Below are 57,671 nucleotides of genomic sequence, written 5' to 3' on the forward strand. Positions count from 1 at the left end.
GGACCGGGCGGACCGGGCGGGCCGAGCCGGGCGGGCCGGGCGGGCGGGCGGACCGGGCGGGCCGAGCCGGGCGGGCCGGGCGGGCGGGCCGGATCGGCTGGGGCGCGCAGGCCGGGGGTTACCGAACCTCACCGGCGTAAAAGCCCACCGGCATCGTGAGGTCCGCGCTCGACGCGCCGCACTCCAGCATCCACAACGCCGCCGCCGGGCCGAGCTCGCGGCCCAATGCTCCGAGGGCGGCCGGGTCCGGGGCCACCGCCCGGGCCTGCTCCACCCCCTGCGCGAACGCCTCCGGGTCCCAGCCGGCCGAGTCGTCGCCCCGGGAGCCCCGGGAGCCCAGGGAGCCCAGGGAACCCAGCGAGCCCAGCGAGCGGGCGCCACCCGCCAGCGACGGGGTCGGGAGCGCCTCGGGGACCCCCAGCAGGCCGTGGGTGCGCTCGCCCGTCAGCACGCCCATCCAGCGCGAACTCTCCGGAGTGGGCCGGGGTCCGGTCCAGCGGGGCCGGCCGTCCATGTCCGGCAGCTTCGCCGGCGCGCCGGACACCGCCCAGTGGCCCGCCCACTCGACCGCCAGGCCCGGCGCGCTGCGGGTCGCCGGGTTGTGGAACCGGGCCATGTCCCAGCGGTTGCCCACCGCCACCGCCGCCAGGTCGCGGTGCGGCCACACCCGCGCCTCCCACCAGAACCCCCACGGGAACGCCGCCGTGTGCCCCCACCACCAGTCCTCGCCCAGGTCCGGGTCGGCGAGCTCGAACGTCAGGCCGGAAAACGAACGCGAACGCGGGCGCGGCACCCGCGGCGTCACCATCGCCGCGAGTGAATCCGGTGTGACCAGGCCGTGATCACCGCGGGCGGTGCGCAGCAGGGACTGCAGCAGCCGCCCGAAATCCGTGACACTCGTGTGCATCCCGACGCCCGGGTACGCCGCCGTGCGCAGGGGTGGGCTGGGGACGCACCAGTCGCCGAACGCCATGTACCCGGTCGCGCCGCCGGTGCCGTCGTCGATGCTTGTCGCCGTCATCCCGGCCGGGGTGAACACTTCCCGGTGGACGCGGGCGCCGTACGGTTCGCCCGTCAGGTGCTCGACCACGCCGCCCAGCACGCCGATCCCGAAGCTCGAGTACGAGTACGGCCCCGGTGCCGTCACCAGCGGCCGCGCTCCGCCGTACTCCACCGCGCGGCCGATCTCGTGCCGGCGCCGGACGTAGTCCAGGATCGGCTCGGCCGGGGCCGCGGGCGCCGTGGCGGTGACGATGTCGCTGGAGTAGCCGCCCTGGTGGGCGGCCAGCATGGCGGTGGTGACCGGTGCCGCTCCCGGACCGCGCAGGCCCGCGGGCAGCACCTCGTCGACCGGCGTGTCCAAACCGGCCAGGCCCGCCTCGACCAGCTGCAGGAACGCCAGCCCCGTGACGGGTTTGGTGAGCGAACCCGCCGGCGCGGGTGTCCCGGCGGTCATCGGCGTGCCCGCGGCCAGGTCCGCGAACCCGGTCTCGGCCGTCCGCAGCTCGTCGCTGGTCGCCACCGCGACGGCCACCCCGGGGGTCCCGGTCACCGCGGCCAGCCGGGGCAGGACGGTGCCGAGCGCCGCCATCACGTCGTCGAGCATTCTTCTCCTCGCTTGCGTCCACAAAGGACCTGTTCAGCCCTCGGTGGTGTTGTAGTTGACGATCCGCTCGACCATGAGGGCGACCGCGCCCGCCAGCGGGCTGTCCGCCTCCCGGACCACCACGTCCGGCAGCCGGTGCGCCTCCTCCTCGGCGACCGCCACGACGCCCCAAAGCGCGTTGAACCCCGCCGGGTCCGCCGGCTTCTCCGCGGCCGCCTTGACCACGACGTCATCGGCGCTGTCGCTGCTGCCGACCACGGTGAGCGCGCCCATCTGCCGCAGTGTCCCGGGATCGGACTCCTCGGCCGCCACCACCGCCCAGCCCGCCACCTCGGTCGACGCCAGGGCGGCACGCAGGCTGCCGGCGCTGCCCGCGCCGCTGACAACGATGTCAGGAAGCACGAGTGCCACCGGTCCCCGCGTCATCGGCAGGGCGCAGCGAATTGCCCCGTCGAGGCCTGGTCCGGCCGTTTCGTCCTGGTAGACGAAGACCAGCTGGACCGTCCCGGCGTAGCGCGCCAGGTACTTCACCGTGTCCAGCTTGTGCGTCCCGAACACGACGACCACGCGCACGGCGAGCCCGCTGCGCGCCAGGTCGACGACGGCCTCCAGGCTGCGGTCCAGGACGGTGACGCCGGGCGCCAGGCAATGCAGCTCCTTCGCGTACGGCGCTCCGAAGCGCGTTCCGAAACCGGCACAGGGCAGGATGATCGAAACATCGGGGATGGCTACGGACGAAACAGGCATCGAATGGCCCTCAAGTTCTGTTGACGGTCAGGAGCCCTTGTCCGCCTTGACAATAGCCGGTTCCGCGCGAGCGGGGAAAGCGCTCCCCTGGCACCCTGGACCGCGGCCACATCGCCGAGGAGAGAGCGAAGAGGACACCCGATGCGAGTACTGCTGTCCACGTACGGAACGCGGGGCGACGTCGAACCGCTGGTGGCACTCGCGCGGGAACTGCGCGCGCTCGGCGCGCGGACGCGGATGTGCACCCCGCCGGACGCCGAGTTCGCGGACCGGCTGGCCGGGCTGGACATCGAGCCGGTGCCGGCCGGGCCGCCGGTGCGGGCGCTGATGCGCGCGACGGCGCCCCCGACGGCGGCCGAGCTGTCCCGGTACCGCACCGAACTGCTCGAGACGCAGTTCGACGTCCTCCCCGCGGCGGTCGCCGGCTGTGACGTGCTGGTGGCCGCCGGCTTGGCGCAGGTCGCCGCGCGGTCGGTCGCCGAAGCCGCGGGTATCCCCTACGTGTACGTGACCTATGCGGCCGTCAACCTGCCGTCGCCGCACCACGCGCCGCCGCCGCGGCCGGGCTGGCCGGCGCCGGACGGGGCCGCCAACACGACGTTGTGGGAACGGGACGCCCACCTGGTGAACGCGCAGTACCGCGAGCCGCTCAACGGCCACCGGGCCGCGCTCGGCCTGCCGCCGGTCGACAACGTGCGCGACCACGTCCACTCCGATCGGCCGTGGCTGGCGGCGGATCCGGTCCTCGGGCCGTGGCCTCGGCTCCCGGGCGGCCTTTCAGTGGTCCAGACAGGTGCGTGGACCCAGGTGGACGAGCGTCCACTGCCCGCCGAACTGGTGGCGTTCCTGGAAGCGGGCCCGCCGCCGGTGTACGTGGGCTTCGGCAGCATCAGCCCGGCACCGGACATCGCCCGCTGGTCGGTCGAAGCGGCCCGCGCCCGGGGGCACCGGGTGCTCGTCTCCCGCGGCTGGGCGGACCTCGACCTGGTCGACGGCCGGGACGACTGCCTCGCCATCGGCGACGTCAACCACCAGCGCCTGTTCGGCAGGCTGGCCGCGGTGGTCCACCACGGCGGCGCGGGCACGACGCAGACGGCCGCCCGCGCCGGGGTGCCGCAGGTGGTGGTCCCGATCCCGTTGGCGGACAACCCGTACTGGGCCGGTCAGGTGGCGGCCCGCAGGATCGGGGCGGCCCTCGACGGCCCGACGGCGACCGCCGCGTCGTTGCGCGCCGCGTTCGAAACGGCGCTGGCGCCCGAAACCCGGGCCCGGGCGCAGGCATTGGGGGCCGAGATCCGCACCGATGGAGCAACCGTGGCGGCGCGCCGGTTGCTCGAAGTGACCGCCTGAGCTTTTCTCACCCGGAGGATGGGCGTCCGTCCGTGCCGATGCACGCCCATCCGCAGGGCCATCCGAACGGCACAACCGTTGAGCCACAACAACCTTCGTTCATCCGTCAGGTGACGGATGTCTGTGGTGCGCGTACCGCGAAACATTGCTCTACGGAGCCCGCCGCTCCGGCCTCGACGCCGAGGAGGAGCGATGTCCCGTGCTACCACCACCCTCTCCACGGTCGTGATCTTCGTTCTCGCCCTGAACCTGCGGCCCGCCGTGACCAGCCTGGGTGCCGCGCTGCCCGACATCTCGGTCGCCGGTGACATCGTCGGCGCGGTGCTCGTCGCGTTGCCCCTGTGGGCGATCGGCCTCGGTGGCTGGGCGACGCCGTGGCTGTGCGCCCGGATGGGCACGCACCGGACGGTCACCGTGGCACTCGTCGGGCTGGTGCTGTCGCTGACCGGACGCGTGCTCGGCGGTTCGTCGCAGCTGCTGGCCGGGACGGCGCTGGCGTGCCTGTCGATCGCCGTGCTCGGCACCATGCTGCCGCTGCTGGCCAACGGTTCCGCGGCCTTCACGTTCGGGCTCGGGGCGGGCAGCACGGCCGGCGCGCTGTTCACGCCCACGGCGGTGATGTCGTCCTCGTGGCGGATCGCCCTGGGGGTGTGGGCGGTCGCGGCGCTGCTGGCCCAGCAGGTGTGGCAACGCACGCCGGGCGAGTTCCCGGCACCGCAGGCCGCGTCCGGGGCGGTCCCGGCCTCGGCGTTGACCATCCACTTCGGACTGATATCGACGGTGACGTTCCTGGTCATGGGCTGGCTGCCGGGCATCCTGCGCGACGCGGGCGTCCCCCCGACGACGGCGGGCGTGTGCCTCGCGCTGTCGATGGCGATGGGCCTGCCGATGATGCTGCTGGTCCCGGGCTGGACCCGCCGCTGGCGCAACCAGACACTGCTGGTCATCGCGTTGGCCACCCCCAACGTCATCGGCGTGACCGGCCTGCTCGTGGCACCGGCGGCCGCGCCCTGGCTGTGGGCGATCGCCACCGGCACGGGCATGGGCTCGCTCGCGTTCGCCCTGACGACGATTTCGCTGCGCAGCAGGGAGAGCTCGCTGTCGCTGTCGGCGGTGGTCCAGGGCGCGGGCTACCTCATCGCCGGCTTCGGCGTCCTGGCGTGCGGCTGGCTGCACACGGCGTCCGGCTCCTGGCAGGCACCGCTGCTGCTGGTGCTGGTGATCCTGCTCGGCCAGATCGTCAGCGGGCACACGGCGGTTTCGCGGCGCACGCCGGCGCCGGTGGCGAACCCGCTCGCGGTGCGCCCCCAGGGCGAGGCGCCGGAGGTCGGGGTCTGAACCACCGGCGGCTCAGCCGGACGCCGACTGGTGCCGAGCCGCTTCGCGGGCGATGTCGATGCGGGAATGCACGCCCAGCTTCGTCAAGATGTGCGACACGTGCGTGCCGACCGTGCGCGGGGACAGGTACAACCGGCCCGCGATCTGCGGGTTCGACAGCCCTTCGACCACCAGCGCGGCGATCCGCCCCTCGGTCGGGGTCAGGCTGTCCCAGCCGTGCCGCGCCTGGCGGTGCTTCACCTTCGGGCCGCGGCGGATGCCGAACGCGCGGAACAACGCGCGCAGGCGGGCCACGTCCCAGTGCGCGTCCAGCTCCGCGTAGAGGTCGATCGCGTGGGTGAAGGCGGCCCGCGCCGAACCGCGGTCGTCCACCCTGGCTTCGGCGAAGGTGATGGCTGCCGCCTCCAGCGCCTTGGCGCGGGACAGCGGGCGGGCCGCGTCGCGGTAGCCGTCGGCCGCGCGCAGCAACATCGTGGCGTCGCGCTCGAGCAGGCCGCGGCAGTACAGGGCCAGTGCCCGGCGGTGCGGGATCGCGGACTCGGCCGCGATCGTGCGGACCCGGGCTTCGATCGCCGCCACCGTGCGCATGTCGCCGATCGTCGCGGCCAGGCGGGCGGTGTCGCCCAGCAGCTCCTCTCCCGCGTCCTCGCCCGCCGGCACCGCCGTCAGCACCGCCAACGCCCGCTCCGGCGCGTCGGCGTGCTCGAACGCGAGGCTGCACGCCCGCACCAGGCACTCCACGAACTGGTCGCCGATGCGTTCGGAGTACAGCGCCGCGATGTCGAGGTGACGGCGGGCCGCCGCGGTCTCGCCGCGGTGGAAGTGGATGATCGCCGCGACACCGTGGTCGCCGCAGACCACGGCCGGGTCCTTGCGGTCGTCCGGGACGACGTCCACCTCGGCCAGCGCGTCGTCCCACCGGCCGGCTCCCAGCAGCAGCTGCCCGACCGCGCTCTGGGCCTGGCTCAGCCGCGCGACGCTGCCGGTGCGCTCGGCCAGCTCCCGCGCCTGCCCGGCCGCGGCGAGCGCGTCGGTGTAGCGGTCGAGCGCGCCGAACGTGACCGACTGGTTGATGCGCAGCTGCAGGGTGAGGTCGGTCAGCGCCGGGTCGCCCCGGACGACGGCCATCGCGCGCTCGAACAGCGGCAGCGCGCCGGCCCACTCGCCCCGCACCATCGCGACGAAGCTCAGCACGTGCAGGGCCCACCCGGTCGCCCAGCGGTCTTCGACCGGGCCGAGCTCCGCCAGCGCCGCGGTGGCGAACCGGTCGGCGGCGTCGATCTCCCCGAGGTAGCGGTGCGTCCGCGCGATGAGCACCAGCAGCCGCGCCCGGTGCCGGGCCTGCAGCCCCGGCTGGGTCAAGGCGTTGTTCAGCTCGGGCAGGAAGTCCGCGGAGCAGCCGGTCAGCCCCCGGCACTGCACGACCGTCGTGTACAGGTCCACGCGCACGTCCGGGTCGCGCACGCGATCCAAGGCACGCAAGGCGATCCGCTCGGCCTGGGCGACGTTGCCCACGCCGTAGTAGGCGTCGGCCAGCCGGCAGGCCAGCGTGCCGGTCACGGTGTCGTCGAGCGGCGCGTCCCGCACCGCCCGCCGCAGGAGCGCGACGGCGGCCACCGGGGCCTGGCCGATCAGCGGCGTGGCCACGTCGAGCAGCCACCGCACGGCCCAGGGCGGCACCGGCACCCGGCTGTCCGTTGTGGACACCATGGGCAGCAGCTGCCGCGCCACCCGCTCGACCGGGGCGCTCGCCTCGGCCAGCGCCCACGCGGCGGCCTGGTGCCAGGCGATCCGGACCGCCGTCGGCATCTCGTCGTACAACGCCGTGCGGATCAACGGGTGCCGGAACGCCAGGTCGTCGCCGGCCGCCACCAGCACCCCGGCGGCGCGGGCCTCGTCGAGGGCGGGCAGCAGGTCGGCGAGCGGGGAGTTCGTCACCGTCACCAGGTCGGCGACCGAGAACCCGACGCCCAGCAGCGCCGCCGCCCGCAGCACGCCCCGCGCCGCCTCCGTCAGGAAGCCGAGCCGGTCCGCGATCGCCTCCGGCAGGGAGTCCGGCGTGGCCGCGCCGGTCACCTCCACCACGCCCGCGGTGTCGACGGCCAGGCACGAGCTGCGGGCCAGCGCGTCGACCAGTTCGGTGAGGTACAACGGGTTCCCGGCGGCGTCGTCGGCCAGCCGCGCCAGTTCGGCGCCCGGCTTGCCGCCGGCCAGCGCGGCCACCAGCTCGAGCACCGCCGGTTCCGCCAGCCGCCCCAGGCGCAGCCGCTCGGCCGGGCCGACGATCCGGAAGAGCGAGCGCAGGTCGTCGCGGCGCGGCACCGGCCGCAGCACGCCGATCAGGAGCAGCGGGAGCTGCCGGACCGAGCGGGCGAGCCGGCTCCACACCGCGACCGTCGTGCGGTCGGCCCACTGCAGCTCGTCGACGACCAGCACGGCCGGCCCGTCCTGGCAGAGCTCGTCCACCAGCGTGATCAGCTGCTCGGCCGCCGCGGCGGCGAGGTCGGCGCCCTTGCCCGCGACGGCGCTGCCGCCCAGCAGCTCGGAAATGGCGTCCCGCCGGGGATCCCGCGTGACCTGCGTGATCTGCAGGGCGTCCAGGAGGGGCAGCAGCGGCAGCGCCTGCCCGAGCTCGTCGCCCGCGCCCCAGAACACCTGGCAGCCCGCGTCGGCGGCCGCGGCGCAGGCGGCGCGGACCAGCGCTGACTTGCCGATCCCCGGCTCGCCGTCGACCAGCACGGCGCGGCCGCGACCGGCGGCGACATCACGGATCCAGGCGACCAGCCGGGACAGCTCGCCGTCCCGGCCGACCAGCAACTCAGTACCGTCCGTGAGCGGTCGCACACCGAGATTTTAAGAGGAAAACCTGTTCCCCAACAAGAGGTGCACTCAGTCAACCCGGAACGCCGGTCGGTAGCCGGGTGTTCGCGGCAATGAAACACACTTCCGGGAAATGAGCCAATTTGTGATGCCGACGTGATTGCATCGCCCGGCGTTGACGGATAACCGATCACCCACCCACTGCCGGCGCAATGCCGCGACCCGGACAAATGCGGGCCGACAGCGTTTTCCGCGATCGAATCCGTCCACCGCCGAGGACATCGACCCCCGCTTCCGGCGCCGCGACGCCGTCCCGGCCACGACTACGCTCCGTTGCCGACACGGTCGTTCGACGATTTCGACAGCGATCGCGGGTCGCCTGCGCAGGCAGGCAACTCCCCGGATACAGGCGGCCGGAGCGCGATTTCGACAACTCGGGCCCGCCGGGTTCGGCACCGTGGGATATCGCCGAAAATCCGTTGTTTCCGCCTTGCCCGGCACACTCCGGCCACGTTTTCCGCACTCCCCCGCGAAGCCGCCGGATGCGGCACCGAGCGGATCTTTGGGCAACACAAGATCGTCGATCAAGTATTCGTGCCGCCATTGTGGTGAATTCCGCGACCGGGCACACATCACGCATTGTCAAGGACCGCCGGGGGAACCTACAGTGGCCCGCCTGACGCCGGGGAGTGAATCACGCACCTTCCTTGGAGCCGGTACATCAACTGTCATCTCCTTCGAGGAGCAGACCTTGTTTGGAATCGTCAGGAGCGGTGGCCGGTTTCGTGCCGCGCTCGCCGTCATCGCCGCTGCCGCCGTCGCCACCGCAACCGGTTGCGGCGCACTGGGCTCGGGTACTTCGAACGCCGCGGCAAGCGGCGGGCTGGAGAAATCGGCGCTCAAGGTGTCGATCCTGCCCACCACGGACCTCGCGCCGTTCTGGCTGGCCCAGGACAGCGGCTACTTCGAAGCCGAGGGCCTCACCGTCGAATCCGTCATCGCGGCCAGCGGCCAGGCCTCGTTGACGAAGTCGATCTCGGGCGACGTCGACATCGCCTTCTCGACCTATCCCCCGTTCTTCACCGCGCGGGGCACCGGCGCCGCCGACATGCAGCTGGTCGCCGACGCGACGTCGGTCAACGCGAAGTCGAACGCGATCGTCACGGTGCCGAATTCGCCGGTGAAGAACGTCACCGACCTGGCGGGCAAGAAGATCGCCATCACGGCCAAGAACACCGCGTCGGATCTGCTCACCCGTTCGGTGATGCAGGACCACAACGTCGATTTCGGCAAGGTGAACTGGGTGCTGATCCAGTTGCCGAACATCGCCGCGGCCCTGCAGCAGGGCCAGGCCGACGCCGCGTACCTGCCGGAGCCGTACATCACGCAGGCCGCCCAGACGGCGGGCGCGATCCCCGTGGTCGACATCAACACCGGTGCCACGCAGGACTTCCCGCTGACCGGCTACGGCGCGACGAGGAAGTGGGTGCAGGCCAACCCGAAGAGCCTGGCGGCGTTCCAGCGTGCGATGCAGAAGGCCACCCACGACACCTTGATCGACCGCGCCAAGGTCGAGCCGCTGCTGGTGCGGTTCGCCAAGATCGACGAGGACACGGCGAAGCTGCTCACCTTGCCGGGCTACGGCTCGATCCTGGACGCGCGGCGCCTGCAGCGGGTCCCCGACCTGCTGCTACAGCTCGGCGCCATCCCGTCCCCGATCGACGTGAACTCGATGATCAGCCCGCAGGCCGGGAAGTGAGCGCGGCTGGGCCGACCGGGTGACATCCGCGGCCGGGCCCCAACCGGCCGGGGACGTCCGGAGTGGAGCGTGCGCACATTCGCCGGACGTCCCCAGGAGGAACCGTGCCGAACCACCGTCTGCCCACCCTGGCCGCAGCGGCGCTGCTGGCCGCCATCGGCAGCGTCGCCGTGGCCCCGGCCGCGGCGGCGCACGACGCCTACGCCGACGTCGTCAACTGCAGCTACCAGGGCGCGATCCGCTGCGGCTACGGCGGCGTGACCAACGGCCACACCCGCGTCTACGCGTGCGACACCTTCGGCGACGGCTACGGTTTCCGCACGGAGTGGCGCACCCGCAGCGGTGGTGGCGGCGGCGTGGACGACGCCAACGGGAGCAGTTCCGGGTGCAGCGCGAAGATCCCCGGCACCGCGGCGAACCCGGTGACCATCTTCCGCGTCTGCCAGAAGACGCCCAACTGGCAGTGCTCGACCTGGCGGAACGCCTGAGTCGTCAAGCAGGCGCTCACTCGGCGGTCTCGAGCACGGAGTTCTCGCGGACGGCGGGCACGGACAGCGTCTTGTAACCGTGCTCGTCGAACACGATGGTGATCTTGGCGTCGTCCGCGGACATCACGACCCCGTGGCCCCATTCCGCGTGCCGCACCGCGCCGTTGACCGGGAACTCGCTCGTGCCGGACGGCTGCTCCTCGGCGGTGCCGGCGGCGCAGGTGTCGCAGTTGCCGCAGGGCCGCGAGAGCTGCTCCCCGAAGTAGCCGAGCAGGTTCTGCCGGCGGCACGCGGTGGTTTCGGCGTAGCCGCGCATCATCTCGATGCGCGACCGGATCAGCCGCTGGTGCGTTTCGGCGATCTCGATCGCCCGCTCGACGGCCGTTTCGGGAGCGAGCTTGGGGTCGAGGTATTCCAGACGGCCGTCCCCGGTGACGCCGACGGCTCCCGTCTGCTCCAGCAGGTTGACCGCCCGCGTGCGCTGGGCGGCCGAGACGTCGAGTTCCTTGCCGAGCTCGGCCGGTTTCCGGGGTGCGCCGGCGAGGGTGGCGGCCACCGCCGCCAGCGCGCGCTCGGGCGCCTTGGCCGCGGTGAGGAACTTCTGCAGGCCGAGATCCTGCGGCCGGTAGTACAGCGTGATCTCGGCGGGCTCGCCGTCCCGGCCGGCGCGGCCGATCTGCTGGTAGTACGTGTCGAGCGAGTCCGGCGCCGAGGCGTGCAGGACGAACCGCAGGTCCGCCTTGTCGATCCCCATGCCGAACGCCGAGGTGGCCACCACCACGTCGAGGTCGCCGCCGGAGAACCGTTCGTGGACGCGTTCGCGGTCGGCCGCCTTCATCCCGGCGTGGTAGGCCGCCGCGCGGACGCCGGCCGCGGCCAGTTCCCCGGCATACGTTTCGGCGTCCTTGCGGCTGGTCACGTACACCAGTCCCGGCCGGGTGGCGGGATCCGAGGTCAGCGCCTGCGTCCGCGTCAGCACCGCCTGCCGCTTGTCGGCGTCGGTGGTCAGCGGATCCACGCCGAGGCGCAGTTCGGGGCGGTCGAAGCTGGCCAGCACCTCCCGGTGGTCGCGCAGGCCCAGCCGGTGCCCGATGTCGGTGCGCACCGGCAGCGCCGCGGTCGCCGTCAGCGCGATCACCCGCGGGTGCCCGAGCCGTTCGATCACCGGCGCCAGCCGCAGGTAGTCCGGCCGGAAGTCGTGGCCCCACGCCGAAACGCAGTGGGCCTCGTCCACCACGAACAGCGAAACGCCGAGTTCCGCGACGGCGTCGAGGACCGCGTCGGACGCCAGCTGTTCCGGGGACAGGAACAGGTACTCGGCCTTGCCCGAACGCAGCGCCGCCCACGCCTGCTCGCGTTCGGCGGCGCGCTGCGTGGAGTTCAGGGCGACGGCGGCCGGCGCCCGGCTGTCCCCGATGCCCTCGATCTGGTCGTTCTGCAGGGCGATCAGCGGCGACACGACCAGCGTCGGCCCGTCGAGCACCAGCGCCGGAACCTGGTAGATCGCCGACTTGCCGGCCCCGGTCGGCAGCACGGCGAGCACGTCGTGGCCGGCCACCACCTGCTCCATCGCTTCGAGCTGTTCCGCGGACAGCTCCGGCCAGCCGAACTTCTCCGCCGCGATCCGCCGGAGCTCGGCGCGTCTTCCCTGGGGTGCCATCCGCCCGAGATACCCACGACGGCCTCGCGGAAACGACGGTCACCCGGCCCGGGTGCGGGGACGCGACGCACGTCACGCCCGCCGGTGTCGTCACCGGGGAACACCTCGTCGCGCCGGGCGTTGTAACGGGTGTCGGTACGGCGGAGTCCCCCGGGCCTCACCCCTTCCGCCTTCCCGGACCACCGGTTCACCCCGGAGCCGGGTCGCGCCATTCGCCGAGAGGCGACCCCCGTACCGGCCTCAAGCCACCGCTTCCGCTCGCAGGTCTCCCCCACCCTTCGCCGAGCGGAAGCGGTTCTCCTTTTCTCAGCTTTCTCAACCGACCGGGAACTTCACCCCGGTGAGGTCTTCCGAAACCGCCCAGAGCCGGCGCTGGACGGCTGCGTCGTAGGACTGCGGGCTGGACGTGACCACCTGCGGGCGGCCGCGGTAGCCACCCGGACCGGCCGGACCGTAGTACTGCCCGCCGATGGCGGCGGGGTCGGTCGCCGCGCGCAGGGTCGGGAGGGCGCCGCGCTCCGAGCTCTGGGTGAAGAGCGGGGCCACCGCCGAGAAGAGCGCGCGCAGCACCGCCGGGGAGTTGCGCATCAGCTCGGTGCGGGCCACGCCCGGGTGAGCGGCGATCGACGCCGTCGTGCCGTGCGGGGCGAGGCGGCGTTGCAGCTCGTAGGCGAACATCAGGTTGGCGAGCTTGGCCTGCCCGTAGGCCGCGACGCGGTCGTACGAGTTCTCCCACTGCAGGTCGTCGAAGTGGATTCCCGCGCGGATGCGGTGGGCGATGCTGGCGACCGTCACCACCCGGGAGCCCTCGACCGGCAGCAGCTGGTCCAGCAGCAGGCCGGTCAGCGCGAAGTGCCCGAGGTGGTTGGTGCCGAACTGCAGCTCGAACCCCTCGCGCGTGGTCTGCTTCGGCGGGTACATGACGCCGGCGTTGTTGATCAGCAGGTCGATCTTCGGCAGCGCGGCACGCAGGTCGGCCGCGGCGGCCCGGACGGACTCCAGCGACGCCAGGTCCAGCTCCTGCACGGTGACGTCGGCGGCCGCGCCGAGCCGCGCCGCCGCCTGCTTGCCCTTCTCGACGTCGCGGACGGCGAGCACCACCGTCGCACCACGCTCGGCCAGCACCTTCGCGGTGTCGAAGCCGAGGCCGGTGTTGGCGCCGGTGATCACCGCGACGCGGCCGCGCTGGCTCGGGACGTCGCGCTCGGTCCAGTTCTCGCTCATGGCAGTCCTCCTGGGTCACGGCCCGTTCGGACCGCCGGTCTGTTATGCCTCCGACGCTAAGGAACCGTCGGTCTGTTGTCAAGAGACTGCCGGTCTTCAATTCCGCGGCCCGGGCGTTACGCTGGTCTCATGACGTTCCAGCGGGCGCGCAGCGCGGAGCAGCGGGAGGAGCGGCGCCGCACGATCCTCGACACGGCGCTGAAGATGCTCGGCGAGATGCCGGTGGCCGAGGTGAGCCTGAACGAGCTCAGCCGCCGGGTCGGCCTGGCCAAGTCGAACGTCCTGCGCTACTTCGAATCCCGCGAAGCCGTGCTGCTCGAACTGCTGGACAGCGCGCTGCACGACTGGCTGGCCGAGGCGGCGGGCGAAGTGGCCGAGGGCGTCGACCCGGGCCGCCCGGCGCGGGAGCGGGCCGAGGCGTTCGCGGCGGTGGTTTCCCGCTCGCTGGCCCGCCGCACGGTGTTGTGCGACCTCATCGGCGCGCAGGCGGGTGTCCTGGAGCACAACGTGTCCACCGACGTCGTGGTGCGCTTCAAGCGGTCCGCGCTGGGCAGCCTGGACACGATGGCCGGGCTGCTGCGCCGCGCCGTCCCCGAGATCGGCGAAGCGGCGGCGTCGGTGTGCCTGCTGGGCATGATCCTGGCCGGTGGCCTGTGGACCCACTGCCGCCCGTCCCCCAGCGCCCGCGCGGCGTACGAGGCCGACCCGGCGCTGGCCGCGCTGCACCTCGACCTGGCGCCGGCCTTGACGCAGGGGCTGACGCTGTTGATCACGGGGGCCATGGCCGGCAACGGCTGAGCGTCACATCCGGTCCGCGAGGTCGCGCGCAACCTCCACGGCGATCTCCCGGGTCCGGATCGCGAGCGGCGATTCGGTGCGCCCGGCCGGCCAGTGCAGGGACAGCTCGCGGGCCGGCGACGGCGTCAGCGGGTGGATGCTCAACTGCTCGTCGGACCAGGCGTCGAGGCCGTGCAGCGCCAGCCACGGCAGTACCGCCCAGCCGATGCCCGCCCGCACCATCGACAGGATCGTTTCGTGGCCCGTCGTGCGGAAGACGAACACCGGCCGCGCGCCCGCGCGGGCGAACGCGCGCTCCAGCCATCGCTGGTGGTACGTCGGCGGCCAGGCCACCATCGGCACGTCGTCGAGCCGCTTCACGCGGACCGGGCCCGCCGGCAGCGCGCCCGGGCGCGCCACCAGGAGGTACGGCTCGTCGAGCAGCTTGACGTGCTCGACGTCGCCCGCCACCGGCCCGTCGTGGAACAGCAGGTCGCGCTCGCCCATCCGCGCGTCGTCCGGTGTCACGTCCGACAGCCTGATGTCGCAGCCGGGGTGCTCGGCCAGCAGCCGGCGGATCACGGACGGCAGGATCAGGTTCGACACGCTCTGAAAGGTGCCGATGTCGATCCGGCCGTGGCCCGCGCGGAAGCGGTCGACGGCGTCGGTCAGCGTCTCCGCCTTCGCCAGCAGCTCGCGGCCGTGGGTCAGGACCACTTCGCCGAGCGGGGTGATCCGGACCGGTTTCGGCCCGCCCGGCCGGTCGAAAACCGGGCCGCCCACGGCTTTCTCCAGCGCGGCGATCTGCTGGCTCACCGACGACTGCGTGTAGCCGAGCCGGGTGGCCGCGTGCCCGAACGTGCCTTCCTCGGCAATGGCGGCCATGGTCCGCAGGTGACGCAGCTCGAAGTCGCCCATAGCGCCTTAACATAGCCGATGGCGATCGATTCAATCGGAAATCATCGCTTTTCGCGATGCTCTCGCGAACCTAGCGTGGTTCCCATGACGACCACGACACTCGAACCGGCGGCCCGGCCGCGGCTGCCCCACCTCGTCTGGGCCCTGGCGGCCACGCACTTCGTCGGCCGCGCCGGCGGGGTGGTGCGGTCGTTCCTCGTGCTGTACCTGACGCAGGCGCAGCACCTCTCCCCCGCCACCGCGGGCTCGGTCGTCGCGGCCATCGGCCTGGGCGACATCGGCTCCCAGCTGCTCGGCGGCTGGCTCGGCGACCGGATCGGCCGGCGCCGCACGATGCTGGCCGGCTTCGTGGGCGGCGCCGCGGCGCTCACCGCGCTGGGCTCGGCGGATTCGCTGCCCGGCATCTGGGTGGCCGCCGTCGCGGCCGGGCTGACGCTCGAGCTGTTCCGCCCGGCCGGGTCGGCCGCGGTGGCCGATCTGCCGCCGCAGCAACGGGTCCGCGCGTTCGGCGTGCTCTACTGGGCGGCCAACCTCGGCTTCTCGGTCGCCACGGTCATGGCCGGCGTCCTGGCCAAGTACGGCTACGGGCTCCTGTTCTGGATCAACGTGCTGGCCTCGCTCGCCGCGGCGCTGATCGTCTGGCGCCGGGTACCGGAAACCCGCCCGGCGGAGCCGGTGCGGACGCGGCAGGCGCTGCTGCCCGTCGTGCTGCGCGACCGGCTGATGCTCGCGATGCTGGGGCTGCACGTCGGCTACTTCACGGTGTTCCTGCAGACCTTCACGACGTTGCCGCTGCTGATGACGGCCGCCGGCCTCGGTCCCGGGACGTACGGCGCGGTGCTGGCGCTGAACGGGATCGCGGTCGTGGCCCTCCAGCCGTGGGCGGTCCGGCTGCTGGCCGGCCGCAACGGCGCCGCGGTGTCGGCCGTGTCGATGCTGCTGGTCGGGCTCGGCGCCGCGCTCGGCGCCGTGAGCCACAGCGCCGCCGGCTTCGCCGCGTCGGTCCTGGTCTGGACCCTCGGCCAGATCGGCATCGCCGTCCGCTTCGGCGACACCTTCGCCGCCCTGGCGCCGGCCGAGCTGCGCGGCGGGTACCTCGGCCTCGCCTCGACGAGCTGGAGCATCGGCGCGGTGCTCGGCCCGCTGGCCGGCACCGCACTGCTGGAAGCGGCCGGCGCGACCGTCCTCGGCACGGCGTGCGCGATCGGCGGGATCGCCCTGTTCGCCGCCCAGCGCGCACTCGCCCCCGCCCTGCGCCGACGCCACTGACCCCCGCACCCCCACCGAAAGGCAGTCCCATGAGCACGTACGTCCTGATCCACGGCGGCGGAGACGTCGGCTGGTCCTGGCACCTGGTCGCCGCCGAGCTGCGGGACCGCGGACACGAGGTGATCGCCCCCGACCTGCCCGGCGACGACGACTCGGCCACGCTCACCGACTACGCCGACGCCGTGGTCGACGCCGTCGGCGAGCGGACCGACGTGGTCGTCGTCGGGCACTCCTTCGGCGGCTTCACCGCGCCGCTGGTCGCCGAACGGCTCCAGGCCGGGCTGCTCGTCATGGTGGCCGCCATGATCCCCGCCCCCGGCGAAGCACCCGGCGACTGGAACCGGAACACCGGGTGCGACGAGGCCGTGCGGGCCCAGGCGGCGCGCGACGGCGGCCGCACCGGGCACGCGGACCCGCACGTCGGCTTCTACCACGACGTCCCGCGTGCCCTCGCGGACGAAGCGCTCAGCAAGGAGCGGGCCCACCCGTCCCCCGCCGCGATGCGGGAGCCCTGGCCCCTGTCCGCGTGGCCGGCCGTGCCCACCCGGTTCGTGCTGTGCCGCGAGGACCGCTGCTTCCCGCCGGACTTCTTCCGCCGGCTGGCGGCCGAACGGCTCGGCGTCGTCCCGGACGAAATCACCGCCGGGCACTGCGTCGCGCTCAGCCGCCCGGCCGAACTGGCCGCGCTCCTGGAGAGCTACCGGTGAGCTGCCGATTGGCTCAGAACCCCGGGAACACGCGCCGCAGCTCGTCGAGCGTGACATCGCCCTCGACCGTGACGCCGCGGTCGTACGGCGGCTTGAGGCGGCCGCTGACCAACCGGACGAACGCTTCCGCCGGGCCGTCGAACGTCGCCGAGGGCGCCTCGAGGTGGCCGGCCACGGTGACCGCGTCGTCGATCACCAGCCCCGCCCCGGGCACCGCGAGGGACACCGGCTTCGCCAGCTCGGCCGGCTTCCCGAGGAAGCCGAGCATGAACCCCACGGGGCCGGTCAGGAGGTCGACGAGCACCGCGGCCGAGCCGGCGTCCACCCGAGCGTCCGGGTCGAAGGCCACGCGCACGTCCCACGAGTGGTTGGCCACCTCGCTGAGCCGCATGCCCAGCGCGGTCACCAGCGGCACCGGCTCCGGCAGGAAGCCGAGGTCGACGGTCAGCGACGAGCGCTGCTCGGGCGTGAGCGCCTCGACCATGGCCAGCCAGCGGGCGTTGTGCTCCCGGAAGCCCTCGGCCTGCGCCCGCGGCGCGGACGCGTCCCAGCGGGCCCAGATCGTCTTGTTGTCTTCGGCCGCCACGGTTTCCCCGGCAGCCCGCGCGAGGGGCGCGCGGCCGATCTCCGCGCCGCTGCCGAGGTGGGACAGGACCTGGGCGACGGTCCAGTCCGCGGCACCGCTGGGTGCGGCCAGTTGCTCGTCGGTGAGGGTGCGGACGAGGCCGTCGAGCGTGTCGTGCTCGGCGCGGAGAGCGGCGACAGTGCGGTCCAAGAGTGAGGTCATGCCACCCTCAACTCCCGGCGGCACGCGGGTGTTCCGGTGGACCCCGCGGCCGTCGCCGTGCTAGAACTAGAACGTGTTCCACTTCTGGCCATCGGGAGGCGTGCGATGATCGTCCCGACGGTGACCGAGCTCCTGCTGGCCCGCGCCGGGGACGACCGCCCCGGCCTGCTGTTCGAGGACGAGACGTACTCGTGGGCCGAGCACGTCCGGGCTTCGGCGTGCCAGGCGGCCGCCCTCCGCAACGCGTTGCACCCGGACCGACCGCCCCACGTCGGCGTCCTGGCCGACAACGTCCCGGCGTTCTCCGTTCTCCTGGGCGCCTGCGCGTTCGCCGGGGCGGTGCTGGCCGGGCTCAACCCCACCCGGCGCGGGGCCGCGCTCGCGCGCGACATCCGGCTCGCCGACTGCCAGTTCGTCTTCGCCGAGGAGAAGTACCGGCCGCTGCTGGCCGGGTTGGACCTCGGCGGGATCGCCGTGCGGGACCTCGACGCGCCACCCGCTTCGGCCGACCCGATCGAGCCCGTCCCGGCGGCGGCCGACGACCTGCTCATGCTCATCTTCACCTCCGGCACCAGCGGCGACCCGAAGGCCGTGCGCTGCACCCACGGCAAGATCGCGTTCCCCGGCGCGATGCTCGCCGAGCGGTTCCGGCTGTCCACATCGGACACCGTGTACGTTTCGATGCCGCTGTTCCACTCCAACGCCGTCATGGCCGGCTGGGCGGTCGGGCTCGCGGCCGGCGCGGGCATCGCGCTGCGCCGCCGGTTCTCCGCGTCCGGGTTCCTCCCCGACGTGCGGAAGTTCGGCGCGACGTACGCCAACTACGTGGGCAAGCCACTGTCCTATGTGGTCGCCACGCCGGCACGTCCGGACGACGCGGAAAACCCCCTGCGGCTCGTCTACGGGAACGAAGGAGCGGCCGCGGACCTGGCCGTGTTCGAAGAACGGTTCGGCTGTAAGGTCGTCGACGCGTTCGGCTCCACCGAGGGCGGCGTGGGGTTCGCCCGCACCGACGACACCCCGCCCGGCTCGCTCGGCAGGCCGGCCGAAGACGTCGCCATCCTGCACCCGCACACCGGCCGGCCGTGCCCGCCGGCCGAGTTCGACTCGGGCGGCCGCCTGACCAACGCCGAGGAAGCTGTCGGCGAACTCGTCAACACCGCCGGCGCCGGCTGGTTCGCCGGGTACTACCAGGACCCCGAAGCCGACGCGGACCGCCTGCGCGACGGCCGGTTCCACACCGGCGACCTGGCGTACGCCGACGCCGCCGGGTTCTGCTACTTCGCCGGCAGGCTGGGCGACTGGCTGCGCGTCGACGGCGAAAACCTCGGCACCGCCCCGATCGAGCGCATCCTGCTGCGGCACCCGGCGATCACCGACGCCGCGGTCTACGCGGTGCCCGACCCGGTGACCGGGGACCAGGTGATGGCCGCCGTCGTCACCGACGGCCTGGACCCCGCCGGGTTCGGCCGGTTCCTCGCCGCCCAGCCCGATCTCGGGCCCAAGCAGGTGCCCCGGTACGTGCGCACGGTCCGGGAGCTCCCGCGGACGTCGACGTTCAAGGTCCTCAAGCGCCGGCTTTCCGCCGAGGGCCTGAACTGTCCCGACGTCGTGTGGGAGCGCACGGGGCAGGACATCGCCTACACGCCGAGCAACGCCCGGCGCAACGGCTCGCGCCAGGTGGCCGACTCCGGGTCGAACGCGCCGAAGTCGGTGCCGAACTCCCAGTAGGCCCAGCTCAGACCGAGCCGCTCGGCTTCGGTTCGGACGAACGCCGTCCACCGTGCCCGGGACACCATGTCGGCCGCCGAGAAAGCCCCGAACTCGCCGATGAAGATCGGCAGCCGCCGGTCCCGGCCCCACGCCGCCACCTTGGCCAGGTCGGCCCGGACGGCGTCCTCGTCGGCTGGGCTGCCCCAGGTGCGACCGAGCCACCGTTCGGCCCCCGCGACCCAGCCGGCGTTCTGGTGGGTGAACTCGAACGGGGCGTAGTAGTGGACCGTGGCGACCAGGTGGTCGTCGTCGGGGACGGCGAGGGCGGGCAGCGCGGCCGGGCTGTTCATCTCGGCGGACCCGATGATCACCGTGCGCTCGGGGCAGGCCTCGCGGACGACGGCGAGCGCCTCCGCCAGGACGGCGTTCCAGCGGTCCGCCGTCAGCTCACCGCGTGGCTCGTTGAGCAGCTCGAAGCAGAGCCGGTTGTCGTGTCCGGCGTAGTGGGCCGCGATCTGCCGCCAGAGCGCGAGAAAGCGGGGCCGGTGCTCGTCCGGGGCGGCGCAGATCCCGTCGTAGTGGTGGACGTTCAGCACGACCCGCAGGCCGTGGTCGAGTGCCGCGGCCACACCCGCGTCGACGCGCCGGAAGAACGCCGGATCGATGGTGTACGGCGGGGTGGCCGCCGCGTGCGCCGACCACCGGGCCGGCAGCCGGACGGTGGCGAAGCCGGCCGCGGCCACCTCGTCGAAGTACCGGTGTTCGAGCGGCAGCCGCGGGCCGCCGTCCAGCGCGTCGAGCGCGTTGCCGAAGTTGATGCCCCGCCCCAGGTTCACCGGCCCCACTGTATCGGGGCCGGGTCACTCCAGCGCCGGGTGGCGCTGCGGCCAGCCCACCAGCGGTTCCAGTGCCGAGGCCAGCCGGATCAGCACCGCCTCCTCCCACGGTCCCGCCACGAGCTGGGCGCCGATCGGCAGGCCGCCGGACGACGTGTGCACCGGCAGCGAGATCGCCGGCAGGCCCGTCACGTTGCAGAACGACGTGAACGAGATCATCTGCATCTCCGTCAGCCGCAACCCGCCTGGGTTGTCGACGGCTTCCCGCAGGACCGAACCCACGAACGGGGGCCGGCACGCGATCGTGGGCGTCAGCAGGACGTCGAAGTCGCGGCCCCACTGCGCGACCACCCCCCGGGTCTCCTCCTGCAGCAACAACGACGCCCGCACGTACGTCCCGGAGTCGCGGGTCTTCGCCCGGTCCATCCGGTACCGCAGCTGCGATCCCACCAGCGAAGGCTCGTCGTACGGCATCGCGGCCACGGACGCGTCCAGGACCGTCTGGGCGTACGCCGTCCAGGCTTCCTCGCTGAGGAACGCCGGCTCGACCGGGTAGACGTCGTGGCCGAGGGACTCCAGCAGCCGGCCGGTCTTCTCCGCGGCCTCGGCGCACTCGGGGTCGACCGGCATCCCGGTCGGCGACGCGGTGAGCAGGCCGATCCGGAGCCGGCCCGCTTCGGCACCGACCTCGTCGAGGAACGGCCGCCGCGGCGCGGGCGCCTGGTACCAGGCCAGGCGGTCGGGGACGGACATCACGTCGAGCAGCGCGGCCGCGTCGCGGACGTACCGGGTGATCGCGCCTTCCACGGTCGCGTGTTCCCAGGCCGCGACCGGCTGCGGGATCCGGCCGCGGCTCGGCTTCAGCCCGACCAGGCCGCAGCACGACGACGGCACGCGGATCGATCCGCCGCCGTCGGAGGCGTGCGCGACCGGGGCCAGGCCGGCGGCCACCGCGGCCGCCGCTCCCCCGCTCGACCCGCCCGGGGAGTACGCGGGCTGCCACGGGTTGCGGGTGGCGCCGAACCGCTCGTTCTCGGTCGTCGTCAGCAGCCCCATCTCGGGCGAGTTCGTGCGGCCCATCAGCAGGAACCCGGCGTCCAGCAGCCGGGTCACCACCGGCTCGTTCCCGGACCGCGGCGCGTCCGAGACACCCAGCGAGCCGTACGTGGCGGGCTGGCCGTCGACCTGGGTCAGCTCCTTGATCGGGATCGGGACGCCGTGGAACGGCCCGAGCGGGCCGCCCGCGGTCACGGCCTGTTCCGCGGCCTTGGCGGCGGCGCGCACGTCTTCGTCGTTGCGCCACACGAAAGCGTTGATCCCGGGGTCGAGCCGGTCGATCCGGGCCAGGTAGGCGTCGGCGATCTCGACCGGGCTCAGCTCCCGGCGGCGGACGGCGGCGGCGAGGTCGGCGGCGGAGCCGAAGGGGTCCATGCGAGTCCTTTCAACGCAGCATCAGCAGTTCGTGGCAGCGCCGCCGGGTTTCGGCGGCGATCGGGGTGTCGAGGACCAGCCGCCCCGACTCCATGAGCAGGACCCGGTGGCACCAGTCCAGCGTCCGGTCGGGCTGCTGGTCGACCACGAGCACCGCGACCCCGGACGCGGCGACCCGCTCGAGCGCGGCCACGACGTCGCGGACGACGGACGGCTGCAGCCCCTGGGTGAGCTCGTCGACGACGACCAGGCGCCGTCCGGCCAGCAGAGCCCGGGCGATGCCGAGCTGCTGCTTCTGGCCGCCGGACAGGGTTCCCGCGGGTTGCCGCCGGCGTTCGGTGAGCAGCGGGAACAGCTCGTACGGATCGGTCGCCGGGGTGAACGACCGCCGCGTCGCCAGTGCCAGGTTCTCCTCGACGGTGAGGGTCGGGAACACCCCGCGGTCCTCGGGCATGAGCGACGCGCCCAGCCGGGCCAGGACGTCCGGGCGGCCCGGCGGCACCGGACGCCCGTCGAAGGCGATCTCGCCGCCTTGGCGGTCCGCCAGGCCGAAGATCGTGCGCAGCAACGTCGTCTTGCCCATGCCGTTGCGGCCGAGGAGCGCGACGATTTCCCCGGCGCGCAAGGCGAAATCCACCTCGCGGACGACGTTCGCCTGGCCGTAGCCGCCGGAAAGCGCGGTGACCGTCAGCATCAGCTCGCTCCCAGGTAGGCCTGGCGCACGGCGGCGTCGGCGACGATCTCGTCCATCGAGCCGTGGGCGATGACGCGGCCCTGGTGCAGGGCGGCGACGTCGTCCGCGAGGCCGCGGACGATCTCCATGTCGTGCTCCACCACGAGCATCGCGCAGCCGGTGTGCGCGATGACGTCCCGCAGCGCGCGGACCAGCTGCCGGGCGTCGTCCGGGCCGAGGCCGGCCGCCGGTTCGTCGAGCAGCACCAGCCGGGGCGCGCCGGCGAGCACCATCGCGAGCTCCAGGCGGCGCCGGTCGGCCAGGGCGAGGGTGCTCGCGACGGTGTCCTCGTCGGCGGCGAGGTCGCGGTACTCGGCGGGCAGCTCGACCTCGGCCGGGGCACCGAGCCGGGCCAGCCGGATGTTGTCGGCGGGCGAGAGTTCCCCGATGACGCTGGGGATCTGGAACATGCGCCCGACGCCGAGCCGGACCCGGTCGTGCACCGGCAGCGCCGCCACGTCCCGGCCGAACAGGCGCAGGCTCCCGGCGTCGGCGGCGAGCTGACCGGCGACGATCGCCAGCAGCGTGCTCTTCCCCGCGCCGTTCGGCCCGATCAGGCACACGCAGCGGCCCGGCGGCACGACGAGGTCCACGCCGTCGAGGACGGAGACCGGGCCGAACGACTTCGAAACCCCCTGCAGGACAAGGGCCGGGTCGTCGCTCGGGGGCACCGGCCGGTGCCGAGGTTTCGCGTGGGGCAGTGTGACCGCCGGCCTGCCCCGCCGCAGCCAGGCGCGCGCGGTGCCGGCGATGCCGCCCGGCAGCACCTGGACGACGAAGACGAACACCGCCGCCAAGCCCAGGACGTACCAGCTCTGCCAGGAGCTGCCCAGCAGCTGCTGGCCCGCGGTCAGGACCACCGCGGCCAGGAACGGGCCGAGCACCGACTCGCGGCCGCCGACCGCGAGCCACACCAGCACGCTCGTCGACAGCGCCAGCCCGAACACCGGCGGCGAGACGAGCCCGGCGACCGGCGCGTAGAGCGCTCCGGCCACAGTGGACACTGTCGCGCTCACGGCGAACGCGATCGTGCGCACCCGCTTGGTGTCGATACCGGTCTGCTCCGCGCGTTCCGGGTTCCGGGCCGCGGCGACCAGCCGCGCCCCGAACCGGCTCCGCAGCAGCCAGAGGCACAGGGCCACCAGGACGGCCGCCACGACCAGGGTCCGGTAGTAGCCCGTCACGACTCCCGTGTCGGACACGGACATCCCGTTGGACCCGCCGGTCACCACCGTGAAGCTGGTGGCCGCCTTCTGCAGCAGCAGGCCGATGCCCAGCGTCAGCAGGATCAGCGGCGCGTCCGGGACGGCGGAGGCCAGCCCGATGCCCGCGACGAGCAGCGCGATGACCACCGAGACCACGATCGCCGGGCCCAGCGTCAGCACCGGCGGCCAGCCGTGGTCCTGGCCGATCGCGACCGCGTAGGCGCCCAGCCCGAAGAAGGCGGCGTGGCCGACGCTGAGCATCCCGGCCCGGCCCCAGGCGAGATCCAGCCCGAAGGCGAACAGCCCGTAGACCAGCCCCAGGGTCAGGATGGCCAGGGTGAACGCGCCGAGCCCGAACGGCGCGGCCGCCAGGAGCACGGCCAACGCCGTGCCGGCAAGGACTTTCCGCATCAGCAGCCGGTCCGCGGGACGGTGTCGGCGACCGGGCCGAACTTCGCGGCGACCGTGTAGCCCTGCGGCGTGATGGCCGCCTCGGCCATGTCCGCCTGCAGGATGTGGTTGGCCGGCGCGAAGTGCGTCCCGGTGCCCAGCGGCGAGTCGTAGCGGAACGAGCCGATCTCGCGGTTGAGGGCCACCGGATCGGGGCCCGACTTCGCCGCGGCGGCGAGCACGAACTGGACGCCGAAGTAGGCGTTGCCCGCGACTTCGGGGATCGGCGCCTGCCACTGGTACCTGGCCCGGTAGTCGTCGGCGAACTGCCGGCTCGCCGGGTCCGCCATGCCGTCGGCCCAGCGCACGGCGTGGGTCCGGCCGGTGGTGAGCGCGCTGAGCGCCGGGTAGTAGTCGGAGTCCAGTGGCGCGCCTTCGAAGCCGAGTTTCGCGGTGAGCAGGCCGAACTGCTGGGCCTGCTGGCTGAACGCGATGGCGTCCGCGCCGACGACCATGGACAGCAGGACGTCCGGCTGCGCGGCCTTGAGCCGGGCGATGACCGGCTGCCAGTCCGTCTGGCCCAGCGGGCTGTACTCCTCGGCGACGACGGTGCCGCCGTGGGCCGTCGTGAACTCCTTGGCCAGCCCGGCGTAGAGGTGCGGGTAGTTGTAGTCCGACCCCACGACCGCGACGCGCTTGCCGTACTTGCCCAGCAGCTTCGGCACCATCGGCGCGAGCAGCTGCCGGGTCGACTCGCCGAAGCCCCACTGGTAGGCGCGGCACTGCTCGGGATCGCCCAGGATCGCGGTGAAGAACGGGATCCTGCTGTCGTCGGACACCTCCGCCACGGCCTCGGCCGTGTCGCCGGTGATCGTGCCGAACAGCGCCGTCACCTTGTCCTGCTGGATGAGGCGGCGAGCGAGCTGCGTCGAGTTCGCCGGGTCGCCGGCGTCGTCGACGACGACGAACTCGACGTTCTTCCCGCCGACCCCGCCGGCGGCGTTGACCTTCGCCACCCCCAGCTCGAAACCCTGCCGCAGCGCGGCACCGGACTGGGCGATCGGGCCGGTGAGCGGCACGATGACGCCGATCTTCAGCGGCCCGCCCGCGGCCGCGTCTCCCGAGGCGGAGATCGCCGCGCCGGCACAGCCGGTGACGGAGAGCAGGGCCAGCGCGGCGATCACGCGGGCCGGACGACGAAACGGCGGGACCATGAAACGAACCTCCGGAGGGCGGGCCGCGAGCGCACCGCGGCGATACCGATGACGACGACGTAGAAAAGGGCGTCCGCGACGACGTCGGACAGCCAGATGCGCAGCAGCACGGCCAGCGCGGAGACCCCGAGCGCGGCCAGTGCCGCGGTGGCGAGCGAACCGGGCCGGCTGAACAGCAGCGCGAAGAAGGTCGGCACGAGCAGGCCGAAACCCATCGACGGGCTCACCGCGAGCGTGGGGCTGTAGAGCGCCCCGGCGAGCACGGCCAGCAGCCCGCCCGCGACGAACGCGGTGGTGCGCAGCCGGTGCGGGTCGGTGCCGAGCAGCCCGGCCATCGCCGGGTTGTCGGCGACCGCGCGCAGCGTCAGGCCCCAGCGCGTCCGGTACGCGGCGAGCAGCACCAGGCCGGCGACCACGACGGCGACGAGCGCGCAGACCAGCCGGTACGCCGGGCCCTGCGTGCCGAGCAGTTCCACGGAGCCGGTCACCGGGGCGGCCACCGAGCGGGGCGTGGCCCCGAACGCCACTTCCGCGATCTGGCGCAGTGCCATGCCCACACCCCAGGTCACGAGCATCGCGCCCAGACTGTCGGCGAGCGAACGGCGCAGCAGCGCGCGTTCGATCAGCACGAGCAGCGGGACGGTCGCGGCGAGGACGAGCACCACCCGCCAGGAGAAGGCGAACCCGGTCAGCGTGGCCGCCGCGTAGGCGCCGATCATGGCGAAGTCGCAGTGCGCCAGGTTCACCACCCGCAGCGCCGCGAAGACGATCGCGATCCCCAGGGTGAGCAGGCCGTAGAGCCCGAACTGGCTCAGGATCGCCAGAAGCACGTCCACGCGCCACCTCCTCCGACTCGGTTCGGGGTAGCATCCGCTGGTCGCGGTGGTGAAAGTGGTGCGTGCGCGCACAGCACTGGTCAGCGGGCGCACTCTCACCTCGGGCCGCGTGGCCGAAGGAGGTGCCGTGCCGACGGAACCCACGGACGACGGGTCGCTCGTCTACGGCTACCTGAACACCGCGGCACCGCGTCGCGGTCACGCGGGCGACGCCGTCGTGGTCAATTCACCGGGTACGGCTTATGCAGCGGAATTGCGGCCATACCGCTTCGGCCCGCTCAGCGCGTGCGAAATCACCGGCGACCAGGACGTCCTGGTGCGTCCGTGGCGCCCGGGCGGCGAAAGCCGTCTGGTGGCGGGTGTCCTCCTCGACGGCGACGCGCGGCTGGAGCAGAACGGCCGCGAAACCAGCACCGGTCCCGGCGGGTTCCTGCTCTACACCGGAGATCGGCCGTTCCGGCTCGGGATCCGCGGGCCGTACCGCTACTTCGTCGTCGACTTCGAAGGCTCGCCGCTGTCGCTCGCCCAGGCCGTCGTCCGCCAGGTCATCGCCAACGGGCAGCTCGCGCAGGCCCCGGCGGCCCGGATCTTCGCCGCCACCCTGGCCGAGTTCGCCGACCAGGCGGGCCGCCTCGACCCCGCGACCGGCCGGGAGCTGGGCGAGCACGTCGTCTGTCTCCTGCGGACGGTGCTCCGGAGCGTCCCGCGCGCGGAGGCGAACTCCGGCGGCCTGTTCGCCCGGGTCCTGGACTACGTCGAGGCGCACCTCGGCGACGACCTCGGCCCCGGCGCGATCGCCGCGGCGCACCACATTTCGGTGCGGTACCTGCACAAGCTGTTCCACGACGCCGGCGACACGGTGGGCGGCTACATCCGGCGGCGGCGCCTCGACCGCATCCGCGGGCAGCTGGCCGACCCCGGCCTGGCCCGGCGCTCGGTGGCCAGCCTCGCCGCCGAGTGGGGCATCGCGGAGGCGAGCCACTTCAGCAAGCTGTTCCGCGCCGAGTTCGGCGTCTCGCCGCGGGAGTTCCGCGAAGCCGCCCTCGGCACGGGAAGCGGACACTCCGCATAGGGCGTTATACACCCGCCGTGTGCCGGTCGCCACAAAGCTGGCCAGTTAGGCAAGGCTGCCCTTATTGTCCTCCCGTGTCCCTTGTCCCCCACCCCGACGGCGCCGGCGTCCACGCGCACGAGATCGATGTCGCCTACGGCAACGACGTCGTGGTGCGTGCCGCGTCGCTCGCCCTGCACGCGGGCACCGTGACCGCGTTGATCGGCCCGAACGGCAGCGGGAAGTCGACGTTGCTGCGGGCGCTGGCGCGGCTGCACACCCCGGCCGCCGGCTCGGTCGCCTTCGCCGACGGGGCGGACCTGCGCGCACTGTCCGGAAAGGACATCGCGAAGCGGATCACCCTGCTGTCGCAGCAGCGGACCGCGCCGGGTGGCGTGTGCGTGCGGGAGCTGGTCGAGTTCGGCAGGCACCCGCACCGGTCCCGCTGGGGCGGCCGCGACGCGGGCGGCCCCGCCGCCGTCGAGCGCGCGCTGGCGCTGACGGGCCTGGCCGGCCTCGCCGACCGGCCGGTGCAGGCCCTGTCCGGCGGGCAGGCGCAGCGGGTGTGGCTCGCCGCCTGCCTGGCCCAGGACACCGCGCTGCTGCTGCTCGACGAACCCACGACCTTCCTCGACCTGCGCTACCAGGTGGAGATCCTCGACGTCGTCCGCGACCTCGCCGACTCCCACGGCGTCGGGGTCGGCGTGGTGCTGCACGACCTCGACCAGGCCGCGGCGGTCGCCGACCGGGTGGTGCTGCTCGAGGGCGGCCGCGTCACCGCCGAAGGCGAGCCCGCCGACGTGCTGACGGCGGAGAACCTCACCCGGGCCTACGGCATCCGCGTGGACGTCGTGCGCGACCCGGCCGACGGGCGGATCCACACCCGCGCGGTCGGCCGCTTCAACGACTCACGCAGGCCCACCGCGTCGGTCTGACCCATCGAAACAGGAGAACCATGCGCCTCACCCGAACGCTCCTCGGCCTGTCCGCGGCCGCCACGTTCTTCGTGGCCGCCTGCGGCACCACCGAGGAGCCCACGCACAACGCCGCCGCCACCGGCAGCGCCGGCCCGGTCACGGTCGTCGACTCGCGGGGCAAGGAGGTGAAGCTGCCCGGCCCGGCCAAGCGCGTCGCGGCGACCGAGTGGAACGCCGTCGAGCACCTGGTGTCGCTGGGGGTCATGCCGGTCGGCGTGTCCGACATCAAGGGCTACGGCCAGTGGGTCAGCGCCGAGAAGCTCGACGGCACCCCGAAGGACATCGGCACCCGCGGCGAGCCGAGCCTCGACACGCTCGGCGCGCTGGGGCTGGACCTCGTCGTCGTCACCGACAGCGTGACCGAAGGCGCGCTGGAGCAGATCGAGGCGAAGGTCCCGGTGATCGTCATCAACGGCGGCAACGCCAAGGACCCGATCGCCGGGATGTACACCAACCTGGACACGATCGCGAAGGCCACCGGCACCGAGGCCAAGGCCGCGCAGCTGAAGGCGGAGTTCGAGCAGAAGCTCACCGCGGGCAGGGCCGAGGTCGAAAAGCTGGGCGCCCTCGGCCAGCAGGTCGCGTTCTCCGACGCCTACGTCACCTCCGGTTCGGTCAGCATCCGGCCCTACACCAAGGGCTCGCTGGTGTCCGCGGTGTTCGCCAAGCTCGGCCTGGAGACCGCCTGGCCGATGGACGGCGACGCGGTCTACGGCCTCGCGCAGGCCGACGTCGAGGGCCTGACCAAGCTGCCCGACGTGCGGTTCTGGTACATCGCCAACAACGCCGACGGCGACCCGTACCAGCAGCAGCTGGCGAGCAACGCGATCTGGCAGAACCTCCCGTTCGTCAAGAGCGGCAAGGTGCGCCGCTTCCCGGACTCCCTGTGGATGTTCGGCGGGCCGAAGTCCATGGCGCAGTTCGTCGACGCGGCCGTCGCCGCGCTCAAGAAATAGCGGTGGTCACCCTGACCGAGCCGCCCGTGGCCGCCGTCCGGCGGCACGGGCGGCTCGCGCTCCTCGGGGCCGGCCTCGCCGCCCTGCTCCTGCTGGGTTCGGCCGTGCACCTGACGCAGGGCACGGCGAACCTCGACGCGCTCGACGTGCTGCGGCTGGTGTTCGGCGGCGGGACCGGTGACACGGCCGCGATCGTCGTCGAGTCGCGGCTGCCGCGGCTGCTCGCGGCGCTGGTCGTCGGGGCCGCGCTCGGCGTGGCGGGCGCGGTGCTGCAGTCGGTGTCCCGCAACATCCTGGCGTCGCCGGACACCCTGGCCGTCAACGCCGGTGCGCACCTGGCGGTCGTCGCCGTCGCGGCGTTCGGCGTCTCGCTGCCCCTGCTCGGCGCGACCGGGGTCGCGTTCGCGGGCGGGCTGGCCGCGGCCGTGTTCGTGCTCGCGCTGGCCGGTACCGGCGGCACCGGGATCGTGCGGCTGGTGCTGGCGGGCACGGCGATCGCGCTGGCCCTGGTCTCGGTGACCCAGGTACTCCTGCTGCTGTACTCCCAGGAGACCCGCGGCCTGTTCGCCTGGGGCGAAGGCTCCCTGGAGCAGAACGGGCTGGGCGGCGTCCGCACGCTCGGTCCCCTCGTCGGCGTGGCGCTGGCCGTGCTGCTCGGCATGGCCCGGCGGCTCGACCTGATCCACATCGGCGAGGACCACGCCCGGACGCTGGGTGTCCACGTCGGCCGGGTCCGCTTCGCCGCGATCGCGCTGGCCGTGCTGCTGGCCGCGGCGGCGGTGACGCTGGCCGGCCCGATCGGGTTCGTCGGCCTCGCCGCGCCGGCACTGGCAAGGCTGCTTTCGTCCGTGGTCCCGGGCCTGCACCGGCACACCGCGCTGATCCCGTTCTCCGCGGCACTCGGCGCGGCGCTCCTGCTGGGCGCCGACGTACTGCTCCGCACGATCATCAGCCCGCAGCGCGCCCTCGAAGTGCCGACCGGGGTCGTCACGACGATCCTCGGCGCGCTCTTCCTCGTGGTGCTGGCGCGCACCGCCCGGATCACGTCCGCGACGGCGGAACCCCCGGCGGCCGGGGCGCGCAGCGGCGTGAGCGCGCTGCGGTACGGGGTGGTGCTCGGCGTGCTGTCGCTCGCGGTGGTCGCCGTCGCCGTGGGCGCGGTCCTGCTCGGCGACGCGAAACTGCTGCTGGGCGACGTCGTCAACGGGATGACCGGTCAGGCGGGCCCGATCGTCACCGGCGTGCTGGACACCCGCGTCCCCCGCGTGGTGGCCGCGCTGCTGGCGGGCGCGGCACTCGCGCTGGGCGGCGCGCTCACCCAGGCGGTCGCCCGCAACCCGCTGGCCGAACCGGGGATGATCGGCGTGGTCGGCGGGGCGGGCCTCGGCGCGGTCACCGTGATCACACTGGTGTCCGGGGTCGGGTTCTGGACGCTGACCGGCTCCGCGGGCCTGGGGGCGGCCCTGGCGATGGCGGTGGTCTTCGCGATCGCGGCCCGGGGCGGCTTCACCAGCGAGCGCCTGGTGCTGATCGGCTTCGGCGTGCACGCGGCAGCACAGGCGCTGGTGACGCTCATGATCACGCTGTCCGACCCGTGGAACGAGACCAAGGCGCTGACCTGGCTGGGCGGCTCGACCTACGGCCGGACGTTCACCCACCTCGTGCCGATGGCGCTGGCCCTGCTGCTGGTGGTGCCGGTGCTGGTCCGCATGCGGCGCGAGCTCGACCTGCTGGCCCTGGACGACGAGACACCGCGCGTACTGGGCGTGCCGATCGCCCGGTCCCGGTTGCTGCTGCTGTCGTGCGCGGTCCTGCTGACCGGCGCGGCGGTCGCCGGCATCGGGGTGCTGACGTTCGTCGGCCTGGTCGCCCCGCACGCGGCCCGGGCGATCGTGGGCAGCCGCCACGCCCGCCTCCTTCCGGCGGCCGCCCTGCTGGGCGCGATCCTGGTCGGCGTGGCCGACACGGTGGGCCGCACGGTGATCGCCCCCGGCCAGCTCCCGGCCGGCCTGATGACGGCGGTCATCGGAGCGCCGTACTTCGTGTGGCTGCTGTACCGGCACCGCACGACCGGCCGGGGACGCTGACCGGGCTACACCGGCAACACCTGCACGGCCGGGGCGATCTCCCGCAGCACGCCGATCGGGTCCTCCCCCATCGCGTGCACACCGACGTGGTCCGCCCCGGCCGCCAGCTCGGCCCGGACTCCCGCCGCCACCGCCGTCGCCGTGCCGTGCAACACCAGTGCGTCGATCAACCGGTCGCTGAACGGGTCCGTGAGGTCCTCGTCGGTATAGCCGATCCGCCGGAGGTTGCCGGCATAGTTGGCAACCCCGAGGATCGGGCGCATGCCGGCCCGGGCGAGTTCGCGGGCGCGGGCGACGTCGGTGTCCAGCACCACGCCGTGGCCGGGCACCACCAGCTTGCCCGCGCCGACGATCTCCCTGGCGCGGCGGGTGTGTTCCGGCGTCACCTGGAGCGTGAGCGTGCCCGCCGCGCGATCGGCCGCCAGCCGGAGCATCCGGGGTCCGAGTGCGGCCAGCAGCACGCGGTCGGCGGGGACGCCGGCCGCGGCCAGGGTGTCCAGGTAGGTCTCGATCTTCGCGACCGGGGACGCGTACCCGGCGTCGAGCTCGCGATGGCCCGCGCCGATGCCGAGGAGGAGCCGGCCGGGGTGCTTCGCCGCGATCCGGTGGTAGGACGCCGCCACGGTTCGCGCGTCGGCCTGCCACACGTTGAGGACGCTGGTGCCGACCACGATCCGGCCGGTGGCGTCGAGCAGCCGCTCGGCCGAGCGCAGGTCGGCCGACGGCGACGCGGCCAGCCAGACCGCGCCGTACCCGGCCTCCTCCAGCGCGACGGCGTCCGCCGCGGTCGCCTCGGCCGCCGTCAGGTAGGCGCCGAGCAGTCCCAGTTCGATTGTCATGATCACGACTTCAGCACCGGACGTCGTCGCGAACCAGACCCAACCGCCACGTGCGGCGATAAGCTCGCCTTATCATCGGCCCCATGGAGCTGCGGGCATGGAGTTGAGGGCACTGCGTTGTTTCGTCGCCGTCGCCGACGAGCTGCACTTCGGCCGGGCCGCCGAGCGGCTGCACATCGCCCAGCCCGCCGTCAGCCAGCAGATCGCCCGGCTGGAGCGGGAACTCGGGGTCCGGCTGCTCGACCGGTCGCCCCGGCGGGTCCGGCTCACCGCGGCCGGGCAGCGGGTGCTCGACGCCGCCCGCGACACGCTCGCCGCGGCCGATCGGGTGCGGCTCGCGGCGAAGGAGGTCATGACGACCGTGCGCATCGGCACCGCCGCCGGCCTGACCGCCCGTCTGGAACGCGGGATCGACGCCCTCCGCGAGCGGGCGCCGGACTTCGCCGTGGTGCTGGTCGACCTGCCGGTCGAAGCCCGGCTCAACGCCCTCCGGCAGGGTGAGCTCGACGTGGCGCTGGCCCGGGGCGTGCGCTCCGCACCCGGGCTCACGGTGCTGCCGACCTGGACCGAGCGCCTGTACGCGGTGGTGTCCCGCCGGCACCCGGCCGCGGACCGGCCGGCCGTCGGCCTGGCCGAGCTGACCGGCGGCACGCTGCGCGTCCCCGCCCGCGAGCACGACCCGCCCCTGCACGACGCGGTGGTCCTGGCCCTGCACGAAAGCGCCTCGTGCCCGGCGGCGGGCCGGCCGGCCGGCACCCTGCAGGACACCATCGTCGAGGTCGGCTCGGATCCGCGGAGCTGGACGGTGCTGCCCGCCGACCAGGTCGCCGAGATCCGCTCGACCCGGGTGCGGGCGATCCCGCTGGAGCCGGCGATCACGATCGGCGGCAGTGTCGTCGTCGCCGCGGGCCACGCGAACGCCGCGGCCGAGTGCGTGGTTTCCGCCTTCCGCGACACACCGTCCACAGTGGACGACGTGGCGGGATCCAGGAGCCCCGTGGCGTGATCGCCGCTGGTTCCCGCGCCGGCGGGTGCGTTCCTCGGCCGCGAACTCGACCTCGCGTTCGTGTCCGCCGAGGGCGCCCGGGACGTCGTCTCCTGCACGCCCGGCATCACCCTCACGGCGACCTCGTCACGGCCGGCGGCGTCACCTCCCGTTCGGCCCGGCTTTGACGCCCGGATCGGCACCGACAACGATGGCACCGTGACACGACGTTCCTCCGCCTCGCTCAGCATCCGTGACGTCGCGGCCGCCGCGGGGGTCTCCTACCAGACCGTGTCGCGGGTGCTGAACGACTCGCCCAACGTCAACGCCGGCACCCGGCAGCACGTCCTGGAGGTCATCGACCGGCTCGGCTACCGCCCCAACCGGGCGGCCAGGGCGCTCGGCTCGGGGCGGGCGAACGCGGTGACCGTCGTGATCGCCGATACGACGCTGTACGGCTACGCCGCCACCCTGCGCGGGATCGAGGAAGCCGCGCGCCCCAGGGGAATCGCGGTCGGGGTCCGGGTGGTGGAGTCCGACCGGCCCGACGACGTCCGGCACGCGGTCGAGTACGTGACCGACCCGAACGCGGGCGGCATCGTGGTCGTCGCCTTCGACTCCGCCGGGGCCGGGGTGCTGCGGGCCCTGCCCCCGGACGTCCCGGTGGTGGCCGCGACGGAAGCGGGTGGCCTCGGCGACGTCGCCCGGCCGATGATCTTCCTCGACGAACGGCAGGCCGCCGCCGACGCGACGAGACACCTGCTGGACCTCGGGCACCGCACGGTGCACCACGTCGCCATCCCTTCGGAGACCGGCACGAGCGCCCGCCAGACGGGCTGGCGCGGCGCGCTCGAAGCGGCGGGAGCCCCGGTGCCGCCGGTCGTGCCGGCCGGGTGGGACGTGCGGTCGGCCTACCTGGCCGGGCGCGCACTCGCGGCGGACCCGGCCGTGACAGCGATCCTCTGCGGCAACGACGACACCGCCATGGCCGTCCGCCGGGCCCTGCACGAGGCCGGGCGGGACGTGCCCGGCGACGTGAGCATCGTCGGGTTCGACGACGTGCCGGGCGCGGCCTACTGGACACCCTCGCTGACGACCGTCCGGATGGACTTCGTGGCGCTCGGGCACGCGTGCCTGACCGCGCTCGCGGCCGAGCTGACCGGGGTGGCGCAACCGGCGGTCGAGCTTGCCGCGCCGTCGCTGGTGATCCGCGAATCGACCGCGGCCCCGCGTTGACCGAAGTGTTCGTAACAACAAGATAACGCGGGGTTTCCAGCCGGCGGGGGAACCAGTCACACTGCTGGCCTGCGATTGTGACCGGTCACATAAGCCGTGAGCAGCAGAAACGTCCACCGCGCGAGAGGGAGCAACGGTGATCTCGACTGAGTCCGCCACGACCGTGGTCTGGGGCCACCCGGCCCTGGAGCTCGTCGTGGACGTGTCCCCCGACGGCCCGGTCGCGGTCCGGAGCCTCACCGCCGGCCACGTCCACGACCGGCCCCGGGCCGGCCAGCCGCTGGTGGAACTGCTGGTCGCCGGCGAAGGACGGGCGCGGGCTTCGCACCGGTTCTCCGAGACCGCCGTCGGTCGCCGCCTCGCCTACACCGGCTCCACCCGCGGCCGGGCCGGGACGTGGCACGAACTGCACGTCGACGCCCACGACGACCGGACCGGACTGACCACGCGGACGTCGTTCCGGTCGGCCGACGGCGTCGCCGCCTGCCAGGTCACGACCACCGTCACCAACCACGGCCCGGCACCGGTCCTGCTGCAGGGCGTGACGTCCTTCGCCGCCGGGTTCGCCGGCGCCCGCGTCGAAGACGTCGACCTGCTCCGGGCCGACAGCGAGTGGCTCGGCGAGGGCCGGTGGACCCGGCACCCGCTGCGCGACGACGTCCTGCCCGACCTCGACCTCGCGCTGCACGGCCAGGACGGCCGCGGCCGGTTCGCCGCCGTCAGCACCGGCACCTGGTCCACCGGCACCCACCTGCCGACCGGCGGCCTCGTCGACCGCCGGACCGGGCAGGCCTGGCTGTGGCAGGTCGAGCACAACGGCGCCTGGCGCTGGGAGGTGGGCGAACGCCGGGACGGCGCCTACCTCGCGTTGCTCGGGCCGACCGACATCGACCACCAGTGGCACCGGACCCTGCAGCCCGGCGAGTCGTTCACCACCGTTCCGGTGTCCGTGGCCGTGTCCGAAGAGGACCTCGACGGTGCGGTCGCCGCGCTCACCGCGCACCGGCGCGCGCTCGTCCGCCCGCACCCCGACCGGTTCGCCCTGCCGGTCGTCTTCAACGACTACATGAACACGCTGATGGGCGACCCCACCACGGAAAAGCTGCTGCCGCTGGTCGACGCCGCCGCGGCGGCCGGCGCCGAGGTGTTCTGCATCGACGCCGGCTGGTACGACAACGGCACCAACTGGTGGGACAGCGTCGGCGAGTGGCAGCCGTCGGAAACCCGGTTCCCCCAAGGCATCGAGGAAGTCCTCACCCGGATCCGCCGGCGCGGCATGGTGCCCGGCCTCTGGCTGGAGCCGGAGGTGATCGGCGTGCGCAGCCCGATGGCGGGGAAACTCCCGGACGCGGCCTTCCTCCAGCGCGGCGGGGTCCGGCTGGCCGAACACGACCGGTACGTGCTGGACCTGCGCCACCCGGCCGCCGTCGCGCACCTCGACGGCGTGGTCGACCGGCTGGTCGAAGACCTCGGCGTCGGCTACTTCAAGCTCGACTACAACGTTGATCCCGGCGCGGGCACCGACCTCGACGCCGACAGCGTCGGCGCGGGCCTGCTCGACCACAACCGGGCGCACCTGGCCTGGCTGGACGGCGTCCTGGACCGGCACCCGGAGCTGGTCCTCGAGAACTGCGCGTCGGGCGCCATGCGGATGGACTACGCGCTGCTGTCCCGGATGCAGCTGCAGTCCACCAGCGACCAGCAGAACCCCCTGCACTACCCGCCGATCGCCGTGGCCGCCCCGCTTTCGGTCCTGCCGGAGCAGGCGGCCAGCTGGGCGTACCCGCAGCCGGACATGCCGGCCGAGGACTTCGCCTACACCGTGTGCACCGGGCTGCTCGGCCGTTTCTACCTGTCCGGCCGGCTCGACCTCATGTCCGCGGAGCAGCAGGCCTCCGTGCGCGCCGCGGTGGCGGTGTACCACGAAATCCGGAAAGGACTGACGGCCTCGGTTCCGCTGTGGCCGCTGGGCCTGCCCGGCTGGAGCGACCCGTGGCTCAGCCTCGCCCTGCGCTCCGGCGACGTCACCCACCTCGCCGTGTGGCGACGCGGCGACGACGCCGGGCCCGTGACGTTGTCCTTGCCGCACCTGCGCGACCAGAACGTCCACATCGAAGCGCGCTACCCGCGGGACCTCCCCGCCTGGACCGTCCACTGGGACACCGAAACCGGCTCCCTGACCCTGACCCCCACCCCGCACGTGACCGCGTCCGCGCGGCTCTTCCGCATCGTCGCCGGTTAACCCTCCCCCACCGAAGGAATCCCCCGATGAAGAACTGGATCAGCGCCGTCGCCGCCGCTGCGCTCGTGCTCGGCCTCGCCGCCTGCAGCGACCCGTCCGCGAACGCCCCCGCCGACGCCGCGCCCGCCACCTGGGCCGATCCCACGGCGAAGCTCGACGGCGTCAAGCTGACCCTCTGGGCGGCGCAGAACAGCAACACCGTGCCCCAGCAGGTCGTCGAGTCCTTCGAACAGGCCACCGGCGCGTCCGTCGAGGTCGTGACGATCCCCGACCCGTACGAGCAGAGCATCCAGACCAAGGTCGCCACCGGGGACAAGCCGGACCTCGCCTTCTGGCAGCCCACCTCGTCGATGCTGACCGCCATCAACGCCAAGACCAACCTCCAGCCGCTGGACGACGCGCCATGGCTGCCCCGGCTGGCGCCCGAGCTGAAGGACATCACCGGTCTGCTCGACGGCAGGCGCTACGCCGCGCTGATCACCAGCCCGGCCGTCGAAGGCGTCTACTACAACAAGGAAGTCTTCGCCGCCAACGGCATCACCGAAACACCGAAGACCTTCGACGCCATGGTCACCGCGGCCCGCGCGCTCAAGGCCAAGGGCGTCACGCCGTTCTTCGAGATGGGCGGCGACCGGTGGGCCACCCAGTGGTGGGTGCAGGTCCAGCTCGCCGACGCCGCGAAGAACGGCCTCTGGGACAGGATCAACAGCAAGCAGGAGACCTTCACCAGCCCGGTCGTGCTCGACACGATCAAGAAGTACCAGGCGCTGATCGGCGAAGGCCTCTTCAACGCCGACATCAAGACCGCCAAGCTGGAGGACCAGGCCGCCGCGCTGCTCGACGGCAAGGCCGCGATGGCGGTGCAGGTGAACTCGTTCTTCAGCCAGCTGCAGGCCAAGGCCGACACCGCGACGCTGGACAAGAAGATCGGCTTCTTCCCGATCGCGCCGTCGGGGCAGATCGGCACCTTCATCCCGGACCAGACGAACGCCCTGGTCGCCTTCCGCACCGGTGACGCCAAGCGCGAAGCCGCGGCCCGGCAGCTGCTGACCTACTGGATGGGCCCCGGTTACGCCGGCTTCGTCGCCGACCGCAAGACCGTCTCGCTCGAGCCGTCGGTCGCCAACCCGCCGGGCGTGCCGCAGGCCCTGCTCGACGTGCACAAGTCCCTGCCCACCGCGGTCGGGTCCATGCAGGCGCTGGCCGTTGCCAACCCGGACCTCTACATCAACCTCGCCGACATGATCGCCGGCACCATGACGCCGGACCAGGTGGCCAAGGCCACCCAGGACCAGTTCGCCCAGCTGGCCAAGGCGGCCGGCGCCCCGGGCTTCTGACCCGGCGAGGGAGCGCGATGTCCACCGCAGCACGCACGCTCGTCGTGGAGCGGCCGGCCACCCGGCCGGCCGCTCCCCGGCCGAGCGCCCGCCCCACGAGCAAGCACGGCAAGCGGACGCACCCGATGTGGTTCCTGGCGCCCGCGTTCGCCATCCTGCTCGTCTTCTTCTTCCTGCCGACGCTGTTCAACTTCGTCTACGCGTTCACCGACTGGTCCGGGTTCAAGAGCTCGATCAAGCCGGTGGGTCTCGACAACTTCACCGAGCTGGCCTCGGACGGCACGCTGCTGCGGGCGGTGCGGATCACGCTCGTCTACGCGGTGCTGGTCGCGGTCTTCCAGAACCTCTTCGGGTTCGGGCTGGCCGTCCTGCTCGAACGCGACAACCGGCTCAACCGCGTCGCCCGGATCTGCTTCCTCGTCCCGGTGCTGATGTCGGCGCTCGCGGTCGGCTACATCTTCCAGGCCCTGCTGAAACCGCACGGCAGCGTCAACGAGCTGATCGGCGCGGTGCTCGGGCGGACGTTCGACTACGCCTGGCTCGGGGACACGACCTGGTCGATCGTCGTGGTCGCGCTGATCCACGCGTGGAAGTGGATGGGCCTGTCGATGCTCATCTACCTGGCCGGGCTCAAGACCGTCCCGGAGGACATCCTCGAAGCCGCCCGCATCGACGGCGCCTCACGCTGGCGCACGTTCTGGGTCGTCAAAGCGCCGCTGCTGGCGCCGGCGGTGACCTTCAACGTCGCCACCGCGCTGCTCGGGTCGATGAACGGCTTCGACGTCGTCCAGGCCACCACCGGCGGCGGGCCGGCCCGGACCACGGAGATCCTCAACATCTTCATCTACCGCACCTTCGGCCAGGGCCTGTTCGCCCAGGCCACCGCGATGAGCCTGGTGTTGTTCCTGCTCGTCGCGTTCCTGGCCTTCCCGGTCATCCGCACCCTGCGCAAGCGGGAGGAGATCCTGTGAAGACCTTCAGCGACTCGCGGATCTGGAGCAGGCTGCAGCCGGTCGTCACCACCGCGGGTCTCCTCGTGCTCATCGGGATCCCGCTCTGGCTCGTCGTGGTGACCGCCGGGAAGTCCCGGGGCGAAGCGCTCGACCCCGACCTCGCGTTGCCCAGCCACTGGCAGCTGTTCGCGAACCTGCGGGAGGTCTGGGTCCAGGGCGAGGTGCCGGCCGCGTTCTTCGGCAGCCTGCTGATCGTCGTGCCCACGGTCGCCGGGGTTCTCACGTTCGGGTCGATGGCGGCGTGGGTGCTGGCCCGCCGGGCCACCCGGCTCAACGCGGCCCTGTACGCGCTGGGCATCAGCGGCATCGTGCTGCCGCCGGCGGTCGTCACGGTGGTGCTGCTGCTCCGCCAGCTCGGCCTCGCGGGCAGCGCCGTCGGCATGATCGGCGTCTACCTGGGCATCTACCTGTCCACGGTGATCTTCTTCGTCACCGGCTTCGTCCGCACCATCCCGGTGTCGCTCGAAGAAGCCGCCCAGATCGACGGGGCCAGTCCGTTCACCGTGTTCCGGCGGATCGTGCTGCCGCTGCTGCGGCCGGCACTGGCCACCGCGACCATCCTCATCTGCCTGTACGTGTGGAACGACGTCTTCTACGCGTTCTTCGTCGTCGGCGGGCGGCTCGACACCCTGCCGCTCAACCTGTTCCGCGTCGCCAGCGCGGGGCTCTACCTCAACAACTGGCACCTCATCTTCGCCTACGTGGTGCTGATGAGCCTGCCGCTGATCGTCGTCCTCGCCGTGGCCCAGCGCAAGATCATCGCGGGCATCACCAGCGGCGCCGTCAAGTGAACCCCTCCCCATCGAAGCGGAGTGCTGATGCGACAACGATTCCTGGTGGGTGCGGCCGTCGCCGTCCTCGCCTTCACCACGCTGGCCCCGACGTCGGCCGCCGGCCAGGCCGCGGCGGCCGCGGAAACACTGCGCGTCGACCTCGGCTCGCCGACGGGCGCGTTCCACGGCGGTGCCACGGGCATCCTGTACGGCCTCGGTGACCCCGGGGTGCCGTCGCAGGACCTGATCGCCGGGATGCGCCCGCGCACGATCTCCCAGAAGGCGCCCGACGGCGAGCAGCACCCCAACGGCGACGCGCTGAAGGTGGCCGACGGCTTCTTCGCCGCCGGCGGCACCGACGTGCACATCTACGCCCAGGACACCTACAGCCGCTGGCCGTACCAGGACCTCGGCATCGACGACTACCTCGCCCGCCTCAAGCCCCAGCTGGACAAGGTAGCCCAGCGGCCGGACCGCGACCGGTTCGTGTGGACGATCTTCAACGAGCCGGACGGGATCTGGTACTCCGACTGGGCGAACAAGAAGGAGAAGTTCTTCGCCGACTGGACGAAGGTCTACCGCACGGTGAAGTCGGTCCTGCCCAACGCCCGGATCACCGGGATCGGCGAAACCCGGTACCGCGCCGACCACCTGCGCGAGTTCCTCACCTACGCCAAGGCCAACAACGTGCTGCCCGACATCACGACGTGGCACGAGCTCGGCCCGGACTCCCTGGCGTCCTACCGCGGTCACTACGCGGACTACCGGAACATCGAAAAGTCGCTGGGGATCTCGCCGCGGGCGATCAACATCAACGAGTACTCCAACCGGCGCGACACGTCGGTGCCCGGCCAGATGGTCCAGTGGATCACCATGCTCGAGGACACCAAAGTGGACGGTCAGCTGGCGTACTGGTCGCTCGCGGGCAACCTCAGCGACAACGCCGTGCGCGCCGGCCGCGCCAACGGTGGCTGGTGGCTGACCAAGTGGTACGCCGACCTCTCGGGTGACACCGTGCGCGTGACGCCGCCGCGGCCGGACACCCGGGACTCGCTGCAGGGCCTCGCCACCCTCGACCGCGCGGACGGCAAGGCGACCGTGCTGCTCGGCGGCACGGCGAACGCGGTCGACGTCGCGCTGACCGGCCTCGACCGGAAGGTCTTCGGCGACCGGGTGGACGTGCGGATCGCCAAGACGACGTGGTCGGGCTACGAGGGCGACGCGCAGCAGCCGCCGGTCGTGGCGGCGGCGCGGGTCCGCGTCCAGGACGGCAGGGCGACGATCTCGGTGCCGGGCGGCGACCCGCTCGCCGCGTACCAGGTGATCGTCACGCGCGCCGGGCTCGGCGCCCCGCCGGCAGCGGCCGCGCCGTGGCAGGCGAGCTACGAGGCCGAGTCCGGCACCGTGGAGAACGCCCGGGTCTTCGTGCAGGACGACGGCTCGGGCTCGTGGGACATGGCGATGCGCTACACGACGTCGGGCCGCAAGGACGTCGGGGCGATGAACACCCCGGATTCCCGCGTGACCGTGGACGTCGACGTCCCGCGGGCCGGCGCGTACCGGCTGGGCGTGTTCTACGGGACCAACGCGTTCGTCGGCAGGCAGGCGCTGTACGTCGACGACACCTACGTCCGCACCCTGACCCTGCCGGCCACGCTGAACTGGACCTACCGGAGCCGGCTGGACACGCCGCTCACGCTGACCGCGGGCAAGCACCGCGTTTCCCTGCGCACCACCGATCCGAGCGGGTTCCTCGGCGGCTCGTCCGACATCACGCTGGACCGCTTCGACCTCACCGAGGTCACCGGCCCGGAGCGGGCGGAGTACCCGCTCGCCGACGGCCGCCGGTCCGGCGGTTCGGTCGACCGCGGGACGGGCGCGCTCCAGGTGCTCGCGCCCGGTGCGGTGGCCATGGCGCCCGGCCAGAAGGTCACCACGTACGTCTCCGCCGCCGAGGACGGCTACTACCGCCTGTCGACGTCGTGGGCGGGCGCCGGCCGCAGCACGCTGGGACTGACGCTGTCCGGCCGCCGAGTGGCGGGCGGCGACCTGACCGCGACCGGCGTCGGCGTCTGGTCGGGCAGCTCGACGGTGTTCCTCAAGGCGGGCGTCACCGAGGTGGTCCTGTCCAACGAGGGCCGCACACCGCTGGTGGCGGGCACGCTCACGCAGGTGCGCGACGCGGCGGCCGACAGCCACGCGGTCCGCGTCGAAGCCGAGACCGGCCGGCTCGCCGGCGGAGCGGCGACGGCGACCGGCCCCTGGGCTTCCGGCGGCTCCTACGTCGGCTCCATCGGCAACGGCGGCACGCTGACGATCCCGCGCACCGGCGGTCCCGGCCAGTACGCCCTCACGGTCGCCTACGCGCAGGCGGAGAAGAACACCGGCCACCCGTACAACACGGACACGATCACCCGCACGATGGTGGCCACGGAGGCGGGCGGAACGGTGACGCCGGCACCGTACCGCCACAACTACACCTGGGACGGCTTCTGGCCGGAGACGTCACCGATCGACCTGACGACGCGGGGCGGCGCACTCACGTTCGGCAACCCGGCCGCCTGGGCACCGAACGTCGACTGGGTCCAGCTGGCCCCGCTCGTCGTGGCGAACACGGTGACACCTCGGCGCTGAGTGCCACGGTGCCCGGCCGGCTCGGTTCGAGCCGGCCGGGCCCCCGGCTCCACCGGGGGGCGGAGGCTCACGGGGCTTTTCACCTCGCGCGCGGGCACGCCGGCTCACTCCGGCACCGGCCTGTCCGGCGGGCCGCGTGACGGCCGCGGCGCCCCCAGCGCGCCGCGGCCGCGTCAGCTCAGCTCCACGCGCTGCAGTTGTGGAGCCGGTTGTCCTTCAGGCGGCACACCCGCACCTTGGCGATGTACGTTTTCGTGTAGTTGAAGCCGATGCGGGTACTGTTCCCGCCGCCGCACGCGCGCTGACCCAGCAGCGTGTAGCGATAGCCGTCCAGTGCCACTTCGGCAACCGCGCAGTGGCCGTCCTTGTCGCGGTCGGCGACCTCCCCGCTGACGCGACCGGAATACGGTGCCTTGCCGCGCCAGTTCAGCGTTCCGTAGTACCGGGCGCCCCGCGTTCCGCCGTCCTTGGAGTAGATGTCGATCCACCGCGACCCGCCCGCCTCGGTACCGGCGTCGCCGGAGGGCGGGTCGTACGGCGCGACGGTGCCGATCGGCTCCCCGTCCGGTTCGGCGGTGGTCGCGGCACCGGCCGGCGCGGCGACGACGGCGAGTGCCGCGAGCGACGCGACGGCGACCGCGGCGGGCTTGCGGATGGCGGCGAGCTTCGCAGAGAACATCGGTTTCCCCTCTCCGGCCGCCACGGCCGCGGCGGCTCGGGAACGAAGCTACGGGCGGCGGCGGCGGAAAACGTCTGCCGGGGAATGGAGATTCCCCTGTGCCCGCGGCGGCACCACGCGCCGTTCGTCAACTTCGGCGGTATGCCGCCGGGTGGACGCGACCGCGGGCGAAGGTGGTTACGCTCGGCCGGTGCACCGGATCGAGTTCGTGCGGCGGCATCCGCGGGCGGTGGACCTCGCGCTCGCCGTCACGGTGCTCGCCGCGATGGGCGCGGTCGGCGGCCTGTACCAGCCGCCGGGGCACCGCGCGTTCGACGGCTGGGCCTACGTCCTCACCGGCGTGATCTGCCTGCCGCTGGCCGCCCGCCGCGTCCGGCCGATGTCCGTCCTCCTGACGACTTCGGCCGCGTACCTCGTTTACGCGGCCCTCGGGTACCTGCCCGGACTGCACTTCTGGGGTCCGGTGCTCGCCTTCTACAGCCTGGCGGCGGCGAAACCGCGGTGGCCGACGGCGATCGGGGCCGCGGTCACCGCCGTTGTCGTGCTGTGCAGTGGAATCGCGCTGCGCGCGCCGCTCGCCGCGGCCGTCGCCGAAGCGGTCGCCGTCACCGCCGTGGCGTGGGGGCTCGGAGGCGTCGGACGACGGCTCGCCGAACGCAACGAACTGCTCGCGGCCGCCACCGAACGGCTGCGCTGCGACCAGGTGCGGCGCATCGAGCGGGCACTGACCCAGGAACGGCTGCGGATCGCCCGGGAGCTGCACGACGTCGTCGCGCACCACATGTCGATGATCTCCATGCAGGCCGGCCTGGCGGGTTACGTGTTCGACACCGATCCGCCGACCGCCCGCGCCGCCGTGGACACCATCGGCACCACCAGCCGGGAGGCGCTGGAAGAGATGCGGCGGCTGCTGGTGCTGCTGCGGGAGTCCGACGTCCCGGCCACCGGCGGCGAACCCGAGCCCGCACCCGGGCTGAACCAGCTGGCGGCGCTGGCGGACCGGGCCCGCGCCGGCGGTGTCGACGTCAGCCTGGAAACGAGCGGTGACCTGGAAAGCCTCCCGTCGGGGCTGCAGCTCACCGCGTACCGGGTCGTCCAGGAGGCGCTGACGAACGCGATCAAGCACGCCGGAGGGGGCCCGGTGACGATCGGCGTGCACCGGCGGCCGCACGCGGTGACGGCGGTGCTCCGCAACGGGCCGGGCACCACGGCCGCGCGGGTGACGGAGCCCGGCGGGTACGGCCTGATCGGCATGCGCGAGCGCGCGAAGCTGTACGGTGGAACGGTGACCGCGGGCCCCCGGCCGGACGGCGGATTCGCGGTGGAACTGACGTTGCCGCTGACGTGAGAAGTCCGCGGGGGGACTCCGAGATGACCACCACGGTGCTCGTCGTCGACGACCAGCCGCTGGTCCGGGCCGGCCTGGCGGCCCTGCTGCGCGCGGCACCCGGCTTCGAGGTCGTCGGCGAGGCGGCGGACGGCGAGCAGGCGGTCGCCCGCGCCGCGGCGACCCGGCCGGACGTCATCCTCATGGACGTGCGCATGCCCGGCGTCGGCGGGGTGACGGCCACGCGCCGGATCCTCGCGGGTGCCCAGGATCCGCCACCCCGCATCCTGATCCTGACGACGTTCGACATCGACGAGTACGTCTACGAAGCCCTGCGCGCGGGCGCGGCGGGCTTCCTGCTCAAGGAAGCCGAACCGGCCCGGCTGATGCACGCGATCCACACCGTCGCCGGCGGCGACCTGCTCTTCGCCCCCACGGTCACCCGGCGCCTGATCGAAACGTACGTCCGCCACCACACCCCCGCCACCCCGGCCGGCCACCCGAGCCTCGGCGCGCTCACCGCCCGCGAGCGCGAAATCCTGTGCCTCGTCGGCACCGGCGTCACCAACCGCGAGATCGCCGGCCGGCTCACGATCAGCGAGGGCACGGTCAAGACCCACCTGAACCGCGTCATGACGAAGCTCGACCTGACCAGCCGTGCCCAGGCCGTCGTGCTCGCCTACGAGACCGGGCTGGTCACCCCCGGCACACCCGCCTTCGCGAGTCACCGGAGCGAGCCGTGAGCCCGGTTCAGGGGTGCCGCGGGGAGCGGCGGCGCAGCAGGTCGTAGCCGCGGACGGCCAGCTGCAGCCGCTGCTGGTTGTCCACGTCGACCGGGTCGAGGCCGAGGACCTCGCGCAGCCGGTCGAGGCGATGGTACAGCGTCCGGCGCTGGACGAACAGCGCGTCGGCGGCGCGGGCCTTGTTGCCGCCGCACTGCAGGAACGTGCGCAGGGTCGGCAGGAGCGGGTTGCTCGTGCGGGCGTCGTGCTCCAGCAGCGCGCCCAGCTCGTCCTCGACGTACCGGGTGAGCTCCGGGCCTTCGGACAGGGCCACCAGCAACCGCAGCGCGCCGAGGTCGTCGAAGCGCATGAGCTCGCACTCCGGCGCGGATGCCGCCACCGACGCGGCACTGCGGCCCTGGCGGATCGCCTGCGGCAACGCCGCCGGCGCGACCACCCGGCTGACGCCGCCGCGGACCCCGCGCCCGGTCAACGTCTCCAGCAAGGCCGCGGCGCCGCCCTCGAGGCCGACCACCGCGAGGTCGAAGTCGCCGATGTCGCCGACGACCGCCGGCCACTGGCCCTCGTGCAGGAGCCGGGCGAGGTCCTGGTCGCCGAAGGGTTCCCCGGCCGCCTCGCGGGCCGTGACGACGACGATCAGCTCGCGGTCGCGCAGGTCCTGCCCGAGCGCGAGGCCGCGGCTGACGAACTTTTCGCCCGTGATGTCGCCGAGCAGGAGCCGGTTGAGCAAAGCTCCCTGCCGCTGCGCCGACCGGGCCCCGCTCTCGCGTTCGCTCAGGAGGGTGATCGCGATGGCGGCGGCCGCGCGCTCCATGGCCCGGAGGTCGGCCGCGCTCGGCGGCGCGCCGCCGTGCAGCAGGTGCAGCCAGCCCCACGACTCCCCGCGCAGGATCACCGCCGCGCGGGCGCAGGCCACGACCTGGCTGAACGAGCCCGCCCGGGCCTGGGGACGCGTGGCCTCGCCGGTCAGGATCGGGTGGTGGCGCTCGTGGATCGCCCGCGAATGCGCGTCCCACTCGGCCACCAGGTCGTCGGCGGCCGGGGTGGCGCCGCTGTAGGCGAGCATCCGGTGCGCGACGTCTTCGAGCACCACCGCGTGCCCGGTGCGCCGGGCCAGCTCGCGCACCATGCCGACGTAGTCCTCGTCGGCCAGCAGCAGGTCCATGAACGCCTGGCCGGTCGCCTCCTCGGCGATCAGCCTGCTGACCCGCGTCTCCACCAGGACCTCGTGGACCTGGGCGGAGGCCTCCACGAACGGGATTTCGTCGTCGAGGCCGACGAGCGGCAGGCCGACCGCGCGGGCCTCGTCGACGACCGCGTCCGGCATCGAGCCGAACATCCGGCCCGCCAGCTCGACCACGAGGACGGCCGCGTGGGCGTCGGCGAGGCGGCGGATGAACGCGCGCTGCTCCGCCTCGGCGTGGCCCATCCCGAGGCCCGCGGTCAGCAGCATCTCCTGGCCGGACAGGAACCGGTGGATGTCGGGGATCTCGCCGGTGTGCACCCAGCGCACCGGCCGGTCCAGGCCGTCTTCGCCGGCGTACACGTGGACCCGGGTGCGCTGGAAGACCTCCAGCTGCAGGGCGTCGCGGACGGTGAGGACCTCGGCCATGCGCTCTCCAGTGTGTGAAACGTACGCGCTCACTATTACACGCATTGTGTCTGTCGAGGCGGACTCTCGCTGCGCAGACTTCTTCCTCAAGCCACCCAGGGGTCACCGGTAAGGAGCATGCAGTGTCCACAGCGGCCAAGCTCGTCAAGAAACCCGTCACGGAGACGGCGTCGCGGACCAGCCGTCCGGAAATCGCCGGCACGGTCGCCGAAATCATCGCCGACGTCCGGCGGAACGGGGACGCCGCCGTGCGCCGCTGGTCGGAGAAGTTCGACTCGTGGACCCCGGAGTCCTACCGGCTCGGGCCGGACGACATCGCCGCGGTGGTCGCGTCCGTGCCGGAGACCGTCCTCGACGACCTGCGGTTCGTCCAGCGCCAGGTGCGGGGCTTCGCCCAGGCCCAGCGGGACTCCCTCGCCGACTTCGAGGTGGAGACGCTCCCCGGGGTCTACCTCGGCCAGCGGAACATTCCGGTCGGCGCGGCCGGCGCCTACGTGCCGGGCGGCCGGTACCCGCTCACCGCGTCCGCGCACATGACGGTGGTGACCGCCAAGGTCGCCGGCGTCGACCGGGTCGCGGCGACCACGCCGCCGGACCGCGGCACGCCGCCGCCGATCAGCATCGCGGCCATGCACCTGGCCGGCGCGGACGAGATCTACGTGCTGGGCGGCGTGCAGGCCGTGGCCGCGCTCGCGCTCGGCACCGAGACGATCGCCCCGGTCGACATGCTGGCCGGGCCGGGCAACGCCTATGTGGCCGAGGCGAAGCGCCAGCTGTTCGGCGAGGTGGGCATCGACCTGTTCGCCGGGCCGACCGAGGTGCTGATCGTCGCGGACGGGACGGCGGACCCGTTCGTCGTCGCGACCGACCTGCTCTCGCAGGCCGAGCACGGGCCGGACTCCCCCGCCGTCCTGATCACCACCTCGGCGGAGGTGGCGGCGCGCACGATCGCGTACGTGGAAGAGCTGCTGCCCGGCCTGCCCACCGGCGACGTCGCCGGCCGCGCGTGGCGGGACAAGGGCGAGGTGCTCGTCGTCGAGGACCTCGACGCCGCGTACGCCCTCGCCGACGAGTACGCGAGCGAGCACGTCCAGATCCTCACCGCCGAACCCCGTGCCGCGCTGCGGAAGATGCGCAACTACGGCGCGCTGTTCCTCGGCGACAAGACGTGCGTCGCCTACGGGGACAAGGTGATCGGCACCAACCACGTGCTGCCGACGCTGGGCGCGGCCCGCTACACCGGCGGCCTGTGGGTGGGCAAGTACCTCAAGACCGTGACGTACCAGGAGGTCCAGGACGCCGGCTCCAGCGCCGAGCTCGGCGAGATCTGCGGCCGCGCGTCCCGGCTGGAGAACTTCGAAGGACACGCGCGCTCGGGCGACATTCGCAGCGCGCGGTTCGGGTCGGCCCGTCTCGAGTGGACCGATCACACTTTCGGGCGCGCCTGACCGGCGCGAGCGGGGGATCTTCCGCGCCGAGCCGGTCGACCGCGGCGAAGCGCGACCGCACCAAGGAGCATCATCACTTCGGCCCCCGGAGGTCGCCATGACAACCGACAACCCCGCGGTTTCCCGCACCGCGCCCGAACCCGCCGGCGGCACCGCGCCGGTCTCGTCCCGTGAGGACGCCGAACTGCTCGCGGCACTCGGCTACCAGCAGCGCTTCGACCGCAAGGTGAGCCTGTGGGCGAACTTCGCGCTCGGCTTCGTCTACCTCTCGCCGCTGGTCGGCGTGGTGTCCCTGTTCGCGCTGGGCCTGTCGACGGCCGGGGGGCCGTCGATCTTCTGGATCGCCGTTGTCGGGCTGGGCCAGTTGCTCGTCGCGCTGGTGTTCGGCGAGGTCGTGTCGCAGTTCCCGCTGGCCGGTGGGCTCTACCAGTGGTCCCGCCGGCTGTGGAACGGGCGTTACGCGTGGTTCACCGCGTGGACCTACATCTGCTGCATCACGATCGGCATCACCAGCACGGCGTTGTTCAGCTCGGACTTCGTGGCCAGCCTCTTCGGCGGCACGTCGGCCGAGCCGGGCGTGACCTCGACGCCCGGGCAGCGGCTGCTCATCGCGATCGCGGTGACCGCGCTCTGCCTGCTGTGCAACAGCTTCGGCACCCGCACGCTGGCGATCATCTCCAAGATCGGGCTGGCCGCGGAGCTCATCGGGATCGTCCTGGTCGGGCTGTACCTGCTGATCTTCCAGCGTCACAACCCGATCTCGATCTTCTTCTCCACCTCGGGCATCGACCACCCGGGAAGCTACGTCGGCGCGTTCCTGGCCGCGTCGCTCGTCGGGCTCTTCCTCTTCTACGGGTTCGAGGCCTGCGGCGAGGTCGCCGAGGAGGTGCCGAACCCGGCGCGCAGCATCCCGCGCGCCATGCAGCTGACCGTCGTCGTCGGCGGGCTGGCCGCGCTGTTCGCGTTCGCCGGGTACGCCCTCGCCGCGCCGGACCTCGGCTCGATCCTTTCGGGACAGGACACGAACCCGATCCCCGCGATCCTCCAGAGCTCCATCGGCACCGTCGGCACCAAGCTCGTCCTGATCGTCGCCCTGACCTCGTTCGTCGCCGGGGTGCTGAGCCAGCAGGCGGCGGCGAGCCGGATCGTGTTCTCCTTCGCCCGTGACGACATGTTCCCGGGCTCGCACTTCTTCTCGAAGGTCACGGCCCGCCACCGCGTGCCGATGAACGCGCTGCTGGCCGTGAACGTCGTGCCGGTCCTGCTGTTCGTGTTCGTCTACTTCTCGCCGGACTCGCTCGTGCGGATCGCGGCGTTCCAGATGCTCGCGGGCTACCTGGCGTTCCAGATGGTGGTGCTCGCCGCGCTGCGGATGCGGCTGAAGGGCTGGCGGCCCGCCGGGGCCTGGACCCTGGGCCGCTGCGGCCTGGTCGTCAACATCGCGGCGCTGGTCTACGGCGTGCTCGCGATGATCCTGCTGGCGGCGCCGACCGGCGACGCGAGCGCCTCGTTCGTGGACCGCTGGATCGCGTTGATCGGCTTCCTGATCGTGTCGGCGGTGGGGCTGGTCTACCTGCTGGCCGCCAAGCCCGACCGGAAATCCACCGCACCCGAGGGCGACGCGATCGAGATCGCCGCCCGGCTGCGGGACCGTGCCGCCTCGGTCGCCGAGGCAGAAAGGAGGACCGCGTGACCCGCGTGCTGTATCTCTACGGCGGATGGCCGGGGCACAAGCCCTACGACATCGCCGACAAGTGGGCGCTGCCCCTGTTCACCGAGCTGGGTTTCGAGGTCACGGAGACCAACGACGTCTTCGCGCTCGACGCCGACCTCACCGGCTACGACCTGATCGCGCTCAACTGGAACAACGCGCTGCTGTCCGAAGGGCTTTCGGCGGCCCAGGAGGACAGCCTGCTCGGCGCGGTCGAGGCGGGCACCGGGATCGCCGCCTGGCACGGCGCGGCCGCGGCCTTCCGGCTGAGCCTCAAGTACCACCTGCTGCTGGGCGGGAGCTTCCTGGAGCACCCGGCCGGCGAAGGCGTCAAGTACCCCTACCGCGTGTCCATTGTGGACCACACGCACGAGATCACCGCGGGGGTGCGGGACTTCGCCGTGGCGTCGGAGCAGTACTACATGTCGGTCGACCCGAACAACCACGTGCTGGCGGAAAGCACGTTCACCGGCGAACACCTGTCCTGGCTCGACGGCCGGACGATCCCCCAGGCCTGGACCCGGAACTGGGGCCGGGGACGGGTCTTCTACAGCGCCGTCGGGCACGACCTGGACGACCTGCAGAACCCGGACGTGACCCGGCTGTGCAAGCAGGGTTTCGCCTGGGCCGCGCGCCGGAGCCACTGAACACAGAACGGAGAGTCACATGCCTGTCCTCACCGGCGGCCAGATCGTCGCGCGGACCCTGCACAACTACGGCGTCGGCTACGTCGCCGGCATTCCCGGCCACGGGATCTGGTCGCTGACCGACGCCTTCCTGGACGACGAGTCGAAGATCCCGTTCGTCCAGACGTTCCACGAGCAGAGCGCGGTCCACCTCGCGGACGGCTACTACCGCGCCACCGGCCGCCCGATCGCCGCGGTCACCTCGATCGGCGCCGGCGCGAGCAACACGGTGATCGGCATGGGTACGGCGTTCACCGACTCGACGAGCGTGCTGGTGATCACCGGCGGCCCGCCGACGCACATGCGCGGCCACGGCCTGCTCCAGGAGCTGGACCGCTACACGGCCAACGACTTCCCCAAGGTCGCCGAGGCCGTCAGCAAGCGGCACTGGGTGGTGACGCGGGTCGAGGAGCTGCCGTTCGTGCTGCACCGGTGTTTCAACTCGATGCTCACCGGACGGCCGGGCCCGGTGCACCTCGAGGTACCGATGGACGTCCAGGCCGAGGCGGCCGACGTCCAGCTGCACGACCTCGAGCGGCGCATCCCGGTCGGCCGCCAGCACCCGGACCCGCTGGCCATCGACCGCGCGGTCGAGGTGCTCCGCGGCGCCCGGCGGCCGGTCATCGTGGTGGGCGGCGGCGCGGTCACGTCCGAGGCGGCCGACCAGGTGAAGGCGCTGGCCGAGCGCTGGTCGATCCCGGTGGTGACGACCTGGAACGGCAAGAGCGCGTTCCCGGAGGACCACGAGCTGTTCGCGGGCAGCGTCGGCCAGACCGGCACGCTGGTCGGCAACGCGATCGCGAGCGCGGCGGACGTCGTCGTGTCGGTCGGCTGCCGGTTCACCGACTGGTCCGCGTCCAGCTACGCCAAGGGGATCAGCTTCTCGATCCCACCGGCCAAGCTGATCCACATCGACATCGACCCGCACGAGATCGGCAAGAACTACCCGGCCGAGGTGGGCATAGTCGCGGACGCGCAGCGCGCCGTGGGAGCGATCGTGGACTCGCTCCCCCGCGCGGGAGCCGAGCGTTCGGAGTACCTGGCCGAGCTGGCGCAGCTGAAGCAGGACTGGGAGGACAAGCTCGCCTCCCGCCGCGACAGCGACCGGTACCCGTTCACGTCGCAGCGCCCACTGGGAGCGTTGCGCGCCGCACTCCCCCGCGACGCGATCATCGTCGCCGGATCGGGCAACACCCAGGGCGCGGTGAAGCAGACGTTCCCGGTGTACGAGCCCCGCACGCACCTGACATCCGGCGGCTTCTCGTCGATGGGGTGGGCGATCCCCGCCGCGGTCGGCGCGAAGCTGGGCCGCCCCGACCGCACGGTAGCGTGCGTCCTGGGCGACGGCGACTTCCTGATGACGGCACAGGAGATCGCGCTGAGCGTGACGACCGGGGCACCGGTGGTGTTCGTGGTGCAGAACAACGCGGGCTACATGTCCATCCGGGGCGGGCAGCGCAAGCAGACGTCCCGCCACATCGGCACGGAGTTCTCGCGCCCGGACGGGACACCGTACAGCCCGGACTTCGCCGCGCTGGGCGCGTCGTTCGGGATCGAGTCGTGGAAGGTCCCGGACGCCGAGTCGCTGGAGCCGATCCTGCGCAAGGCGGTGCAGTCCGGCGAGCCGGCACTGGTGGAGGTGCCGACGGACCGCGACGCGGCGGGGCCGTGGGTGCCGGGCTGGTGGGACTTCCCGATCCCGGCGTACGTGACCGACGAGCGCCAGGAGGAGTACCACCGGACGCGGGCGACCGAGCAGCACCTCTGACGCTGCTGTTCATGAGGGGCACCTTCATCGCCGTGAAGGTGCCCCTCATGTCGTCCGGGCGAGGCTCGGAGATGTCCGGCGGCTGTGCGGGCGGACCCGTTTCACGATGGGCAGTGACCTCCGCTTGGACCTCAACACCGGAGACCGGCCTGGTGCGCTCGTGGGTGTAGGCCCGTAGCCGTGGGGCTGCGGGCCTGTCCCGTGGTCAGGCTGTGAATGGGAGTGGTTCGTGGAGGTTGTTGCGCCGGGGTTTGCGGCGCCGGTCGATGAATGCTGGTGGCAGGAATTCGGGTAGGCCGTCGGTGGCGATGCGGACTTCCCAGCCGGAGCGGTGCAGGAGCCGGTGGTGGTGGGCGCACATCAGGACCAGGTTGGTGAGGTCGGTGGGGCCGCCGTCTGCCCAGTGCCGGATGTGGTGGCCTTGACAGTGCCGGGGTGGACGATGACAGCCCGGGAAGGCACAACCCCGATCCCGGAGGAAGAGAGCGCGGCGCAGTCCGGCGGAGATGAGGCGGCGGAGGCGGCCGAGGTTGAGGGGTTCGCTTTTGTCGCCGAGGACGGCGGGGATGATCATTGCGTCGCAGGCGTGCACCCGGGCTTCGGCGGCGGTCATGGTGCCGGTGTCGCCGAGGGTGGCCTTGCCGACACCGGATTTCAGGTCTTCCAACGACACGGCGACCATGACGTGGGCTCGTTCCCCGGCCTGCATCGGCAACTCCGGAGAATTCAAGGCCAGGTCGACGGCATCGGAGAAAGCATCCCCATAGCGCTGCGGGGTCGTGCGGAAGTCGGGACCCTCATCCCCGGTACGACGCTCCGCCAAAGAATCCAACAATGCGTGGGCGCGTGCGCCGGTCTCATCGTCGAACCGGCCACTCAGCTCCCAGATCCCGGTTCTTTTGCGGCGCAGGAACAGCTCCCGGGTGGGAACCACGGGTTCGGTGTCGTCGGGTTCGTCGCCGTCGGGGACCAGGTGGGCGAGGATGCGGGCACCGAGGGCGGCGACCTGCTTGTGCCCGGCCTCCTCGGCGAAAGCCAGCAGGTTGGCCTCGGCGCTCACGCAATGCTCGGGCGGAACCTGGGCCAGCACGGAGGTGATCACGTCGATCATCGGGTTGCTCAACCGTCCCGCCCGAGCGGCAGCGCCGGTGGCGGGGGCCAGGGCGGGGATGGGGCTGCCGTCGAGGTTGCGGCCCGGATTCACTAAGCGGGCGCGTTTGATCAGCCGTTCCGCGGCCGGCTTCGGCATATCGGCGAGGTGCTCCAACAGGCGGGCGGCCGAGCGGTAGCCGAACAGCTCCATCACACCCCGCTGTTCGATTTCCACCAGCACCGCACCAAGTTCGGCCTCCGCGGACCGCATCGACGCGACCAGTTCGCCGATGCGGTCGGCGAAGGCCACCGCGTCGGGCGAGGGGGTCGTGTTGCTGGTCATGTCTCCAAGTTACCGGCGATCGAACACAGGGTCATCACTCGATACGGTGGGAACAAAAGGTAAAGCCGCTGTCCGCACCCCAGAACACCGAAAAGTCCGGCAGGGCAACCGAAGCGTGAGGAATCGGCGCTGGCGACCCACGACGCGACCCAACCCCGTGGAGCGCCGATTTCCCACGCCACGGCGAAGCCGTGCCTGAAACCCAGCCAGGACGTCAACCCACCGCGGCAGCAATCGACGGCGCGATCCGCAGCGCATTGGCCCCAATGGTCAAGGCCGGGTTGAGCGCGGCCGACGAGGGGAAGAACGACGCGTCCGCCAGCCACAGGTTGCCGACGTCGTGACTGCGGCACAACGGATCCAGCACACTCTCCGCGGAATCAACCCCGGCAACAGCCGTACCGCACATGTGCGAGTTCGTCTCGATCCCCATCTGCTGCGTGAAGATCAGCGGATAACCAGCCTTCCGGACGATCTTCGTGATCCGCCGCACCAGCTCGTGGTGAGCACTGACGTTGTTCGGCGTCCAGTCGATGATCGTGCGGTCACCCTCGACCCGGACGCGGTTGCCGCGAGACGGCAGGTCCTCACTCGTCAGGTAGATGTCGATACTGCGCGCGGACATGAACTTCAGCGCCCACATCGGCGCCCACGCCCGGGCCGGCTTGAGCATGGGCGCCTGGAGCTTGCCGAGCATCTGCAGGTTGCCCAGCGGATACGTAGAGCTCTCGTAGAAGTCGTTGATCCCCAGCGTCTTCTGCCACTTCGTCGGATTGGTCCGAAGTGGATTCACGCCGACGAAGAACGTGCTGTTGTGGACCATGTAGTTCCGCCCGAGCAGGCCCGAAGAATTGCCCAGTCCTGCCGGATGCTGATCGTTCGCGGACCGAAGCAGCAGCGCCGCCGAGTTGACCGCGCCCGCCGCGACGACGAACTGGCGGGCGGTGATCCGGATCGTCCGGCCGCCGTGGCGGGCTTCCGCCGCGGTCGCCGTCCGGCCGTCGGGGGCGGTGACCAAGCGCGTCACGACCGCGTCGATCATCAGCTTGACCCCCGCCCGCAGCGCCGGGACCAGGATCCGGTTTTCCGCGTCCGACTTCATCCCGGTGTCGTCGGGGCAGCCGTCCGCCGTGCACACGGCCGCGCGGTCGGCCTGGGTGACCACGTTCAGCGCGTTCGGGGTGTGGAACGGGTGCAGCCCCTGCCGGCGGAGGGCGCCCGCGAACCGCTCGATGACCGGCTCGTGCGGCAGCGCGGGGTGCGGGTACGGCGTCGAGTGCGGCGGTTCCGTGGGGTCCTCGCCGGTCTGGCCGTGCACCTGCAGCAGCCGTTCCATCGTCCCGTAGTGCGGTTCGAGGTCGTCGTAACCGAACGGCCAGGCGCGCGAAAGGCCCTCGCGGTGCTGCACCTCGGTGAAGTCGCTGCGCCGGAACCGGGGCAGCATGGCGCCGTAGAAGCGGGTGTTGCCACCCACCCAGTAGTAGACGCCGGGCGCGAACGGCTTGCCGGTCGCCCCGTCGTACCACTGGCCGGCGTTCTTGTACCGGCCCTTCAGGTACATGTGCTCCGGCTGCGAGTTCTCCGGTTCCCGCGGCAGGAAACCGCCCCGCTCGACGACCAGCACGCGGGCACCCGAGTCCCGCAGCGCCCACGCGAGCGTGGAACCACCCATCCCGGATCCGATGATCAGGACGTCGGTGTCGATCTCGTCCCGTTCTTCGCCGGGGGTCTCGAGGACGTCGGCGGTCAGTCCCTCGGGGAGGTTCAGGTCGGTCATGCTCGCGAGACTAAGGATCACCACACGACCCGGCCATGCACAACGTGCGCAACACTCGCCGGTTCGGCTGCCCATTGTGTGCATGGCCGGCTCACCTTCCGCCTGGCTAGCGTCGGGAGCCGACGCCTGACGGGAGGCCCCATGACACCAACCGAGAGCTACGACTACGTGGTGGTCGGCGCCGGATCCGCCGGTTGCGCCGTGGCCGCGCGGCTTTCCGAGGATCCGGACGTGCGCGTGGCCCTGGTCGAGGCGGGCCCGGCGGCGGCCGGCCGCCTGTTCGAGATCCCCGCCCTGTTCTCCCAGCAGCTGAAGACGGTCTACGACTGGGACTTCGAGACCGAGCCGGAACCGCGGCTCGGCGGGCGCCGCGCGTACCTGCCGCGCGGCCGCGCCATCGGCGGCACCAGCTCGATGAACACCATGCTCTACGTGCGCGGGCACCACTACGACTACGACACGTGGGAGCGGCTGGGCAACAAGGGGTGGTGCTACGACGACGTCCTGCCCTTCTTCAAGAAGTCGGAGGACAACCAGCGCGGGGCCGACGACTACCACGCCGTCGGCGGACCGCTGACGGTCAGCGACCCGGTCGCCGTGCACCCCCTGCTGGAGAACTGGGTCGAGGCCGCCGAGCGCGCGGGCCACCGGGCGAACCCCGACTTCAACGGCGCCGAGCAGGAAGGCGTCGGCTACTACCAGGTCACGCAGCGCCAGGGGCTGCGCTGCAGCAGCGCGGTCGCCTTCCTCGAGCCCGCCGCCGAGCGCGCCAACCTGACCGTCCTGCCGTCCACTTCGGCCCTGCGCCTGAAGTTCGACGGCGGCCGGGCCACCGGGGTCGAGGTGGACCACCTCGGGACCGTCCGGACGATCGGCGTCGAGCGCGAAGCCGTCCTCTCCCTGGGTGCGTACAACTCGCCGCACCTGCTCCTGCAGTCGGGTGTCGGCCCGGCCGGCGAGCTGTCCGCGGCCGGCGTGCGCCCGCACCACGACCTGCCCGACGTCGGCCGCAACCTGCAGGACCACACGGGCTGCTTCATCAGCTTCGTCAGCAGCACGCCCCCGCTGCTCGGCCCCGACACGAGCGCGGAGGAGGACCGGCTCCGGGCCACGGGCACCGGCCCGATGGCGTGGACCGAGGTCGGCGGCTTCCTGTACTCCGGCGACGACCAGCCGGCGCCGGACATCCAGCTGCACGCCGCGCTCGGCATCGTGCGGGACCAGGGACTCGCCGCGCCGCTCGAGCCCGGCATGTCGTTCGGCCCGTACGTCGCCCGCCCGGAAAGCCGCGGTTCCGTGCGGCTGCGCCACTCGCACCCGTACGCGAAGCCGCGCATCTTCCACAACTACCTCGCCGACCGGGGCGACCGCGAGCGGCTGCGGGAAGGCGTCCGGATCTGCCTGCGGATCGCCCGGCAGCCCGGCTTCACCGACCTCCTCGACGGCGGGCTCGCCGAGGCGGCCCGGGCGGGCCTGGCCCCGGTGAGCGATCTCGACCACGACATCGACGACTACATCCGCACGCAGTCGTTCTCGTTCTACCACCCGTCCGGCACGTGCATGCTGGGCAAGGTGGTGGACGCCGAGCTGCGCGTGCACGGCCTCGACAACGTGCGCGTCGCGGACACGTCGATCATGCCCACGCTCGTCACCGGCAACACCAACGCGCCGGCGATCATGATCGGGGAACGCGCCGCCGCCTTCATCAAGGCGTCCTGACCCGCGTCTTCAGGAACGGCAGGACGACGCCGGCCATTTCGTCGGGCACTTCCTCGGCGAGGTCGTGCCCGGCGTCGAAGACGTGGCCGGCGACGTCGTGGGCCATCATTCGCAGCTGGGACTCGGCGCGGTCGCCGACGAACTGCGCCCCGCCGAGGGCCAGCACCGGGATGTCGAGCTTGCGCCGCGCGGCCTGCCGGTTCTGCTCGGCGTCGACGAGCATCGCGCGGTAGATCGACAGCATCGCCCGGATGCCGCCGGGCATGGAGTAGCAGCGCACGTACTCCTCGATCGCGTCGGGTGTCGCGCTGTCGGGACGACCGCGCTCGGACTTGATCATGTAGGTGATCAGCTCGCGTTCGTGGCCCGCGATCAGCATCTCGGGGACGTCCGGCTGGAAGTAGAAACCCAGGTGCCACAGGTGCATCCCGCCATTGACGTTCTCGGCGGTGAGCGCGGTGTGGTCCTCGAAGCCGAACCCGGGGAACAACGCCTCGGCGAACACCAGCGCGGTGACGTCGTCGCGGTGGCGGGCGGCGAGCTGGTAGCCGATCACCGCGCCCCAGTCCTCGCCGATCACGGCGTACCGCTCGTGTCCGAGGTGGACCATCAGCTCGGCGACGTCGTCGGCCATGGTGGCGCTGTCGTACCCGCCGGCGGGCCGCGCGGAGTCGCCGAGGCCGCGCATATCGGGCACGACGACGGTGTGCTCCGGTGTCAGCTTCGGCACGAGGTACCGCCAGTGGTAGCCGGTCTTGGGCACGCCGTGCAGCAGCACCACCGCGGGGCCGGCGCCGGCCGTCCGGTAGTGCAGGCTCGTGCCGTTGA

45 protein-coding genes (1 of these 45 running past the window's edge) are annotated in these 57,671 nt (G+C 72.6%); 26 read left to right on the plus strand and 19 right to left on the minus strand.

The window, feature by feature from the left end; translation table 11 throughout:
* Nucleotides 1-118 precede the first annotated feature (118 nt).
* Together I4Q55_RS43335 and I4Q55_RS43340 are read right to left on the minus strand one after the other, a co-directional pair.
* Entirely contained in the window at nucleotides 119-1,606 is a 1,488-nt protein-coding gene (locus I4Q55_RS43335; protein WP_206796510.1) for a serine hydrolase, read from the minus strand.
* 33 nt (nucleotides 1,607-1,639) lie between these two features.
* Nucleotides 1,640-2,353, minus strand: coding sequence for a hypothetical protein (locus tag I4Q55_RS43340; protein WP_206796512.1), 714 nt, complete (start codon nucleotides 2,351-2,353; stop codon nucleotides 1,640-1,642).
* Between the two features lie 141 nt (nucleotides 2,354-2,494).
* Here I4Q55_RS43340 and I4Q55_RS43345 point away from each other — a divergent pair, with 141 nt between their 5' ends.
* Both I4Q55_RS43345 and I4Q55_RS43350 read left to right on the plus strand, forming a co-directional pair.
* Nucleotides 2,495-3,703 carry a glycosyltransferase gene (locus I4Q55_RS43345; protein WP_206796514.1) on the plus strand — a complete coding sequence of 403 codons (1,209 nt, stop codon included), beginning with the start codon at nucleotides 2,495-2,497 and terminating at the stop codon, nucleotides 3,701-3,703.
* A gap of 192 nt (nucleotides 3,704-3,895) precedes the next feature.
* Entirely contained in the window at nucleotides 3,896-5,041 is a 1,146-nt protein-coding gene (locus tag I4Q55_RS43350) for an MFS transporter (RefSeq protein ID WP_206796516.1), read from the plus strand.
* Nucleotides 5,042-5,053: 12 nt separating this feature from the next.
* On the opposite strand, the gene I4Q55_RS43355 is transcribed toward I4Q55_RS43350, so the two are convergent.
* Complete coding sequence (locus I4Q55_RS43355; RefSeq protein ID WP_206796517.1) at nucleotides 5,054-7,885, minus strand: LuxR family transcriptional regulator; 2,832 nt, start codon at nucleotides 7,883-7,885, stop codon at nucleotides 5,054-5,056.
* Nucleotides 7,886-8,612: 727 nt separating this feature from the next.
* Here I4Q55_RS43355 and I4Q55_RS43360 point away from each other — a divergent pair.
* Both I4Q55_RS43360 and I4Q55_RS43365 read left to right on the plus strand, forming a co-directional pair.
* Nucleotides 8,613-9,620 (plus strand): ABC transporter substrate-binding protein, encoded by a 1,008-nt coding sequence (locus I4Q55_RS43360; RefSeq protein ID WP_206796518.1) that lies wholly within the window; start codon nucleotides 8,613-8,615, stop codon nucleotides 9,618-9,620.
* A gap of 104 nt (nucleotides 9,621-9,724) precedes the next feature.
* A complete protein-coding gene (locus I4Q55_RS43365; protein ID WP_206796519.1) occupies nucleotides 9,725-10,108 on the plus strand; it encodes a hypothetical protein in 384 nt (127 codons plus the stop codon).
* A 16-nt stretch (nucleotides 10,109-10,124) separates the two neighbouring features.
* Here I4Q55_RS43365 and I4Q55_RS43370 read toward each other — a convergent pair whose 3' ends face one another.
* Both I4Q55_RS43370 and I4Q55_RS43375 read right to left on the minus strand, forming a co-directional pair.
* Entirely contained in the window at nucleotides 10,125-11,768 is a 1,644-nt protein-coding gene (locus tag I4Q55_RS43370) for an ATP-dependent DNA helicase RecQ (RefSeq protein WP_206796520.1), read from the minus strand.
* A 315-nt stretch (nucleotides 11,769-12,083) separates the two neighbouring features.
* Complete coding sequence (locus I4Q55_RS43375) at nucleotides 12,084-12,992, minus strand: SDR family NAD(P)-dependent oxidoreductase (RefSeq protein ID WP_206796521.1); 909 nt, start codon at nucleotides 12,990-12,992, stop codon at nucleotides 12,084-12,086.
* A 129-nt stretch (nucleotides 12,993-13,121) separates the two neighbouring features.
* Here I4Q55_RS43375 and I4Q55_RS43380 point away from each other — a divergent pair, with 129 nt between their 5' ends.
* The gene (locus I4Q55_RS43380; protein WP_206796522.1) at nucleotides 13,122-13,790 is read left to right on the plus strand and encodes a TetR/AcrR family transcriptional regulator; all 669 of its coding nucleotides are present in this window, start codon (nucleotides 13,122-13,124) and stop codon (nucleotides 13,788-13,790) included.
* Nucleotides 13,791-13,793: 3 nt separating this feature from the next.
* Here I4Q55_RS43380 and I4Q55_RS43385 read toward each other — a convergent pair whose 3' ends face one another.
* The gene (locus tag I4Q55_RS43385) at nucleotides 13,794-14,687 is read right to left on the minus strand and encodes a LysR family transcriptional regulator (RefSeq protein ID WP_206796523.1); all 894 of its coding nucleotides are present in this window, start codon (nucleotides 14,685-14,687) and stop codon (nucleotides 13,794-13,796) included.
* An 84-nt stretch (nucleotides 14,688-14,771) separates the two neighbouring features.
* Between I4Q55_RS43385 and I4Q55_RS43390 the strand changes: the two genes are divergently transcribed.
* Together I4Q55_RS43390 and I4Q55_RS43395 are read left to right on the plus strand one after the other, a co-directional pair.
* The gene (locus I4Q55_RS43390; RefSeq protein ID WP_206796524.1) at nucleotides 14,772-15,956 is read left to right on the plus strand and encodes an MFS transporter; all 1,185 of its coding nucleotides are present in this window, start codon (nucleotides 14,772-14,774) and stop codon (nucleotides 15,954-15,956) included.
* Nucleotides 15,957-15,985: 29 nt separating this feature from the next.
* Complete coding sequence (locus I4Q55_RS43395; RefSeq protein WP_206796526.1) at nucleotides 15,986-16,663, plus strand: alpha/beta fold hydrolase; 678 nt, start codon at nucleotides 15,986-15,988, stop codon at nucleotides 16,661-16,663.
* Nucleotides 16,664-16,676: 13 nt separating this feature from the next.
* On the opposite strand, the gene I4Q55_RS43400 is transcribed toward I4Q55_RS43395, so the two are convergent.
* Nucleotides 16,677-17,450, minus strand: a complete 774-nt coding sequence (locus I4Q55_RS43400; protein ID WP_206796527.1) for a maleylpyruvate isomerase family mycothiol-dependent enzyme — start codon at nucleotides 17,448-17,450, stop codon at nucleotides 16,677-16,679.
* Nucleotides 17,451-17,555: 105 nt separating this feature from the next.
* On the opposite strand from I4Q55_RS43400, the gene I4Q55_RS43405 reads away from it, so the two are divergent.
* Nucleotides 17,556-19,181: a long-chain-fatty-acid--CoA ligase gene (locus I4Q55_RS43405; RefSeq protein WP_206796529.1), complete on the plus strand. Its 1,626-nt coding sequence runs from the start codon at nucleotides 17,556-17,558 to the stop codon at nucleotides 19,179-19,181.
* Here I4Q55_RS43405 and I4Q55_RS43410 read toward each other — a convergent pair.
* Genes I4Q55_RS43410 through I4Q55_RS43435 form a run of 6 tightly spaced genes read right to left on the minus strand, consistent with a single transcriptional unit; the run spans nucleotide 19,091 to nucleotide 25,808 of the window.
* Nucleotides 19,091-19,999, minus strand: coding sequence for a glycoside hydrolase family 5 protein (locus tag I4Q55_RS43410; protein ID WP_206796531.1), 909 nt, complete (start codon nucleotides 19,997-19,999; stop codon nucleotides 19,091-19,093). The genes I4Q55_RS43405 and I4Q55_RS43410 overlap by 91 nt on opposite strands.
* A 24-nt stretch (nucleotides 20,000-20,023) precedes the next feature.
* Nucleotides 20,024-21,430: an amidase gene (locus tag I4Q55_RS43415; RefSeq protein WP_206796532.1), complete on the minus strand. Its 1,407-nt coding sequence runs from the start codon at nucleotides 21,428-21,430 to the stop codon at nucleotides 20,024-20,026.
* 10 nt (nucleotides 21,431-21,440) lie between these two features.
* Nucleotides 21,441-22,124 (minus strand): ABC transporter ATP-binding protein, encoded by a 684-nt coding sequence (locus tag I4Q55_RS43420; protein ID WP_206796535.1) that lies wholly within the window; start codon nucleotides 22,122-22,124, stop codon nucleotides 21,441-21,443.
* Nucleotides 22,124-23,779, minus strand: coding sequence for an ATP-binding cassette domain-containing protein (locus I4Q55_RS43425; RefSeq protein ID WP_206796538.1), 1,656 nt, complete (start codon nucleotides 23,777-23,779; stop codon nucleotides 22,124-22,126). The genes I4Q55_RS43420 and I4Q55_RS43425 overlap by 1 nt, the downstream gene beginning before the upstream one ends.
* Nucleotides 23,779-24,972, minus strand: a complete 1,194-nt coding sequence (locus I4Q55_RS43430) for an ABC transporter substrate-binding protein (RefSeq protein ID WP_206796540.1) — start codon at nucleotides 24,970-24,972, stop codon at nucleotides 23,779-23,781. The genes I4Q55_RS43425 and I4Q55_RS43430 overlap by 1 nt, the downstream gene beginning before the upstream one ends.
* Nucleotides 24,939-25,808 carry a branched-chain amino acid ABC transporter permease gene (locus I4Q55_RS43435; RefSeq protein ID WP_206796542.1) on the minus strand — a complete coding sequence of 290 codons (870 nt, stop codon included), beginning with the start codon at nucleotides 25,806-25,808 and terminating at the stop codon, nucleotides 24,939-24,941. Before I4Q55_RS43435 ends, I4Q55_RS43430 begins: the two co-directional genes overlap by 34 nt.
* Nucleotides 25,809-25,935: 127 nt before the next feature.
* Here I4Q55_RS43435 and I4Q55_RS43440 point away from each other — a divergent pair, with 127 nt between their 5' ends.
* From I4Q55_RS43440 to I4Q55_RS43455, 4 genes are all read left to right on the plus strand, one after another.
* Nucleotides 25,936-26,880, plus strand: a complete 945-nt coding sequence (locus tag I4Q55_RS43440; protein ID WP_206796544.1) for a helix-turn-helix domain-containing protein — start codon at nucleotides 25,936-25,938, stop codon at nucleotides 26,878-26,880.
* Between the two features lie 74 nt (nucleotides 26,881-26,954).
* On the plus strand, nucleotides 26,955-27,794 hold the full coding sequence (locus tag I4Q55_RS43445; protein WP_206796545.1) for an ABC transporter ATP-binding protein: 840 nt from the start codon (nucleotides 26,955-26,957) through the stop codon (nucleotides 27,792-27,794).
* Nucleotides 27,795-27,814: 20 nt separating this feature from the next.
* Nucleotides 27,815-28,792, plus strand: coding sequence for an iron-siderophore ABC transporter substrate-binding protein (locus I4Q55_RS43450; protein WP_206796547.1), 978 nt, complete (start codon nucleotides 27,815-27,817; stop codon nucleotides 28,790-28,792).
* A gap of 2 nt (nucleotides 28,793-28,794) precedes the next feature.
* Nucleotides 28,795-30,879 (plus strand): iron ABC transporter permease, encoded by a 2,085-nt coding sequence (locus I4Q55_RS43455; protein WP_307793467.1) that lies wholly within the window; start codon nucleotides 28,795-28,797, stop codon nucleotides 30,877-30,879.
* 5 nt (nucleotides 30,880-30,884) lie between these two features.
* Here the strand turns inward: I4Q55_RS43455 and I4Q55_RS43460 are convergent, their stop codons facing one another.
* Nucleotides 30,885-31,718 (minus strand): TIGR03620 family F420-dependent LLM class oxidoreductase, encoded by an 834-nt coding sequence (locus tag I4Q55_RS43460; RefSeq protein WP_206796548.1) that lies wholly within the window; start codon nucleotides 31,716-31,718, stop codon nucleotides 30,885-30,887.
* Nucleotides 31,719-31,815: 97 nt separating this feature from the next.
* Here I4Q55_RS43460 and I4Q55_RS43465 point away from each other — a divergent pair, with 97 nt between their 5' ends.
* The 7 genes from I4Q55_RS43465 to I4Q55_RS43495 all read left to right on the plus strand — a co-directional run bounded on the left by I4Q55_RS43465 (nucleotide 31,816) and on the right by I4Q55_RS43495 (nucleotide 41,938).
* Nucleotides 31,816-32,724 (plus strand): LysR family transcriptional regulator, encoded by a 909-nt coding sequence (locus tag I4Q55_RS43465; RefSeq protein ID WP_206796549.1) that lies wholly within the window; start codon nucleotides 31,816-31,818, stop codon nucleotides 32,722-32,724.
* A gap of 198 nt (nucleotides 32,725-32,922) precedes the next feature.
* Entirely contained in the window at nucleotides 32,923-33,939 is a 1,017-nt protein-coding gene (locus tag I4Q55_RS43470; protein ID WP_206796550.1) for a LacI family DNA-binding transcriptional regulator, read from the plus strand.
* Nucleotides 33,940-34,075: 136 nt separating this feature from the next.
* Complete coding sequence (locus I4Q55_RS43475; protein WP_206796551.1) at nucleotides 34,076-36,181, plus strand: glycoside hydrolase family 36 protein; 2,106 nt, start codon at nucleotides 34,076-34,078, stop codon at nucleotides 36,179-36,181.
* Nucleotides 36,182-36,207: 26 nt separating this feature from the next.
* Entirely contained in the window at nucleotides 36,208-37,518 is a 1,311-nt protein-coding gene (locus I4Q55_RS43480) for an ABC transporter substrate-binding protein (RefSeq protein ID WP_206796552.1), read from the plus strand.
* A gap of 17 nt (nucleotides 37,519-37,535) precedes the next feature.
* The gene (locus tag I4Q55_RS43485; protein ID WP_206796553.1) at nucleotides 37,536-38,489 is read left to right on the plus strand and encodes a carbohydrate ABC transporter permease; all 954 of its coding nucleotides are present in this window, start codon (nucleotides 37,536-37,538) and stop codon (nucleotides 38,487-38,489) included.
* Nucleotides 38,486-39,322: a carbohydrate ABC transporter permease gene (locus I4Q55_RS43490; protein WP_206796554.1), complete on the plus strand. Its 837-nt coding sequence runs from the start codon at nucleotides 38,486-38,488 to the stop codon at nucleotides 39,320-39,322. Before I4Q55_RS43485 ends, I4Q55_RS43490 begins: the two co-directional genes overlap by 4 nt.
* Nucleotides 39,323-39,349: 27 nt before the next feature.
* Nucleotides 39,350-41,938, plus strand: a complete 2,589-nt coding sequence (locus I4Q55_RS43495; protein ID WP_206796556.1) for a hypothetical protein — start codon at nucleotides 39,350-39,352, stop codon at nucleotides 41,936-41,938.
* Between the two features lie 178 nt (nucleotides 41,939-42,116).
* On the opposite strand, the gene I4Q55_RS43500 is transcribed toward I4Q55_RS43495, so the two are convergent.
* The gene (locus tag I4Q55_RS43500; RefSeq protein ID WP_206796558.1) at nucleotides 42,117-42,617 is read right to left on the minus strand and encodes a hypothetical protein; all 501 of its coding nucleotides are present in this window, start codon (nucleotides 42,615-42,617) and stop codon (nucleotides 42,117-42,119) included.
* Between the two features lie 190 nt (nucleotides 42,618-42,807).
* On the opposite strand from I4Q55_RS43500, the gene I4Q55_RS50445 reads away from it, so the two are divergent.
* Together I4Q55_RS50445 and I4Q55_RS43510 are read left to right on the plus strand one after the other, a co-directional pair.
* Nucleotides 42,808-43,965: a sensor histidine kinase gene (locus I4Q55_RS50445; RefSeq protein ID WP_206796560.1), complete on the plus strand. Its 1,158-nt coding sequence runs from the start codon at nucleotides 42,808-42,810 to the stop codon at nucleotides 43,963-43,965.
* A gap of 23 nt (nucleotides 43,966-43,988) precedes the next feature.
* Nucleotides 43,989-44,687 (plus strand): response regulator transcription factor, encoded by a 699-nt coding sequence (locus I4Q55_RS43510; RefSeq protein WP_206796562.1) that lies wholly within the window; start codon nucleotides 43,989-43,991, stop codon nucleotides 44,685-44,687.
* Between the two features lie 7 nt (nucleotides 44,688-44,694).
* Here the strand turns inward: I4Q55_RS43510 and I4Q55_RS43515 are convergent, their stop codons facing one another.
* Nucleotides 44,695-46,299 carry a PucR family transcriptional regulator gene (locus I4Q55_RS43515; protein WP_206796565.1) on the minus strand — a complete coding sequence of 535 codons (1,605 nt, stop codon included), beginning with the start codon at nucleotides 46,297-46,299 and terminating at the stop codon, nucleotides 44,695-44,697.
* Between the two features lie 122 nt (nucleotides 46,300-46,421).
* Between I4Q55_RS43515 and hisD the strand changes: the two genes are divergently transcribed.
* The 4 genes from hisD (at nucleotide 46,422) to I4Q55_RS43535 (ending at nucleotide 51,912) form a co-directional block, all read left to right on the plus strand.
* Entirely contained in the window at nucleotides 46,422-47,747 is a 1,326-nt protein-coding gene (gene hisD, locus I4Q55_RS43520) for a histidinol dehydrogenase (protein WP_206796567.1), read from the plus strand.
* Nucleotides 47,748-47,844: 97 nt separating this feature from the next.
* Entirely contained in the window at nucleotides 47,845-49,440 is a 1,596-nt protein-coding gene (locus tag I4Q55_RS43525; RefSeq protein WP_206796569.1) for an APC family permease, read from the plus strand.
* Entirely contained in the window at nucleotides 49,437-50,105 is a 669-nt protein-coding gene (locus I4Q55_RS43530) for a ThuA domain-containing protein (RefSeq protein WP_206796570.1), read from the plus strand. Before I4Q55_RS43525 ends, I4Q55_RS43530 begins: the two co-directional genes overlap by 4 nt.
* 19 nt (nucleotides 50,106-50,124) lie before the next feature.
* The gene (locus I4Q55_RS43535; RefSeq protein WP_206796571.1) at nucleotides 50,125-51,912 is read left to right on the plus strand and encodes a thiamine pyrophosphate-binding protein; all 1,788 of its coding nucleotides are present in this window, start codon (nucleotides 50,125-50,127) and stop codon (nucleotides 51,910-51,912) included.
* Between the two features lie 205 nt (nucleotides 51,913-52,117).
* Here the strand turns inward: I4Q55_RS43535 and I4Q55_RS43540 are convergent, their stop codons facing one another.
* Entirely contained in the window at nucleotides 52,118-53,347 is a 1,230-nt protein-coding gene (locus I4Q55_RS43540) for an HNH endonuclease signature motif containing protein (protein ID WP_206796572.1), read from the minus strand.
* A 214-nt stretch (nucleotides 53,348-53,561) separates the two neighbouring features.
* Nucleotides 53,562-55,124 (minus strand): GMC oxidoreductase, encoded by a 1,563-nt coding sequence (locus I4Q55_RS43545; RefSeq protein WP_206796573.1) that lies wholly within the window; start codon nucleotides 55,122-55,124, stop codon nucleotides 53,562-53,564.
* 141 nt (nucleotides 55,125-55,265) lie between these two features.
* On the opposite strand from I4Q55_RS43545, the gene I4Q55_RS43550 reads away from it, so the two are divergent.
* Nucleotides 55,266-56,843 (plus strand): GMC family oxidoreductase, encoded by a 1,578-nt coding sequence (locus I4Q55_RS43550; protein WP_206796574.1) that lies wholly within the window; start codon nucleotides 55,266-55,268, stop codon nucleotides 56,841-56,843.
* Here the strand turns inward: I4Q55_RS43550 and I4Q55_RS43555 are convergent.
* Nucleotides 56,830-57,671 carry the 3' portion of an alpha/beta fold hydrolase gene (locus I4Q55_RS43555; RefSeq protein WP_242547799.1) on the minus strand. Its footprint extends 49 nt past the window's final position, so only the last 842 of its 891 coding nucleotides appear in the window; its start codon lies off the right edge, out of view; its stop codon occupies nucleotides 56,830-56,832. The two genes, I4Q55_RS43550 and I4Q55_RS43555, sit on opposite strands and share 14 nt — an antisense overlap.

The sequence above is a fragment of the Amycolatopsis sp. MtRt-6 genome, assembly GCF_017308975.1.
Taxonomy (GTDB): Bacteria; Actinomycetota; Actinomycetes; order Mycobacteriales; family Pseudonocardiaceae; genus Amycolatopsis.

Bases quoted from the DNA above. Each gene is read 5' to 3' on its own strand.
- I4Q55_RS43335 (WP_206796510.1), bottom strand. From the start codon at position 1,606: ATGCTCGACGACGTGATGGCGGCGCTCGGCACCGTCCTGCCCCGGCTG.
- I4Q55_RS43340 (WP_206796512.1), bottom strand. From the start codon at position 2,353: ATGCCTGTTTCGTCCGTAGCCATCCCCGATGTTTCGATCATCCTGCCC.
- I4Q55_RS43345 (WP_206796514.1), top strand. From the start codon at position 2,495: ATGCGAGTACTGCTGTCCACGTACGGAACGCGGGGCGACGTCGAACCG.
- I4Q55_RS43350 (WP_206796516.1), top strand. From the start codon at position 3,896: ATGTCCCGTGCTACCACCACCCTCTCCACGGTCGTGATCTTCGTTCTC.
- I4Q55_RS43370 (WP_206796520.1), bottom strand. From the start codon at position 11,768: ATGGCACCCCAGGGAAGACGCGCCGAGCTCCGGCGGATCGCGGCGGAG.
- I4Q55_RS43375 (WP_206796521.1), bottom strand. From the start codon at position 12,992: ATGAGCGAGAACTGGACCGAGCGCGACGTCCCGAGCCAGCGCGGCCGC.
- I4Q55_RS43380 (WP_206796522.1), top strand. From the start codon at position 13,122: ATGACGTTCCAGCGGGCGCGCAGCGCGGAGCAGCGGGAGGAGCGGCGC.
- I4Q55_RS43385 (WP_206796523.1), bottom strand. From the start codon at position 14,687: ATGGGCGACTTCGAGCTGCGTCACCTGCGGACCATGGCCGCCATTGCC.
- I4Q55_RS43390 (WP_206796524.1), top strand. From the start codon at position 14,772: ATGACGACCACGACACTCGAACCGGCGGCCCGGCCGCGGCTGCCCCAC.
- I4Q55_RS43395 (WP_206796526.1), top strand. From the start codon at position 15,986: ATGAGCACGTACGTCCTGATCCACGGCGGCGGAGACGTCGGCTGGTCC.
- I4Q55_RS43400 (WP_206796527.1), bottom strand. From the start codon at position 17,450: ATGACCTCACTCTTGGACCGCACTGTCGCCGCTCTCCGCGCCGAGCAC.
- I4Q55_RS43405 (WP_206796529.1), top strand. From the start codon at position 17,556: ATGATCGTCCCGACGGTGACCGAGCTCCTGCTGGCCCGCGCCGGGGAC.
- I4Q55_RS43415 (WP_206796532.1), bottom strand. From the start codon at position 21,430: ATGGACCCCTTCGGCTCCGCCGCCGACCTCGCCGCCGCCGTCCGCCGC.
- I4Q55_RS43420 (WP_206796535.1), bottom strand. From the start codon at position 22,124: ATGCTGACGGTCACCGCGCTTTCCGGCGGCTACGGCCAGGCGAACGTC.
- I4Q55_RS43425 (WP_206796538.1), bottom strand. From the start codon at position 23,779: ATGCGGAAAGTCCTTGCCGGCACGGCGTTGGCCGTGCTCCTGGCGGCC.
- I4Q55_RS43430 (WP_206796540.1), bottom strand. From the start codon at position 24,972: ATGGTCCCGCCGTTTCGTCGTCCGGCCCGCGTGATCGCCGCGCTGGCC.
- I4Q55_RS43450 (WP_206796547.1), top strand. From the start codon at position 27,815: ATGCGCCTCACCCGAACGCTCCTCGGCCTGTCCGCGGCCGCCACGTTC.
- I4Q55_RS43460 (WP_206796548.1), bottom strand. From the start codon at position 31,718: ATGACAATCGAACTGGGACTGCTCGGCGCCTACCTGACGGCGGCCGAG.
- I4Q55_RS43465 (WP_206796549.1), top strand. From the start codon at position 31,816: ATGGAGTTGAGGGCACTGCGTTGTTTCGTCGCCGTCGCCGACGAGCTG.
- I4Q55_RS43480 (WP_206796552.1), top strand. From the start codon at position 36,208: ATGAAGAACTGGATCAGCGCCGTCGCCGCCGCTGCGCTCGTGCTCGGC.
- I4Q55_RS43485 (WP_206796553.1), top strand. From the start codon at position 37,536: ATGTCCACCGCAGCACGCACGCTCGTCGTGGAGCGGCCGGCCACCCGG.
- I4Q55_RS43495 (WP_206796556.1), top strand. From the start codon at position 39,350: ATGCGACAACGATTCCTGGTGGGTGCGGCCGTCGCCGTCCTCGCCTTC.
- I4Q55_RS43500 (WP_206796558.1), bottom strand. From the start codon at position 42,617: ATGTTCTCTGCGAAGCTCGCCGCCATCCGCAAGCCCGCCGCGGTCGCC.
- I4Q55_RS43510 (WP_206796562.1), top strand. From the start codon at position 43,989: ATGACCACCACGGTGCTCGTCGTCGACGACCAGCCGCTGGTCCGGGCC.
- I4Q55_RS43515 (WP_206796565.1), bottom strand. From the start codon at position 46,299: ATGGCCGAGGTCCTCACCGTCCGCGACGCCCTGCAGCTGGAGGTCTTC.
- I4Q55_RS43525 (WP_206796569.1), top strand. From the start codon at position 47,845: ATGACAACCGACAACCCCGCGGTTTCCCGCACCGCGCCCGAACCCGCC.
- I4Q55_RS43535 (WP_206796571.1), top strand. From the start codon at position 50,125: ATGCCTGTCCTCACCGGCGGCCAGATCGTCGCGCGGACCCTGCACAAC.
- I4Q55_RS43540 (WP_206796572.1), bottom strand. From the start codon at position 53,347: ATGACCAGCAACACGACCCCCTCGCCCGACGCGGTGGCCTTCGCCGAC.
- I4Q55_RS43545 (WP_206796573.1), bottom strand. From the start codon at position 55,124: ATGACCGACCTGAACCTCCCCGAGGGACTGACCGCCGACGTCCTCGAG.
- I4Q55_RS43550 (WP_206796574.1), top strand. From the start codon at position 55,266: ATGACACCAACCGAGAGCTACGACTACGTGGTGGTCGGCGCCGGATCC.